The organism is Metabacillus mesotrionivorans (genome assembly GCF_052171315.1).
Lineage (GTDB): Bacteria > Bacillota > Bacilli > Bacillales > Bacillaceae > Bacillus_P.
In genome coordinates this window covers 859,446-917,116 of record NZ_JBQMFF010000001.1, presented here as the reverse complement: position 1 = coordinate 917,116, position 57,671 = coordinate 859,446, and the positions used below count along the sequence as shown (strand labels likewise).

The 57,671-nt window shown below is 45.1% G+C and carries 52 protein-coding genes and 1 other annotated feature (2 of these 53 cut by a window edge); of the genes, 2 read left to right on the top strand and 50 right to left on the bottom strand.

Going from position 1 to position 57,671, the window contains the following annotated elements; all coding sequences use genetic code 11:
• The 45 genes from ACTSEZ_RS04610 to ACTSEZ_RS04390 form a co-directional block, all read right to left on the bottom strand.
• Positions 1-542 carry the 5' portion of a dihydroorotate dehydrogenase gene (locus ACTSEZ_RS04610; protein WP_369733000.1) on the bottom strand. 394 nt of this gene lie to the left of the window's left edge, so the window shows 542 of its 936 coding nt (coding positions 1-542); it begins with the start codon at positions 540-542; the stop codon falls past the left edge of the window.
• Positions 536-1,321 carry a dihydroorotate dehydrogenase electron transfer subunit gene (locus ACTSEZ_RS04605; RefSeq protein ID WP_369732999.1) on the bottom strand — a complete coding sequence of 262 codons (786 nt, stop codon included), beginning with the start codon at positions 1,319-1,321 and terminating at the stop codon, positions 536-538. Before ACTSEZ_RS04605 ends, ACTSEZ_RS04610 begins: the two co-directional genes overlap by 7 nt.
• On the bottom strand, positions 1,318-4,530 hold the full coding sequence (gene carB / locus ACTSEZ_RS04600; RefSeq protein ID WP_369732998.1) for a carbamoyl-phosphate synthase large subunit: 3,213 nt from the start codon (positions 4,528-4,530) through the stop codon (positions 1,318-1,320). Before carB ends, ACTSEZ_RS04605 begins: the two co-directional genes overlap by 4 nt.
• Positions 4,515-5,615 (bottom strand): carbamoyl phosphate synthase small subunit, encoded by a 1,101-nt coding sequence (locus tag ACTSEZ_RS04595; protein WP_369732997.1) that lies wholly within the window; start codon positions 5,613-5,615, stop codon positions 4,515-4,517. Before ACTSEZ_RS04595 ends, carB begins: the two co-directional genes overlap by 16 nt.
• Positions 5,612-6,898: a dihydroorotase gene (pyrC, locus tag ACTSEZ_RS04590; protein ID WP_369732996.1), complete on the bottom strand. Its 1,287-nt coding sequence runs from the start codon at positions 6,896-6,898 to the stop codon at positions 5,612-5,614. Before pyrC ends, ACTSEZ_RS04595 begins: the two co-directional genes overlap by 4 nt.
• Positions 6,882-7,799, bottom strand: coding sequence for an aspartate carbamoyltransferase catalytic subunit (locus tag ACTSEZ_RS04585; protein WP_369732995.1), 918 nt, complete (start codon positions 7,797-7,799; stop codon positions 6,882-6,884). Before ACTSEZ_RS04585 ends, pyrC begins: the two co-directional genes overlap by 17 nt.
• 146 nt (positions 7,800-7,945) lie before the next feature.
• Positions 7,946-9,253, bottom strand: coding sequence for a solute carrier family 23 protein (locus ACTSEZ_RS04580; RefSeq protein ID WP_369732994.1), 1,308 nt, complete (start codon positions 9,251-9,253; stop codon positions 7,946-7,948).
• A 138-nt stretch (positions 9,254-9,391) separates the two neighbouring features.
• Positions 9,392-9,937 carry a bifunctional pyr operon transcriptional regulator/uracil phosphoribosyltransferase PyrR gene (gene pyrR / locus ACTSEZ_RS04575; protein ID WP_029281474.1) on the bottom strand — a complete coding sequence of 182 codons (546 nt, stop codon included), beginning with the start codon at positions 9,935-9,937 and terminating at the stop codon, positions 9,392-9,394.
• Positions 9,938-10,124: 187 nt separating this feature from the next.
• Positions 10,125-11,039 carry an RluA family pseudouridine synthase gene (locus ACTSEZ_RS04570; protein WP_369732993.1) on the bottom strand — a complete coding sequence of 305 codons (915 nt, stop codon included), beginning with the start codon at positions 11,037-11,039 and terminating at the stop codon, positions 10,125-10,127.
• A complete protein-coding gene (lspA, locus tag ACTSEZ_RS04565; protein ID WP_369732992.1) occupies positions 11,020-11,502 on the bottom strand; it encodes a signal peptidase II in 483 nt (160 codons plus the stop codon). Before lspA ends, ACTSEZ_RS04570 begins: the two co-directional genes overlap by 20 nt.
• 81 nt (positions 11,503-11,583) lie before the next feature.
• Positions 11,584-11,955, bottom strand: a complete 372-nt coding sequence (locus ACTSEZ_RS04560; protein WP_369732991.1) for a TraR/DksA family transcriptional regulator — start codon at positions 11,953-11,955, stop codon at positions 11,584-11,586.
• A 416-nt stretch (positions 11,956-12,371) separates the two neighbouring features.
• Entirely contained in the window at positions 12,372-15,143 is a 2,772-nt protein-coding gene (gene ileS / locus ACTSEZ_RS04555; protein ID WP_369732990.1) for an isoleucine--tRNA ligase, read from the bottom strand.
• A gap of 60 nt (positions 15,144-15,203) precedes the next feature.
• Positions 15,204-15,433, bottom strand: a binding site (T-box leader).
• A gap of 52 nt (positions 15,434-15,485) precedes the next feature.
• Positions 15,486-15,998: a DivIVA domain-containing protein gene (locus ACTSEZ_RS04550; RefSeq protein WP_029284984.1), complete on the bottom strand. Its 513-nt coding sequence runs from the start codon at positions 15,996-15,998 to the stop codon at positions 15,486-15,488.
• A 96-nt stretch (positions 15,999-16,094) separates the two neighbouring features.
• Positions 16,095-16,865: a YlmH family RNA-binding protein gene (locus ACTSEZ_RS04545; RefSeq protein WP_369732989.1), complete on the bottom strand. Its 771-nt coding sequence runs from the start codon at positions 16,863-16,865 to the stop codon at positions 16,095-16,097.
• Positions 16,866-16,950: 85 nt separating this feature from the next.
• Positions 16,951-17,214, bottom strand: a complete 264-nt coding sequence (locus tag ACTSEZ_RS04540) for a YggT family protein (protein ID WP_029284986.1) — start codon at positions 17,212-17,214, stop codon at positions 16,951-16,953.
• A gap of 6 nt (positions 17,215-17,220) precedes the next feature.
• Complete coding sequence (locus ACTSEZ_RS04535) at positions 17,221-17,661, bottom strand: cell division protein SepF (RefSeq protein ID WP_369732988.1); 441 nt, start codon at positions 17,659-17,661, stop codon at positions 17,221-17,223.
• Between the two features lie 21 nt (positions 17,662-17,682).
• The gene (locus tag ACTSEZ_RS04530) at positions 17,683-18,351 is read right to left on the bottom strand and encodes a YggS family pyridoxal phosphate-dependent enzyme (protein WP_369732987.1); all 669 of its coding nucleotides are present in this window, start codon (positions 18,349-18,351) and stop codon (positions 17,683-17,685) included.
• A complete protein-coding gene (gene pgeF, locus ACTSEZ_RS04525; protein WP_369732986.1) occupies positions 18,348-19,187 on the bottom strand; it encodes a peptidoglycan editing factor PgeF in 840 nt (279 codons plus the stop codon). Before pgeF ends, ACTSEZ_RS04530 begins: the two co-directional genes overlap by 4 nt.
• An 87-nt stretch (positions 19,188-19,274) precedes the next feature.
• Positions 19,275-19,538: a YlmC/YmxH family sporulation protein gene (locus tag ACTSEZ_RS04520; protein ID WP_369732985.1), complete on the bottom strand. Its 264-nt coding sequence runs from the start codon at positions 19,536-19,538 to the stop codon at positions 19,275-19,277.
• Between the two features lie 93 nt (positions 19,539-19,631).
• The gene (gene sigG, locus ACTSEZ_RS04515) at positions 19,632-20,480 is read right to left on the bottom strand and encodes an RNA polymerase sporulation sigma factor SigG (protein WP_087946299.1); all 849 of its coding nucleotides are present in this window, start codon (positions 20,478-20,480) and stop codon (positions 19,632-19,634) included.
• Positions 20,481-20,552: 72 nt separating this feature from the next.
• Positions 20,553-21,272, bottom strand: coding sequence for an RNA polymerase sporulation sigma factor SigE (gene sigE / locus ACTSEZ_RS04510; RefSeq protein WP_029284992.1), 720 nt, complete (start codon positions 21,270-21,272; stop codon positions 20,553-20,555).
• A gap of 300 nt (positions 21,273-21,572) precedes the next feature.
• Positions 21,573-22,502, bottom strand: coding sequence for a sigma-E processing peptidase SpoIIGA (gene spoIIGA, locus ACTSEZ_RS04505; protein WP_369732984.1), 930 nt, complete (start codon positions 22,500-22,502; stop codon positions 21,573-21,575).
• Positions 22,503-22,761: 259 nt separating this feature from the next.
• Positions 22,762-27,063, bottom strand: a complete 4,302-nt coding sequence (locus ACTSEZ_RS04500) for a S8 family serine peptidase (protein ID WP_369732983.1) — start codon at positions 27,061-27,063, stop codon at positions 22,762-22,764.
• A gap of 515 nt (positions 27,064-27,578) precedes the next feature.
• On the bottom strand, positions 27,579-28,736 hold the full coding sequence (gene ftsZ, locus ACTSEZ_RS04495; protein ID WP_029284998.1) for a cell division protein FtsZ: 1,158 nt from the start codon (positions 28,734-28,736) through the stop codon (positions 27,579-27,581).
• Between the two features lie 44 nt (positions 28,737-28,780).
• Positions 28,781-30,076, bottom strand: a complete 1,296-nt coding sequence (gene ftsA / locus ACTSEZ_RS04490) for a cell division protein FtsA (protein WP_369732982.1) — start codon at positions 30,074-30,076, stop codon at positions 28,781-28,783.
• Between the two features lie 217 nt (positions 30,077-30,293).
• Positions 30,294-30,656 (bottom strand): small basic family protein, encoded by a 363-nt coding sequence (locus ACTSEZ_RS04485; RefSeq protein WP_029285002.1) that lies wholly within the window; start codon positions 30,654-30,656, stop codon positions 30,294-30,296.
• Positions 30,656-31,375 carry a DUF881 domain-containing protein gene (locus ACTSEZ_RS04480; protein WP_369732981.1) on the bottom strand — a complete coding sequence of 240 codons (720 nt, stop codon included), beginning with the start codon at positions 31,373-31,375 and terminating at the stop codon, positions 30,656-30,658. The genes ACTSEZ_RS04485 and ACTSEZ_RS04480 overlap by 1 nt, the downstream gene beginning before the upstream one ends.
• Positions 31,376-31,387: 12 nt before the next feature.
• On the bottom strand, positions 31,388-32,086 hold the full coding sequence (locus ACTSEZ_RS04475) for a DUF881 domain-containing protein (RefSeq protein ID WP_369733091.1): 699 nt from the start codon (positions 32,084-32,086) through the stop codon (positions 31,388-31,390).
• Complete coding sequence (locus ACTSEZ_RS04470; RefSeq protein ID WP_369732980.1) at positions 32,076-32,915, bottom strand: cell division protein FtsQ/DivIB; 840 nt, start codon at positions 32,913-32,915, stop codon at positions 32,076-32,078. The genes ACTSEZ_RS04475 and ACTSEZ_RS04470 overlap by 11 nt, the downstream gene beginning before the upstream one ends.
• 145 nt (positions 32,916-33,060) lie before the next feature.
• Positions 33,061-33,969, bottom strand: a complete 909-nt coding sequence (gene murB / locus ACTSEZ_RS04465) for a UDP-N-acetylmuramate dehydrogenase (RefSeq protein ID WP_369732979.1) — start codon at positions 33,967-33,969, stop codon at positions 33,061-33,063.
• Positions 33,970-34,205: 236 nt separating this feature from the next.
• Positions 34,206-35,306: a stage V sporulation protein E gene (gene spoVE, locus ACTSEZ_RS04460; RefSeq protein WP_369732978.1), complete on the bottom strand. Its 1,101-nt coding sequence runs from the start codon at positions 35,304-35,306 to the stop codon at positions 34,206-34,208.
• Positions 35,307-35,353: 47 nt separating this feature from the next.
• Positions 35,354-36,703: a UDP-N-acetylmuramoyl-L-alanine--D-glutamate ligase gene (gene murD, locus ACTSEZ_RS04455; protein ID WP_369732977.1), complete on the bottom strand. Its 1,350-nt coding sequence runs from the start codon at positions 36,701-36,703 to the stop codon at positions 35,354-35,356.
• Position 36,704: 1 nt separating this feature from the next.
• The gene (gene mraY / locus ACTSEZ_RS04450; RefSeq protein ID WP_369732976.1) at positions 36,705-37,679 is read right to left on the bottom strand and encodes a phospho-N-acetylmuramoyl-pentapeptide-transferase; all 975 of its coding nucleotides are present in this window, start codon (positions 37,677-37,679) and stop codon (positions 36,705-36,707) included.
• 90 nt (positions 37,680-37,769) lie between these two features.
• Positions 37,770-39,239, bottom strand: coding sequence for a UDP-N-acetylmuramoyl-L-alanyl-D-glutamate--2,6-diaminopimelate ligase (locus tag ACTSEZ_RS04445; RefSeq protein WP_369732975.1), 1,470 nt, complete (start codon positions 39,237-39,239; stop codon positions 37,770-37,772).
• A gap of 258 nt (positions 39,240-39,497) precedes the next feature.
• On the bottom strand, positions 39,498-41,441 hold the full coding sequence (locus ACTSEZ_RS04440; protein ID WP_369732974.1) for a stage V sporulation protein D: 1,944 nt from the start codon (positions 41,439-41,441) through the stop codon (positions 39,498-39,500).
• Between the two features lie 137 nt (positions 41,442-41,578).
• Positions 41,579-43,804 (bottom strand): penicillin-binding protein, encoded by a 2,226-nt coding sequence (locus ACTSEZ_RS04435; protein WP_369732973.1) that lies wholly within the window; start codon positions 43,802-43,804, stop codon positions 41,579-41,581.
• 2 nt (positions 43,805-43,806) lie between these two features.
• Entirely contained in the window at positions 43,807-44,172 is a 366-nt protein-coding gene (gene ftsL, locus ACTSEZ_RS04430; RefSeq protein ID WP_369732972.1) for a cell division protein FtsL, read from the bottom strand.
• 29 nt (positions 44,173-44,201) lie between these two features.
• Complete coding sequence (gene rsmH, locus ACTSEZ_RS04425) at positions 44,202-45,134, bottom strand: 16S rRNA (cytosine(1402)-N(4))-methyltransferase RsmH (RefSeq protein ID WP_369732971.1); 933 nt, start codon at positions 45,132-45,134, stop codon at positions 44,202-44,204.
• 84 nt (positions 45,135-45,218) lie between these two features.
• Positions 45,219-45,650, bottom strand: coding sequence for a division/cell wall cluster transcriptional repressor MraZ (mraZ, locus tag ACTSEZ_RS04420; RefSeq protein ID WP_029285027.1), 432 nt, complete (start codon positions 45,648-45,650; stop codon positions 45,219-45,221).
• Positions 45,651-45,773: 123 nt separating this feature from the next.
• A complete protein-coding gene (bshC, locus tag ACTSEZ_RS04415) occupies positions 45,774-47,399 on the bottom strand; it encodes a bacillithiol biosynthesis cysteine-adding enzyme BshC (RefSeq protein WP_369732970.1) in 1,626 nt (541 codons plus the stop codon).
• An 89-nt stretch (positions 47,400-47,488) separates the two neighbouring features.
• Positions 47,489-47,878, bottom strand: coding sequence for a DUF3397 family protein (locus ACTSEZ_RS04410; protein WP_369732969.1), 390 nt, complete (start codon positions 47,876-47,878; stop codon positions 47,489-47,491).
• Positions 47,875-48,753 carry a 2-dehydropantoate 2-reductase gene (locus ACTSEZ_RS04405; RefSeq protein ID WP_369732968.1) on the bottom strand — a complete coding sequence of 293 codons (879 nt, stop codon included), beginning with the start codon at positions 48,751-48,753 and terminating at the stop codon, positions 47,875-47,877. The genes ACTSEZ_RS04410 and ACTSEZ_RS04405 overlap by 4 nt, the downstream gene beginning before the upstream one ends.
• A gap of 140 nt (positions 48,754-48,893) precedes the next feature.
• Positions 48,894-50,432: an acyl-CoA carboxylase subunit beta gene (locus ACTSEZ_RS04400; RefSeq protein ID WP_369733090.1), complete on the bottom strand. Its 1,539-nt coding sequence runs from the start codon at positions 50,430-50,432 to the stop codon at positions 48,894-48,896.
• 20 nt (positions 50,433-50,452) lie between these two features.
• Complete coding sequence (locus ACTSEZ_RS04395) at positions 50,453-50,668, bottom strand: acetyl-CoA carboxylase biotin carboxyl carrier protein subunit (RefSeq protein ID WP_369732967.1); 216 nt, start codon at positions 50,666-50,668, stop codon at positions 50,453-50,455.
• 74 nt (positions 50,669-50,742) lie between these two features.
• Positions 50,743-52,077 (bottom strand): acetyl-CoA carboxylase biotin carboxylase subunit, encoded by a 1,335-nt coding sequence (locus tag ACTSEZ_RS04390; protein ID WP_369732966.1) that lies wholly within the window; start codon positions 52,075-52,077, stop codon positions 50,743-50,745.
• 196 nt (positions 52,078-52,273) lie between these two features.
• On the opposite strand from ACTSEZ_RS04390, the gene ACTSEZ_RS04385 reads away from it, so the two are divergent.
• Complete coding sequence (locus tag ACTSEZ_RS04385; protein ID WP_369732965.1) at positions 52,274-52,753, top strand: N-acetyltransferase; 480 nt, start codon at positions 52,274-52,276, stop codon at positions 52,751-52,753.
• Between the two features lie 35 nt (positions 52,754-52,788).
• On the opposite strand, the gene ACTSEZ_RS04380 is transcribed toward ACTSEZ_RS04385, so the two are convergent.
• The 4 genes from ACTSEZ_RS04380 to ACTSEZ_RS04365 all read right to left on the bottom strand — a co-directional run bounded on the left by ACTSEZ_RS04380 (position 52,789) and on the right by ACTSEZ_RS04365 (position 55,157).
• Positions 52,789-53,397 (bottom strand): RsfA family transcriptional regulator, encoded by a 609-nt coding sequence (locus tag ACTSEZ_RS04380; RefSeq protein ID WP_369732964.1) that lies wholly within the window; start codon positions 53,395-53,397, stop codon positions 52,789-52,791.
• Between the two features lie 87 nt (positions 53,398-53,484).
• On the bottom strand, positions 53,485-54,267 hold the full coding sequence (locus ACTSEZ_RS04375) for an enoyl-CoA hydratase/isomerase family protein (protein WP_369732963.1): 783 nt from the start codon (positions 54,265-54,267) through the stop codon (positions 53,485-53,487).
• A gap of 122 nt (positions 54,268-54,389) precedes the next feature.
• Positions 54,390-54,563: a 50S ribosomal protein L32 gene (gene rpmF, locus ACTSEZ_RS04370; protein WP_029285043.1), complete on the bottom strand. Its 174-nt coding sequence runs from the start codon at positions 54,561-54,563 to the stop codon at positions 54,390-54,392.
• A 72-nt stretch (positions 54,564-54,635) separates the two neighbouring features.
• On the bottom strand, positions 54,636-55,157 hold the full coding sequence (locus tag ACTSEZ_RS04365; RefSeq protein WP_369732962.1) for a YceD family protein: 522 nt from the start codon (positions 55,155-55,157) through the stop codon (positions 54,636-54,638).
• 586 nt (positions 55,158-55,743) lie between these two features.
• Here ACTSEZ_RS04365 and ACTSEZ_RS04360 point away from each other — a divergent pair.
• On the top strand, positions 55,744-56,973 hold the full coding sequence (locus ACTSEZ_RS04360; protein WP_369732961.1) for a nucleotidyltransferase: 1,230 nt from the start codon (positions 55,744-55,746) through the stop codon (positions 56,971-56,973).
• 79 nt (positions 56,974-57,052) lie between these two features.
• Here ACTSEZ_RS04360 and ACTSEZ_RS04355 read toward each other — a convergent pair whose 3' ends face one another.
• Positions 57,053-57,671, bottom strand: partial view of a SepM family pheromone-processing serine protease gene (locus ACTSEZ_RS04355; protein WP_369732960.1) — the 3' portion only. It continues 404 nt past the right edge of the window; 619 of the gene's 1,023 nt are visible here — the last part of the coding sequence; the start codon falls outside the window, past its right edge — the gene reads right to left on this strand; the stop codon is at positions 57,053-57,055.

The window sequence follows — 57,671 nt, the reverse complement described above, 5'->3', positions numbered from 1 at the left end:
GCCGCTTCGATCGCTTTGGCAATGTCAGTGATGTTGCTGACGTTCGGTGACAGCTTGACATAAACAGGCACCTCTGACACAGCTTTTACGGCGCGCGTAAGGGAGGCTGCCATCTCGGGGTTTGTCCCGAATGCAATTCCTCCGGTTTTAACATTCGGACAGGAAATGTTCAGTTCAAGTGCATGAACATTTTTCGCCCTGCTGATTTTTCTTGCAACCTCGACATAATCTTCCTCTGCTGAGCCCGCCACATTTGCAAGAACCGGCACATCGAATGACTCAAGCCAGGGAAGTTCATTTTCAAGGATCCCGGTTAGTCCAGGGTTTTGCAGGCCGATTGCATTGAGCATGCCCGCTTCTGTTTCAGCCACCCTCGGGGTCGGATTTCCAAAACGCGGTTCGGCTGTTGCTGCCTTGATCATGATGGCGCCAAGTTTATTCAGGTCATATAGACCGGCAAATTCTTTTCCGAATCCAAAGCAGCCTGAGGCCGGCATTATCGGATTTTTGAGTGATAGTCCCGGAAGTTCAACATTCAGCATGACAGCACAACCTCTCCTGCTTTAAATACCGGCCCGTCGGTGCACACTTTTTTATAAGATGTGCCATTCGGGTCATCTGCCGTATGGCACACACATGCAAAGCATGCGCCGATTCCGCAGCCCATTCTTTCCTCAAGAGAGAGAAAAACAGGCTTGTCTGGAAAAAGATTTTCAAGGCTTGCAAGCATGGGGGTAGGACCGCATGCGAAAAGAGCGTCAAACTCCATGCTGCGTTCTTTAATGCAGTCTGTGACGAACCCTTTCGTCCCGTATGAACCATCTGCCGTCGCAATATAGGTTTCACCGAGTTTCTTAAACTCACTTTCATAGAAAACCTGATCCGCAGACTGGAAACCGAGCACGTGGCGGACGTTAACACCCCTTGCAAGCAGACGTCTTGAAAGCTCATATAAAGGAGGAACTCCGATGCCGCCTCCGACAAGAAGCGCTGTATCTCCCTGATTCAGGCTTTCCGGATCAAATCCGTTTCCAAGCGGGCCGAGCACATCGACGAGCTCTCCTTCTTTCCTTGCAGAGAGGAGCTTCGTGCCCGCTCCCTCTGCCCGGTAGATCATCGTGAATTCCCGCTTTTCTTTCTCTATTTTTGCAATGCTGATCGGTCTTCTTAAAAGAGGAGATGCCGCACTTGAAACTTTGATATGAACGAACTGGCCGGGCTGGTTCATTTCATCAACCAGACTTCCTTTTAATGTTAGTTCATAAATTCCTTCTGCAATCTCTCTCTGGCCGGCAATGATCATCCATTCTTTCCGTATCAAGCGTACGTCACCTCTTTGCTGATTACTCGTTTTGGCATTTGTTCAGTTGAGAATGTCATTGACTCTAAAACTCTTAAAATCGCTTTTGCTGTGTCAAGTGACGTGAGGCATGGAATTCCGTTTTCAACCGATTCGCGTCTGATTCTGAAGCCATCGCGCTGCGGCTGTTTCCCCTTAGTCAATGTATTGATGACGAACTGGGCTTCGCCCGTGCGGATAATATCAAGCATATTCGGAGACTCGCTGCCGATTTTGCCGACGATTCTCGCTTCTACCCCATTCTCATGCAGATAGCCGGCTGTTCCGTTTGTTGCCATGATCTGATAGCCGATTGCACTGAAGCGGCGTGCTACTTCCAGTCCCTCTTCTTTATCCTTGTCAGCGATTGTCAGCAGGACCTGTCCGTAGTTCTGCACTTTCATTCCTGATGCAATCAGTCCTTTATAAAGAGCTTTTTCAAGGGTTGTGTCTTTTCCCATCACTTCGCCTGTCGATTTCATTTCAGGACCGAGCGTAATGTCCACTCTGCGCAGCTTCTCAAATGAGAAGACCGGCACTTTGACATAGACGCCTTCGCTTTCCGGCTGAATGCCCGTTTCATAGCCGAGTTCAGGCAATGATTTGCCGAGTATGACTTTCGTTGCAAGATTCGCCATCGGCACGCCGGTTATTTTGCTTAGGAATGGAACCGTGCGGCTTGATCTTGGATTCACTTCGATCACGAATACTTCATTTTTATAGATGACAAACTGAATGTTCAGAAGCCCTTTAATGTTTAATCCCCTTGCAAGTGCTATTGTCCGTTCAGTTATCGTCTTTTTGATGTCATCCGTCAGTGTTTGCGGAGGATATACGGCGATGGAATCACCGGAGTGTACCCCTGCACGCTCAATATGCTCCATGATTCCCGGGATAAAGACATTTTGGCCGTCTGAGATCGCATCGACTTCTATTTCTTTTCCGGTTAAATACTTATCGATTAGTACCGGGTGCTGCGGATTAACTTTTACAGCATTTTTCATGTAATGCAGCAGATCGTTTTCCTCATGCACGATCTCCATTGCACGTCCGCCTAGAACATATGACGGTCTGACAAGAACCGGATAGCGGATGGATGACGCGATTGCAACCGCCTCTTCAACAGATGTCGCCGTTTTTCCAAGAGGCTGCGGAATGCCGAGCGTGTTTAATGTGTGCTCAAATTTATCTCTGTTTTCGGCACGGTCCAAATCCTCAAGAGATGTTCCGAGAATCTTGACGCCTCTTGCTTCAAGTTCATCCGCAAGGTTAATCGCTGTCTGACCCCCGAACTGAACAACTACCCCTTTAGGTTTTTCAAGTTCGATGATGTGCATCACATCTTCTGCCGTCAGCGGCTCAAAGTAAAGCTTATCCGAGATGCTGAAATCAGTTGAGACGGTTTCCGGATTGTTGTTGATAATAATTGCTTCATATCCGGCTTCTTTTATGGCCCATACAGAGTGAACGGTCGCATAGTCAAATTCTACACCCTGACCGATTCGGATCGGCCCTGACCCAAGGACAATCACACTTTCTTTTCCTGTAACAGCTGATTCATTCTCATCCTCATACGTGCCGTAGAAGTACGGTGTTTCCGATTCAAATTCCGCTGCGCATGTATCAACTGTTTTATAGACCGGGAACAGATTCAGCTGTTTTCTGAATTGGTATACCTCCCGCTCTGTTGTCTCCCAGCGTTCAGCAACAGCGACATCGGAGAAGCCCATCTTTTTGGCTTTCTCAAGGACGATGGCATCAAATTTCGCTTCTGCAAGCACTCTTTCAAACTTGATGATATTTTCGATTTTCACAAGAAAAAACAGGTCAATTCCGCTCCACTCATGAATCGTTTCGATTGATACGCCTCTTCTGATCGCTTCAGAAAGATAAAACAGTCTTTCGTCTCCTGCTTTGCGGATTCGTTTTTCAATCTTTTCATCGCTGAATTCGGCTGCATTTTTTAAATCGATATGGTACTGATCCGCTTCAAGTGAACGGACGGCTTTCAGCAGGGATTCTTCAAGCGTTCTGCCGATCGCCATCACTTCGCCGGTAGCCTTCATCTGCGTTCCGAGTCTGCGGTTGGCTGACTCAAATTTATCAAACGGCCATCTCGGGATTTTTGTAACGATGTAGTCGAGTGCCGGCTCAAAGCACGCATACGTCTTGCCTGTTACCGGGTTCATCATTTCATCAAGAGTCAGTCCGACCGCAATTTTTGCGGCAAGCTTCGCAATCGGATAGCCTGTTGCTTTAGATGCAAGCGCAGATGAGCGGCTTACACGCGGATTCACTTCAATGATGTAGTACTGGAAACTGTGCGGATCAAGAGCAAGCTGGACATTGCATCCGCCTTCTATGCCAAGTGCGCGGATAATTTTAAGAGAAACGTTCCTGAGCATCTGGTACTCTCTGTCACTGAGCGTCTGGCTCGGCGCAACGACGATGGAGTCCCCTGTATGAATGCCGACAGGATCAATGTTTTCCATGTTGCAGACAACAATGGCGCTGTCATTTTTATCACGCATGACTTCATATTCGATTTCTTTATAACCCGCGATGCTTTTTTCAAGCAGACATTGTGTGACCGGACTGTATTTCAGTCCGCTTGTCACGATTTCGATCAGCTCTTCTTCGTTTGAGCAGATTCCGCCGCCTGTGCCTCCAAGTGTATAGGCAGGTCTTACGATGACAGGATAACCGACTTTTTCTATAAAAGCGTAAGCTTCTTCAAGGTTGTGGACAATATCGCTCTCCGGAACCGGCTCACCCAGTTCATTCATCAGCTGGCGGAAAAGATCGCGGTCTTCCGCTTTTTGAATAGCGCTTAATTTTGTTCCAAGAATCTCAACGTTGCATTCTTCAAGAACCCCTGCTTCAGCAAGCTGAACCGCCATGTTAAGGCCTGTCTGGCCTCCAAGCGTCGGAAGAAGTGCATCCGGGCGTTCTTTGCGGATGATTTTCGTCAAAAACTCAAGTGTCAGGGGCTCAATATACACTTTGTCTGCCATTTCTGTATCTGTCATGATCGTTGCAGGGTTTGAATTGACAAGGATGACTTCATAACCTTCTTCTTTAAGAGCGATGCAGGCCTGTGTTCCTGCATAGTCAAACTCTGCTGCCTGTCCAATGATAATTGGCCCTGATCCGATTACTAGAATTTTTTTAATGTCTACGCGTTTTGGCATACGTTGATCCCTTCTTTCTTGAATGTTTCAATCATGTCGATAAATTGATCAAATAGTCCGTTTGCATCTTCTGGTCCTGGCGAAGCTTCCGGATGGTACTGCACGGTGAAGGCAGGCAGCGTTTTATGCTTCAGTCCTTCTACAGATCCGTCGTTTAAAGCAAGATGAGTAACCTCAAGGTCTGTTGCTTTTACTGAATCAAGGGTAACGGTGTATCCGTGATTTTGGGAGGTAAGAGCTACCTTTCCTGTTGACAGGTCTTTTACCGGATGGTTTGACCCGCGGTGTCCGAATTTCATTTTTTCCGTATCGGCTCCCCCTGCAAGGGCAAAAAGCTGATGGCCAAGGCAGATGCCGAATAAAGGAATTTTCCCAAGCACTCCATTGATCATCTCAAGTGCATGAGGGACATCTTTTGGGTCCCCAGGTCCGTTTGAAAGCATGATGCCGTCTGGATTTAACTGAAGGATTTCTTCAGCAGTTGCCGTATGGGGCACGACGACCACATCGCAGCTGCGTTTGTTCAGCTCGCGGAGGATGCCGTGTTTCATCCCGAAATCGACAAGAACCACTCTGCATCCGCGTCCAGGGCTTGGATAAGGTGTTTTCGTCGAAACAGTTTCCACCTGATTTCTTGGAAGCTCCGCTGATTTTAATGAGGCAAGCACCTCATCTACATCTGCATGCTCTGAGCAAAAAGCTCCTTTCAAGGTTCCATAGGTGCGGATGATTCTTGTCAGTTTGCGGGTATCAATCCCTGCAAGTCCCGGAATGCCCTTGATTTTGAAATACTCATCCAGAGAAAATTCGCTTCTGAAATTAGATGGCACTTCACATAATTCTTTTACGATAAACCCATTGATGAATGGTGAAATCGTTTCAAAGTCGTCGCGGTTAATGCCGTAGTTTCCGATCAGCGGATACGTAAGCGTCACAATCTGCCCGCAGTATGACGGGTCAGAGAGAATTTCCTGATAGCCTGTCATTCCTGTATGGAACACTACTTCTCCCATTGTGTCCGCTTCGCTTCCAAATCCCTGTCCTGTAAAAATGGTGCCGTCTTCGAGAATCAGATGTCTGATCATACGTTTACTCTCTCCCTTTTCCATACGATTTTGCCTTCTACGATGGTTGCTTCCGGCCAGCCTTTGCATGAATAGCCTGCAAATGGTGTGTTTTTCCCTTTTGAAAGGAACGTTTCCGGATTGATGGTTTTTTCTTCTTCCAGATCAAGGATCGTCAAATCCGCTGCGCGGCCTTCTTCAAGTTTGCCAAATGGCAGGCCAAACGTTTCCGCCGGCTTAGCTGTGAGAAAATCAATCAGCTGTTTCAGCGTCCATTCTCCTGACTCAACAAACCTGGTGTATAAAAGCGGAAATGCCGTTTCAAGTCCCACAATGCCGAACGGAGCAAGGCTCAGCGGTTCGGCCTTTTCTTCCGCTGTATGCGGTGCATGGTCAGTCGCGATAAAATCAATTGTTCCGTCAAGCAGCCCTTCAATCAGCGCTTCCCGGTCTTCTTTCCCGCGGAGCGGCGGATTCATTTTGTAATTTGTATCCAGTCCGGGGATATCTGTGTCGCACAGCAGAAGGTGATGCGGCGTTACTTCCGCTGTTACGTTTATGCCTGCTTTTTTCGCATCTCGCACCACTCTGACTGATTCTTTCGTGCTGATGTGGCAGACGTGGTAGTGGCAGCCTGCGGCTTCAGCCAGCAGTACATCTCTTGCAATCTGCACAGATTCGCAGATAGAAGGAATGCCATTGATTCCGTGCCTTTTTGCAAATTCCCCGTCATGAAGAGCTCCTTTATAGATCAGCGAGTTGTCTTCACAGTGTGCTACGATGCTTGCACCCGTGTCTGCCGCTTTTTTCATTGCCTCATACATCATGCCCGCAGACTGAACGCCTACTCCGTCATCTGTAAAGGCGAACGCTCCTGCATCTTTCAGCTTTTTGAAATCCGTCAGTTCTTTTCCAGCCTGTCTTACCGTGATAGATGCATATGGAAGAACTCGTACAGAAGCTTTTTCTTTAATTCTGTCCTGCAGCCAGTTCATTTGCTCTGCGTGGTCCGGAACAGGCTTTGTATTAGGCATGGCGGCAACGGCTGTAAATCCTCCTGCAGCAGCAGCCTTCGTACCTGTTTCAATCGTTTCTTTATGTTCTCCGCCGGGTTCCCTGAGATGAATATGTAAATCGATAAATCCCGGGGAAACCAGCTTGCCCTCTGCATCAATGACATCAGCTGCATCCGCTTCGATGTTTTCGCTGATCTCTGAGATGATTCCGTCTAAAATCAAGATGTCGGCTTTCACTTTCTCTCCGCTGTCCGTTAAAATAAAGCCGTTTTTAATGATAGATTGCATATGCTGCTTCCCCCTTATTTTGTGATGCTGCGCCCTCAAGCGCGCGTTTTAAAACAGCCATTCTGACGTAAACACCGTTTTCCATTTGCTTAAAAATTCTTGATCTTCTGCATTCAACCAGCTCATCTGCGATTTCAACGCCTCTGTTTACCGGAGCAGGATGCATAATAATGGCTCTTGGTTTCATCTCTTTTTCTCTTTCTAACGTAAGTCCGTAAAGTCTGTGGTAATCAGCCCCGCCTGCGGTTTGATTTTCATGTCTCTCATGCTGAATTCTCAGGAGCATAACGACATCGGAAGCTTGAACGGCTCCATCTGTCTCTGCATATGTGCCGTATGTTTCATCCTTCCACTCATCAGGCGCACAGAGCAGGACATTCGCACCGAGCCTCCGCAGTACCTCCGCATTAGACCGCGCAACGCGGCTGTGTTTGATGTCACCGTGTATGGAGACGGTCAGACCTTCAAACCTCCCAAACTCCTGCTGGATGGTCAGCAGATCAAGGAGCGACTGTGTAGGATGATGACCGCAGCCGTCTCCTGCATTCAAAATCGGAATTCCGACTTTCTCTTTCAGTTCTTCGAAGTATTCATCTTCAGGGTGTCTGATGACGACTGCGTTTGCTCCTATTGCCTCAAGCGTGCGCACTGTGTCGTAAAGGGTTTCACCTTTTTGCACGCTTGAATGTGAGGCATCAAAGTTAAGGACGTTCAGGCCAAGCCTTTTTTCAGCTACTTCAAAACTGAAACGGGTTCTTGTGCTCGGTTCAAAAAACAGGTTTGCAGCAAACATCTGTGTTTTTTGACTGTCTATTTTTCCTGAACGGAATTTTTCTGCGTCTTTTAATATGGTTAAAATTTCATCTGCAGGCAGATCACTCATTCTAAGCAAGTGCTTCATCATCATCTCTCCCGTCATTTTTTCTGCAAAAAAACACCCTGAAATCCGGTTTCAGGGTGTGAGAAGGCATGACAAAACCTAAAAGTTGTTTTGCCCGTGCCCATCCACCCTTGCAAGCCTCTCTGGACTTTCGTTAAAAGGTGTTCTTATGCAGCTGTATGTTCATTTGCAGCTGTTTGTTCTCTTTCAGCAGCTTTGCGGCCCGGAAGGACCAGGTTCAGGACAATGCCGATGATTGCCGCAAATGCCATGCCGTGAAGTTCAAACTGCTCGCTTACTTTTATCATGGCTCCGCCAATCCCGATGACCAGGATGACAGAGGAAATCACAAGGTTTCGTTTATTTCCGAAATCAATCTTGTTGTCAGTCAGCATTCTTAATCCTGATGATGCGATAATCCCAAACAGCAGGATGGACACGCCGCCCATGACAGGCGTCGGAATGGAGCTGATCAATGCTGAGATTTTTCCGATGAAGCCGAACACGACGGCCATAACCGCGGCACCTGCGATGATGTAGACGCTGTAAACCCGCGTAATAGCAAGTACACCGATGTTTTCACCGTACGTTGTGTTCGGCGGTCCTCCGATAAGTGATGCGATCATCGTTGCCACTCCATCTCCAAGGATCGAACGGTGCAGACCAGGTTCTTTCAAGTAATCCCTCTCCACCACTTTACCAAGGACAAGCTGATGTCCGATATGCTCTGACAGAGTAACCACTGCAACCGGAACCATCAGAAGCACGATTTCGTAGGAAAACCCTGGCGTATATGTGACAAAAGGTATGATAAAGTCCGGTTTTTGAAACAGTCCTGCCCCGACTACTTTACTGAAATCGACCAGTCCGATGGAGAGTGCGTACAGGTAGCCTCCGGCGATTCCAATCAGGACAGGGATCAGGCTGACAAAGCCTTTGAATGCAACCGAGCACACAATCGTTATCGCAAGCGTCACTAAAGCTACCGAGAAGTAGGTCAGGTTATATTCTCCCTCAGGATTGTTCATGGCCATATCTACCGCAGTCCCTGCAAGGCTCAGTCCGATGACGATGATGACGGGACCGACGACTACAGGAGGCAAAAGCTTCATGATCCACTTGTATCCGACGATTTTAATCAGCAGGGCTACAAGTCCGTACACGACTCCTGCAAGGAAACTTCCGACCATTGCCCCTTCAGGCCCTTCAGCCGCCTTTGCCGCGATGATTGGTGCGATGAAGGCGAATGAGGAACCAAGATAAGCCGGCACTTGGCCTTTTGTGATCAGCAGAAATGCAAGCGTCCCAAGTCCGCTTGAGATCAGGGCGACAGCAGGATCAAGTCCGACCAAAAAGGGTACGAGGATGGTTGCTCCAAACATGGCAAACAGATGCTGAAAGCTCAGGGTGATCCATGTGAGCGGCTTTGGGGTTTCTTTTATATCAAGCTGTAGAGCTTCTTTTCTAGGTTTCATATCTATTCCCCGCTTTCTTTTTATAAAAAAACCTCTTTGCATGAGGCTGCAAAGAGGCATAATCATCCTGTCAAATAAGAACACAGGTGTGATTTTCCGTTCCTTTTGCAGCCTCTCTGGACTTCATTAAAAGGTGGTCTATTCTTTTTCATGTATGGCGACCTGATCGTTTTTGTCGACTTCCATCAGTTCGACGACAATTTTTTCAGAGCTTGAGGTCGGAATGTTTTTGCCGACATAGTCTGCCCGGATCGGCAATTCTCTGTGTCCTCTGTCTACCAGGACTGCGAGCTGAATCTGTGAAGGTCTTCCGATGTCAATCAGCGCATCAAGCCCGGCGCGGACTGTTCTTCCTGTATAAAGGACGTCATCTATCAGAATGACTGTTTTGTTTGTGATATCTGCAGGAATATCCGAGCCTTTCACGAGCGGCTCCTCATTCACTGTTTTTTTGGAAAGGTCATCTCTGTAGAGTGTAATGTCAAGCTCTCCTACTTCTACGGGCTTGCCTTCAATCTGTTCGATCCGTTCTGCAAGCCTTTTGGCAAGGTGGATGCCTCTTGTCTTAATCCCGACAAGAATGACAGAATCGATGCCTTTGTTTCGTTCAATGATTTCGTGGGCAATTCTCGTCAATGCTCTTCTAATTGACTGCTGGTCAAGCACAACTGCTTTTTGGGGCATGCTATTCACCTCTCCTTTTGAACCTGCAAAAAGAAAATCCCTCCTGCCGTTTGGCAAGAGGGATTGGATGCGTGCTGAATTGTACGCAGACTATGCGCATAAGATCCGTTTCCTTCTCAGCCTCACGGGACTGTCTTAAAGGTTCATTTTTCAACTACGGCTATTATGACAAATCATACGGCTTGTGTCAATGACTTTTTTTCAGATCTTCGATTACCTGCTGAAATTCAGCAGGTAGCGGAGCATTAAATTCAAGGTACTCGCCCGTGCGGGGATGCTTAAAGCCGAGAACGCCTGCATGAAGCGCCTGGCCGCCGATATTCGGCGTTTTTTTCGGGCCGTATTTCGGATCGCCGACAATAGGGAAACCGATGTATTTCATATGAACTCTGATCTGATGCGTTCTGCCTGTCTCAAGCTGGCACTCAATCAGCGTGTAGCCGGCAAAGCGGTCAAGAACATGAAAATGAGTGACAGCGTCCTTGCTGTGCTCATTTGTAACCGTCATGCTCTGGCGGTCCTGTTTATCGCGGCCGATCGGAGCATCAACTGTTCCCTTGTCATGCTGAATAATCCCATGAACAATCGCCTGATAACGTCTTGTAACCGATTTTTCTACAAGCTGGTTAACCAGTGACTCGTGCGCCATGTCATTTTTGGCAACCATCAGAAGTCCTGATGTATCTTTATCAATCCGGTGGACAATGCCCGGTCTCATGACGCCGTTAATGCCGGAAAGGTCCTTGCAGTGGGCCATCAGTCCATTTACAAGCGTCCCTGACAAATGTCCTGGTGCAGGATGCACAACCATTCCTTTAGGTTTATTGACAACAAGAACGTCTGCATCTTCATAATAAACATCAAGATTCATTTCTTCCGGCAGAACATCTAGCGGTTCAGGGTCCGGAATGAGAAGAGTGACCGTATCGCCGGGCTGAACTTTATAATTGCTTCTTGACTCTCCGTCATTCACTTTCACGTGTCCTTCTTTTATCCAGATCTGGACCTGGCTTCTTGACCAGTCTGCATTTTCCGAAGCAAGCAGCTTATCAAGGCGTTCATATTTATTGCTGTCATCAATCTTAATTTCTATGCTGTTCATTCACTTTCTCCTTCTCTTGTTTCCCATCTAAAAGCATGACGATAAAGAGCAGCGCCACTCCCACACAAAGTGCAGAATCCGCTACATTGAAAATTGGAAACGGGTATGTACCAATATAGGTTTGGACAAAATCGACCACTTCCTGATGGATCACTCTGTCAATAAAGTTGCCGATCGCACCGCCAAGCATTAAGCCGAGGGCAATCCCCATCAGACGGCTTCCGTTTGTATATTTTTGGATATAAACAACCAGGCCGGCTACTACAATAACCGTAATCACGTAAAAAAACAACATCTGGCCCTGAAGAATTCCCCAGGCAGCTCCCTGATTCCGATGTGAGGTAATATACAGGACATTTTCAATAACCGGAATGCTTTCCCCGATTTCAAGTTCTTTCACAATCAGCCATTTGGTGAGCTGATCCAGTGCAATAATCACAAGTGCGATGAGATAGTAAAGCACAAGCTTTCCCCAACTTTCCTATAATATACTTCTGAATTGTATCACAGGCAAAATAGAAGAGCAAAGCTTGTCTCTAAGCTATTACATATATTCTTCTGCTTCTGAATAGAGGGGTGGATGATAATTCATATGAGGCAGGGATTTTCGTTCATACAGTTCCTGAAAAGCAAAATCATGTATGCTTCTTGCAGTGGGGATAATCGCTAATTTTTCAAGTTCAATTGCAAGGCCGGTTTCTTCACAAATGCCGTACGTTCCGTTTTTTATTTTCAGGAGCGCTCTCTCAACGTCATTCAACTCTTCTTTTACATGTCCCATAATTGTTTTTTCTTTGTATGGATAAAATAAATGAGGCTGTTCTGTCTCCATATCAAACAGACAATGATCAAAAAGCCTTGACTTAAGCTCTCGCTGCATCAATTGAAGCTCATGCCAGATAGCATCTATACTCATAGCGGACATCTCCTTGTGGCTTGGCTTTGTACCTATAGTCTATCCGGTTTGAAACTCCTCACGCTTTTAAGAATTTTCCTGTGGAGGGAATTAGAAAAGCGGAATCAGCCGTTTAGCTCCGACAGGCAGAAAAGAAATCACCCGAAAAGTCCGGGTTTGACTTTTTGGGGGATTTTGTTCTGACGGAGGAGTTGGCTGATGGAGCTGGACACCGCGAAAAGCGGAATCAGCCGTTTAGCTCCGACAGGCAGAAAAGAAATCACCCGAAAAGTCCGGATTTGACTTTTTGGGGGATTTTGTTCTGACGGAAGGGTTGAGCGATGGAGCTGGACACCGCGAAAAGCGGAATCTGCCGTTTAGCCAACAGGAAAAAATACACAAAAAAACCGCTGAACAATTCAGCGGTTTTTGAATGTTTAAGCAGTCGTATAATGTTCGTCAACAATTGCTGCACAGCGGGTGCACAGTGTTTTGTGATTTTCATTTTCGCCCACATCGGTTGTGACAACCCAGCATCTTTCACACGTTTCGCCTTCAGCAGGTTTAACTGTGATTTTCACTTTGTCGCAAGTATGTGCATCCTGCGGAGCGTCCTCATAATTTCCTGCAAGCTTAAAGCCTGATACAATGAACAGCTGCTTTAAGTTTTCATCAATTGATTCAAGCAATTGTTTCGCTTCCCCGTTCGCATATACTTGGATGCTTGCAGTTAACGATTTGCCGATTACTTTTTCATTGCGGGCTGCTTCAAGTGCCTTTAAGACATCATCGCGAAGCTCCATGAAAGCATCCCATTTCTTCTCAAGCACGTCAGCACCGGCAATCTCTTTGCTTTCAGGCATATCTGTAAGCTGAACGCTTTCTTCTGAAACAGAGTCGATGTGTGCCCATACTTCATCAGCTGTATGAGGAAGGATCGGCGCAACCAGCTTGACAAGTGAAAGCAGCGTGTCATAAAGAACGGTTTGAATGGCGCGGCGCTCTTTGTTATCAGGAGCTTCGATGTAGAGAACATCTTTAGCGAAATCCAAATAGAAGGAGCTGAGTTCAATTGTGCAGAAGTTATGAACTGCATGGAAGATGGCCGCGAACTCATAGTCTTCATACGATTTTTTCACTTTGTCTGTCAGTTTATTCAGCTTCACCAACATGTAACGGTCAACATCGCGCAGCTCGTCAAACGCGAGGGCATCTGTTTCAGGGTTAAAATCAGCAAGGTTACCAAGAAGGAAACGGAACGTATTGCGGATTTTTCTGTACACCTCTGCTACTTGCTTCAGAATGTTGTCTGAAACTCTTACATCAGCCTGATAGTCAACAGAAGCTACCCAAAGACGAAGAATGTCTCCCCCAAGCTGGTTCATAACTTTTGAAGGCAGCACAACGTTCCCAAGAGATTTACTCATTTTGCGCCCTTCTCCGTCCAGTGCAAAACCATGGCTGAGAACGCCTTTATATGGAGCTTTTCCTGTTACAGCAACACCAGTGGACAGGGAAGAGTTAAACCAGCCGCGGTATTGGTCAGAGCCTTCCAAATAAAGGTCTGCCGGACGCTGCAGGTCATCTCTTTCAAGCAATACTGCCTGATGGGAAGAACCAGAGTCGAACCAGACATCCATGATGTCCTGTTCTTTCGTGAAGTTTCCGTTCGGGCTGCCAGGATGCGTGAACCCTTCAGGAAGAAGATCTTTTGTTTCACGTTCAAACCAGATGTTTGAACCGTGCTCGCGGAACAGGCCGGATACATGATTGATCGTTTCATCCGTAATAATCGGCTCTCCGTTTTCTGCATAAAAGACAGGGATCGGAACTCCCCATGCACGCTGTCTTGAAATACACCAGTCCCCGCGGTCGCGAACCATGTTGAACAATCTTGTCTCGCCCCAGGCAGGAACCCATTTCGTTTCTTTTACTGCCTGAAGTAGATCCTCGCGGAAATCCTTGATGGATGCAAACCATTGGGCAGTTGCACGGAAAATGGTCGGTTTTTTCGTTCTCCAGTCATGAGGGTATGAGTGTGTGATGAACGAAAGCTTGAGCAGTGCTCCTGCTTCTTCAAGCTTTTCTGTAATCGGCTTGTTTGCAGCATCATAGAACATGCCCTCAAACCCTGGTGCCTCGCTTGTCATATGGCCTTTTTCATCAACCGGGCAAAGGACATCAAGACCGTATTTCTGGCCGACGATAAAGTCATCTTCCCCATGGCCAGGTGCAGTATGAACGCAGCCGGTACCGGCATCTGTCGTTACATGTTCTCCTAAAACAACAAGTGATTCACGGTCATACAGCGGATGCTTTGCAGACACTCTTTCGATCTCTGTGCCTTTGAATGTTTTGACAGCCTTATAGTCTGCCCATTGGAGTTCTTTAGCTACCGTTTCAAGCAATGCGGATGCAACAACGAATGATTCCCCTTCTACATCTGCCACCGTATACTCAAGTTCCGGATGAACGGCAATGCCAAGGTTTGCAGGAATCGTCCACGGAGTAGTCGTCCAGATAATGATTTTTTCTCCGCCGTTCAGCACATCATTTCCCTGTGCAACAGTAAATGCTACATAAATAGAAGCAGAGCGTTTGTCATAATACTCGATTTCAGCTTCTGCAAGAGCAGACTCACTGGAAGGTGACCAATAGACCGGCTTTAATCCTTTATAAATGTACCCTTTCTTCGCCATTTCCCCGAATACTTTGATTTGCTGTGCTTCGTATTCCGGATTCAGCGTCACATAAGGGTTTTCCCAGTCTCCGCGAACACCGAGACGCTTAAACTGCTCCCGCTGATTGTTGATCTGCTCCCACGCATACTCTGCACACAGCTTGCGGAATTCGGCTACACTTAATTCTTTGCGGTTTACTTTTTTGTTTTTAGTCAGAGCCGTTTCAATCGGCAGACCATGTGTGTCCCATCCAGGCACATATGGAGCGTTGAAGCCGCTCATGGATTTATAGCGGACGATAAAATCCTTAAGCACTTTGTTCAGTGCATGGCCCATGTGGATATCTCCATTTGCATACGGCGGTCCGTCATGAAGAATAAACTTCGGGCGGTCTTTTGTGCGCTCCTGCACTTTTTGATAAATCGTCATTTCTTCCCATTTTTCCTGAATTTGCGGTTCACGGTTAGGAAGATTTCCTCTCATCGGAAATTCGGTTTTCGGCATCAGCAGGGTATCTTTGTACTCCATCGGTATTCCTCCAGACAGTTTGTAATGGGGCAGAAAAAACACAAAAAACCTTCTCATCCCAGAAGGGACGAGAAGGTTTCTCGCGGTACCACCCTTTTAGACAAGCTAAAAAACGCTTATCCTCTTTGAGATTCGTAACGTGAATAACGCGTTTTTGCTTACTGATTCTATAGGTTCAGCAAAAAAACTCGAGGGTGATTTTCGCAAGTTTGCTTCTTTGCCGGACTCGCACCATCTCCGGCTCGCTTTGAAAGACTTCATACTGCTACTGTCCCTGTCATGGTTTTTTAATCATTTATAATATAGTAGTCATCAAATTATATGTGAAATGGTGCTTTAAAGTCAAGACTGCACCTTTGATTCTTCGCGCTCTTCATATAATGATTCCAGTTCATACTCAAGGAGGTGATCCCAGTCATCATTTTTAAGAAGGTCAAGCTGTGCTTCAATCAGCATCTGGAAGCGTGTTCTGAAAACTTTCGACTGCTTTTTCAGCTCTTCAATTTCAACGGCTATTTTTCTTGATTTAGAAAGCGATTCATTGATGATGCGGTCAGCGTTTTTCTCTGCTTCCTTCACAATCAACTTCGCTTCCTTTTGTGCGTGGCGGCGGACTTCCTCAGCAGCCTCCTGCGCTACAAGAATGGATTTATTAAGTGTTTCCTCGATATTTGAAAAATGACCAATGCGTTCGTTAAGTTCAGTCACTTTGTTTTCGAGTTCTTTTTTCTCGCGGATGGCAAGCTCATAATCTTTGATGACCTGGTCGAGGAATTCATTGACTTCATCCTCGTCATAGCCCCGGAACCCTTTGTTAAATTCTTTGTTATGAATATCAAGCGGTGTTAACGGCACTTCTGCCACCTCCAGTATGTATTGATCAATCGATCTTTCTTCAAGTATAATTCATATTTTGACAGAAAAGGCAAAAATCCTTCTATTTTCCCAAATTTATTTTTGAATCCCGTATGAGATTTTCCACTTATCTTTCTTTGTCCTGCCATCAATCGACAACAGTTTGGATCTGCCGTGGCCTCTTACAGAAAGCGTGTCTCCTTCTCTGCATTCAAATGACGGCTGCTCGATGACCCGAAAGTTTACTTTCACATACCCGGTTTGAATCAGCGCACCAATTTTTTGCCGGGAAATGTTATAGACAGATGCTGCAACAGCATCAAGCCTTAAAGAGCTCACGGTCGCTGTTTTTTCAAGCATTTCTTCCACGTGGAGGATGCGCTCACTCCAGTCAAGTGCGTTCAGCGAAACCTTTGTCCGGCCAATTTCAGTCAAATTCATCAAAAGAAAAGCTTCTGTTTCTTTTGCAGCAACCAGCTGGATCCGGTCACCTGAAAAAAGCAGGTCGCCGAATTTTGAACGTTTGAGCCCGAGTGACATTAAAGAACCCAATACTTGCCGGTGATCGATGCTAACAAACTTAGACGGATAGCCGATCTCAAGCAGGGACAGCTGAAAATCATCATGGGAAGGAGTAAAGTAGTCCGGATAGAGCAGCGCCCGCTTCCGTTCCATATCCTCGCCCGAAAACTGAAGTCGAACGTCTTCGCCTGACCCGATAACGGCTTTGACCATCTCCTGCTCCCTCGGGTCGAGAAAATCCGTCAGCTTTGGAGAATAATTAGTCAAAACACTTTCTTTCCATTCAGCCGCCTGATCGATAAAATGCCGTTCTTCTTGTCTGAAGTGCTGATAAATGTGGTCCATGCTTATCTTCCAGCCTTTTCGTTAAGCTCCTATAAATTGGAGCCAAAATGAAAACAGTGCCGTTATGTACGGCACCGCCTGTATCTTATCCAATCATTGTGAAGATTGAGTTAAGCCCGTATCCTGCAAATCGCAGGGCAAGAAGTGCAACAATTGGTGAGATGTCAATCATGCCAAGCGGCGGAATAAACCTGCGGAAAGGTTCAAGGTACGGCTCTACAATTTTAGCAAGCAGCTGTCCGAAACTGCTTTCTCTTGCATTCGGAAACCATGAAAGCAAGATGTAAATAATAATCGCATAAGAGTAAACCTGCAACAACGTAAATAAAACATCAGCTACTACGCCCATTTAATTTTACCACCTCTGATCTTCTTCCGAGACAATTTCTGAAATCGAACCTGCAACATCAACGTTATCCGGTGTGCACAGGAAAATATTCGCTCCGATTTTCTGAATGTCTCCCCCTATAGCGTACACAGTTCCGCTTAAAAAGTCTACAATGCGCTTTGCCTGATCATGCTGAATGCGCTGAAGATTGACAACAACTGCCCGTCTGTTCTTCAGCTGATCGGCAACGTCCTGAGCTTCAGCGTAAACTCTCGGCTCGCATAAAACCACTTTAGATGATTTCTGAACACTTTGCAAACTGACAACATTCTGTTTGGTCTGCTGCGGCTTTGGAGGAAATGGCTGTTCTTCCTCGTAATCATAGTCCTGGTGCCTCTCCTGCTCAACATATTCATATTCTTCCTCATCAAGGGCAAAAAAGCTTTTAAACTTATTTTTAATACTCATGTACGTGACACCTCCGATTTCTTATCCAACCAGGGCTGAGCCGATGCGGATGAAAGTAGCGCCTTCTTCAACCGCTATTTCAAAGTCATTCGACATTCCCATAGAAAGCTCACTGCAAGGTGCATACGGCAGATGAAGGGATTCTACTTCCCCGCGCAATGTACGGAGCCTTTTGAAGGATTCTCTCAATACACGTTCATCATCTGTGTTAGGTGCCATAGTCATTAATCCGACGACAAGAATGTTCGGATAATTCTCAAGCTCCTTAACAAATGGGAGAACTTCCTCAGGTGTCATGCCATGCTTGGATTCTTCTCCCGACGTATTCACTTGAATGAAGCACTTTACTTTATCATCGGCCCGCTTATCAATTTCTTTAGCAAGCGAGAGCCTGTCCAGGGAATGTATGTAGTCTGCTTTATCAATCATGTCTTTTACTTTTCTCGTCTGAAGGCTTCCGATAAAATGCCATGAAGCACTGTTTCCTATAGCTTCGTATTTTTCGGCAAGACCTTCATTTCTGTTTTCGCCAAGATGTGCAATGCCTGCTTCAACAGCTTCTTTCGCCCGTTCAATGCTGACATATTTCGTGACGGCAATCAGTCTGATCTCATCCGGATTGCGGTCTGTTTTACTGCATGTATGTTTAATTCTTGCACGTATTTCCTCTAAGTTCTGTTTCACGCTCACAGTTGTTTTTGCCTCCCCTTTAAACCGATAAATCCAGCCATTCTTCCGGTCTTGCCCCCATCTCTCCTGTGTGAAAAAAACAGGGAAGATTCGCAGCTTGTACAAAGCGGGGTTGTCAATATGCGGGACTCGCTCAGACCTGCATTCAACAGCAAGTATTTGTTGAGCAGCTTTAAGTCAAGCGAATACTGCCCGGCAGATACCTCTTCATATGGAGAAGGGAAAGCGTTAGACAGCGCTTTGTTCACTCTGTCAATGACATAATCATCAACTGTATAGCAGCAAGGTCCGATGGATGGTCCGATGATGGCATAAATGGATTGTGCCGAGACGCCTTCCTTCAGGGTCCACGTTCTGGCCATTTTGCCCCCAATATCAAGGACTGAGCCTTTCCAGCCTGCATGAGCAGTGCCGACCAGCCTTTTTTCAGGCTCATAGAAGAAAAGAGGCACACAGTCTGCGTAGCAGAGAGAAAGCATCAAGCCTTCTTCATCTGTGTAAAGGCCGTCTGTTTCCGGAACAGCAGAAGCATAATTCATTGTCCCTTTTGAACGGTCTTCCTTGCGTGCTTTATAAATGCTGCTGTCATGAACCTGGTCTGCATAAACCCAATGTTCAATAGGCATATTCACGGCTGATGCAAGGATCTTTCTGTTTTCTGTTACACTTGCGGGATCGTCGTGGACATGAAGGCCAAGATTCAGAGACTGAAAGTGACCACTTGAGACTCCCCCGTTTTTTGTTGTAAATCCTATAACGAGATCTTCATTTAATTGTTCCCAGTCCGGGCTGTTTAAGTATGTCTCATGCTGAAGATTAAGCGGATTCTGAGTCATAAATGATCATTCCTTCTGTTTGCTGTTTGGTGCATTTTATATACGACTATATTTTACCACATCTTTCCCATTACGACAGAAAGATTGTTAAATTAATTCGCTGTTTTGGTCTATTTCCCTATTTACACGGACTAAAATCACATCTTCCCCGATTTTGACAATGTTTCTCCACGGTACGACGACTTCTTCCTCCTTGCCGAAAAAACCGAGTACCTTGCCAGGCCCGCTGATAAAAACAGCCTGAATTTTCCCCGTCGTTACATTTATATCAAAATCCGATACCATTCCGAGCTTCTTTCCATCTGAAACATTGACAACATCTTTTGTCTGAAATTCAGATATATTCATCATCGCATCCGCCCCCCGTCTTACTTAACTATATGTATGAATGTGAGCGTTCTATGCCCTGCATTTCATGAAAAAGAGCCGTCCTGATAGACGGCTCTAATTTTGTATATTCTTATTCATTTGTTTGATAGCAGCTTTTTCAAGCCTTGAGACCTGCGCTTGTGAGATGCCGATTTCCTCCGCCACTTCCATTTGGGTTTTTCCCTGGAAGAACCGTTTTCTCAATATGAGCTTTTCACGCTCATTAAGCCTGCGCATTCCCTCTTTTAAAGCAATTTCTTCAATCCAGTGTGAATCGCGGTTTTTTTCGTCACTGAGCTGATCCATGACATAGATTGGATCCCCGCCATCGTTGTAGATCGGCTCAAAAAGCGACACCGGGTCCTGGATGGCATCCAGTGCAAAGACGATTTCTTCATGCGGGACTTCCAGTACCCGGGATATTTCTTCCGCGGTCGGTTCTCTTGAGGTTTTGCTCATCAATTGTTCTCTGACCTGCAAAGCTTTGTAGGCAATATCACGAAGAGATCTGGAAACCCGGATCGGATTGTTATCGCGCAAATAGCGTCTGATCTCTCCAATAATCATCGGTACAGCATAAGTTGAAAATTTTACATTCTGGCCAAGATCGAAATTATCAATGGATTTCATAAGTCCAATACAGCCAACTTGAAACAGGTCATCGACAAACTCACCGCGGTTGTTAAATCGCTGAATGACGCTCAAAACCAAGCGAAGATTCCCGTTCACGAGCTTTTCCCGTGCATCCGAATTGCCGCTTTGCATCTCGCGGAACAGGATTCTCATTTCCTCATTTTTCAGGACTGGAAGTTTGGAAGTATCTACTCCGCATATTTCAACTTTATTTCTTGCCACATCTTTCCCTCCTAACAGGAGCTGCTGTACAGAGTTAAGTATCTCCTTAGGTGGGAAAAATATGCACATGTCCAAAAGCCAAAAATGTCGGAAGTGCCTCCAAAGCATACAGGAACTGGAAATTAGGCGGATAATATTTTTTTAGACCATTTTATTGAATTCTTTGCGCAATCTTTTGATAATTCTCTTTTCAAGCCTGGATATGTAGGACTGGGAGATCCCCAGCATATCCGCGACATCTTTTTGCGTTTTTTCTTCTCCTCCCTGAAGGCCAAACCGCAGTTCCATGATCTGTTTTTCCCGGTCATTCAGCTGCTGAAGAGCTTTAAGGAGAAGTTTGCGGTCCACATTTGCTTCAAGGTCTTTTGTGATGATGTCTTCTTCTGTTCCAAGAACATCCGAGAGGAGCAGCTCGTTTCCGTCCCAGTCGATATTCAATGGTTCATCAAATGAAACTTCAGACCGGATTTTGTTGTTTCTTCTCAGATACATCAGGATTTCATTCTCGATGCATCTTGATGCATAGGTGGCAAGCTTGATTTTCTTTTCCGGATTAAAGGTGTTGACAGCTTTGATTAGTCCAATTGTTCCGATGCTGATTAAATCTTCAATGTTAATGCCTGTATTCTCAAACTTCCTGGCAATATAGACGACAAGCCTTAAATTTCGTTCAATCAGAATGGAGCGTGCTGCCTGATCGCCTCCCGGCAGTTTTTTCAGAAGGACTTCTTCTTCATCCTTTGTGAGCGGGGGCGGAAGTGCTTCGCTTCCTCCGATATAGTGAATTTCATCTGTTTTCAGGCCCAGCTTCATCAGCAATTTATACCAGAGATACGTAATCTGCAATTTTAGTTTTTTCATGATTCTCTCCCTTCTATTTTCCTTTACAGCTGAGTACACTACTACAGGATAATGATAAAGCTGAGTTCGGTACCATCAAGCGGTTATGAATCTGGTTTGATGGCACTTATCAGTGCGGTCAGAACCATCAAGCGGTTATGAATCTGGTTTGATGGCACTTATCAGTGCGGTCAGAACCATCAAGCGGTGGAAATTATGGTTTGATGGTACTTGTCACTGCGTTCGGTACCATCAAGCAGTTGATATTGTGGTTTGATGGCACTTGTCACTGCGTTTAGAACCATCAAACGGTGGAAATCTTTACGAAACATCCTGCACGGCTCCGCTCTGAAGCATTTTGGGATGAACGATGCAGTCATATTCCCCTTCAGGCGACAGGCTTGTTCGGTTCAGCCCGATAATCGTTTTCGAAGCAAGAATCGTTTCATCTTTTGTTGTCACAATGACCTCATCCGGTTTTAGACCAATTAAAAACTGATTTGATTTTCCGACGACCCGAAACGGAATGATTCTTACTCTGTTATCCATAGAATGAGATTCACTTGACGCGGTTAAAGCCGTCATCACATCTTCTTGTAGCGCTATTTCAAGCAGCGCATCCGGAACATGCCCTTTTAGCTTATTGGCATCTGCAATCATGACCGGGGACTTTGAGATGGGATCATAAAGCTGATTTCCGCTGTCTATCAGACCCTTCAGTGTGAACGATGCTTCCCCAATCTTGATATAAACCGAGACAATCATGTCATATTGAATCTTTTTCATCTCAAGATCATCAAGCCTTTTTCTTGAAAAATACCAGGCTGCAGGAAAGCCGGCGATGACAAACAGCCAGCTGACAGGATCGCCAAAACCCCCTGAGTTTGTCATTAAAATTCCGTCTGCAAATCCGATTTCCGTCTGAATAAAATAATGGGCCCCCATCATGGCCCCGCCTACCATAAAAGTAACGAAATAAAAAGTAAGCAGACACTTGGCGAAATACTTAAACCTCTTAAATCCAAAGGCTGCCAGTATCATGAAGACAGAAACGGATAACTTGCCTAACGGATGCGTTGCAATGGGTGAAAAAGGAGTGAACAGAAGGACAACGATGCCAGATCCAATCAAGGCTCCAATCAAAATCCTGATCTTCATCAGTTTCTGCTTCAGCAAAATATTCGTCAAAAGCAGCAGGAAAAGATCAAAAGAAAAATTCAAAAACCAGATTACATCCAAATAAATGGCCACGTTAAACTCCTTCCCCTGAGGTTTTCACATCTAAGAAAAAATAAGGGCGCTGTCCGAGTGGATAGTAATAGTATAGCTGAGCACAGCAGGTGAAGTCTGTCAGTTACTGCCGATAAAATAGAGTATTTTTGATAGATATCATTGCTATTTGTCGATGGAAAAAGGTGGATTGGCATAAAGAATTCTGTATGCAGATCAGCTGCGGCAATACAAAACAAAAACTCTCATTCCGCAATAGGAATGAGAGTTCTTTGTGAGCTTATTTGTTCGCAGGTTTTTTGCCGTTTATAAACAGTTTGCCATCTGCGACGGCTCTTGTTTCGTTGCCGTAATCATCTTTTGCAATGACTTCGATTCTCGCACCTTCAGCTTTCATATTGGATGTTGCCGTGTAGTAGCCCTCGTAATGTCCTGGTGACGTTTCTCTCAGCGGAAGCTCTGTTGCATTCTGGATGCGCGCATTTGTGAGAGGCATATGAAGAACGAACGTTGCATCCAGATCTTCTTCGCTGTCAAATTCTATTTTCACGCTTTCACCGGACTTAATGTATTTATCCTCGGCAGGTTTTAGATTTTCAATGACCGGTGCATCATATTTCACATATACTTTGATGGTTTTCTTTAAACGGTTTCCTGCTTTGTCTGCTGCAAGAACAGTAATCAGATTCTCACCGTTTTCGAGCAGAATCCGTTTAGAGAATTTACCGTCCTTGACGGCTGCTTTTTGTCCATTCACTTTTACCCAGTCCAAATTGTCATCTGAAACTGTTCCGCTGACCGTTAATGCTTCCGTGTTCAGCTTTTGTCCGTCTTTAGGATTTTCAACTGTGAATGACGGTTTTGTTTTGTCCAGCGTCACTTTTACTGCATTAGATGCATCTGTCATGCCTGCATCTGTGCTGGACTTGGCAGTCAGAACATTTTCACCTGTATTCAGCAGGACTTCTGCCCGGAACGTGCCGTTTTCTGAAGCTTGTACAGCAGCTGCCTCTGTTTCCCCGTTAAAAATATGAACAGTGGTTGTCGGTGATGCTTTCCCCTCTACAACAGCCGTTTCTTTGTTTGTGAACGAACCGTCTTTAGGTGACGTAATTTCTGGAGCAGTCACTTCATAGTCCACAATCGCCCTGATCATGTAGTTTCCTTCTTCAGCAGGTGAAGGTGACCAGGCTCCGCTGACCATTTGCCAGCTGCGTCCGGCATTTTCGCCATCTTCGTCGGTTGCAAGTCCAGGCGAATTAGGATTTGCTTTTGTTTGAATGTAAACCATATAGAAATCGCCGTCCACAACTACACCCTGGTCAAGTAAGTTGACCATTGTCCATTCTCCGTTGCGAAGCGCTTCTGCATTGATCGGTCCGGCAAGCTTTTTGCCAGGTGCCCCGTCCGTACCTGAAGCATCGTAAATGGCTACCTGGAACTCAGTGCCTCCAGGTACAGGCCATTCTGTATCCCAGAACCTGAACAGTCCGCCTGTTACCATCGCTCTCTCGTTTCCTTCAGCAAGAGACATTTTTACAGCCCAGCCATTGCCTGCTGCATTAAATGCTCTGGCGTTTTCAGCTGTTCCGTCGTCATATCCGATCTCACCCGGATACCCGATGAACGGCTTCAGCGTAATATTTTGAACTGTTGTCTGTTCTGCATCAATAGTGATTCTCGTGTCCTTGGCATAATAAGAAGGTGCCATCGCTTTCAGCGTATAGTCTCCTTCATAGGCTTCAATTGAATATTCCCCTTGTTCATTCGTTTGAACAGGAGTAATGGCTGCATCTTCAACAAGCAGAAGGGTTGCATTTGCAACCGGCTCCCCTGTTGCTTCATTTGTCACAGTGCCGCTCACAGTTCCTTGTGGAAGTTCTTCAAGAACAAAGTTTGCTTCTGTGATGCCGTCGTTCTCAATTGTAATCGGCATGGTTTCTGTCGCATACCCGTATGCTTCTGCCTGGAGAGTAAATTCACCTGCACCATGAACAATTTCATAGCTGCCGTCCTGCAGACTTGAGTATGTCGATCTTCCTGTTTCAACAATGCTTACTTCTGCTCTCATCGGCAGGGCAGCAGGCTGTCCTTGGTCAGTTAATCCTTTGGCAGCAGTGAATGGTGCCGGTTTGATTTTGTTCGGATACACTTTTTCTTTTTTCTCTATTGAAGACTTATCTGCCGTTGCAGATTTGCTTTCAACTCCAAGTGATGCTTTGTTCTGAATTTCAATCGGAGTATCAGAAAGCTTTACATCGTCAATGTACCATCCGTCTTTTACGACGCTTCCGTCCGATGTAACGTTAAACGCAACATAAATCCGCTCACCTGCATACCCGCTAAGGTCAACCTGTCCGTCAATCCAGTTTGTTGTGACCCCGTTCACCCGCAACCCTTGAGTCCATGTTTCCTGATCCGTTGAGATGAAAACATGCCCATAATCATATCGGTTTTCAAGTTCATGCCACTGCTTAAATTGAAGGAACGCAGCTCCTTCTGCAGGTAAATCTATTGGAGGCATGAGCAAATTCATGTTTGCCCCATTTTCGTAATCGCCGTCAAGGTTGGTAGCAAAAACGTTTTCACCTGAAGCTGCATTCCCCGGACCGTTTACCGGTACTCCATGCTCCCAGCTGTTTTTCACACCGTAAGAAGTCCAGCCTGCAGCGCCTGTTTCAAAATCCTGCTCATAGCCAGTCGTAATGCCCGGCTGAACAGCTATTTCATATTCTTCTGATACCACTTCATTTGCGCCAAAATCAACAGCTTTCCATTTATAGACAAGTGTGCCTTCTTCTAATGCCTCACCGGGAATGACTGCTTCGTAATTTCCATCAAGGAAATCACCCGACACTCTGGCAGCTTCAGCTGTCTGCCATTGTCCGTTGTTGTTTTGGTATTGAAGTGAGACGTTTGTCACGCTGATATTATCGGTTACTTTCACTGTTAAAGGAAGATTCATACCCGCGAATGCCTCTGCCGGCCCAGTATGTTCCATAACCGGAGCCTCTGCATCTTCCCCTTCTTTTGCAACCTGTCCTTTTACTTTTCCAAGACCTGTCATCAGAGAGGAAACCGCATCATAGGCATTTACCAGTCCATGGCCATATCCGTTATTAGGAGAGCTGGTAAAAGTTGAATCGGTCAATGGTGTTGCTGTAGTTGTCAGTACGTTTTCAATTTCCTCTACCGTGATGGAGGAATCAACCTGCCTCAGCAAGGCTACTACAGCAGAAACGTGAGGTCCTGCCATTGATGTACCATTCCACCCGCCTTCGTAAACCCCGCCTGGAACAGATGACCGGATGTTTACGCCCGGTGCTGCAATATCAGGCTTTGTTTCATCATAAGGAGACGGTCCCTGAAGTGAAAAACTTCCTAATTGGTTGTTGATGTCTGTTGCACCTGTTGCAAAAGATTCAGGATAGTTTGCCGGGTTGGCAATGGATCCTGGACCTCCCGGATTAAATAAAGTCGTGTTGCCTGCAGAGAATTCAGGGAAAATATCTGCAGCACGCCATGCATTGACCATTGGCCTGTACCATTCATCGAGCCCTGATCCTCCGCTCCAGGAATTGTTGACGACATCAGGCGCCATTTCAGGATGCGGGTTGCCGTCTTCATCTTTTGGTGCAATAATCCACTCTCCTGCCTCAAGTAAATCTGCATCTGTTCCGCCGTTTGCAGTGAATGCTTTGACAGCAATCCACTTTGCACCCGGTGCAACACCGATTTGGTTATTGCCATTTGGCTCTGCGCCTACCATCGTGCCTGTTACGTGCGTTCCATGCCCATCATCGTCGTAAGGCACTCCTTGATTTGCTGTCGCATCAAACCAGCTGAACTCGTGATCCGGTGCATTTGGTGCAGCTGGATTGAAGCCGCGGTATTTTTCTTTTAATGCCGGGTGATCCCATTGAACACCTGTATCAATAGAAGCAACAACGGTTCCGCTTCCGTCGATGCCCATCTCCCATGCTGCGGGAGCACCGATTTGATTGATGTTCCACTCTGTCGCTGCAGGAGATGCGTTTGTGTCTGTCTGCTGTACAGATGTTTTTTCTTTTACCTTGTTCAGCTGACGAACTTCATTTGGAAGGATCTTGTCCACTTCCGGGAAAGATGCAACTTTTTCCATTACCTCCTTAGTGGCAGTGACAGCCATTCCGTTTACGATATAATAAGATTTTATGTCTTTCGCATTTCCGGCTTTTTGTTCTTTCGTTAAGTATGTTTTCAGATTATGCTGCGTTTCAAAGGCTTTTGCACGAAGGGAAGAAACGACAGCCGACCGTTTCTCATATTTGGCCTGCAATCCTTTAGATTCAGTTTTTGCAGCATTCTTTGCAACTTTTGCTGTATCAACCTGCTCTTTCAGCTTAATGAGAAACGTCACCTTTTCTTCTTTCTTAAAAGATTCGGCAACCTTCTTTGAAACTTTATCAGCCGTTATGTTTTTCTGACTTTTCACTGATGTACTGACGTTTGTGCTTGCAACTGACACACTTGGCGCAAGCAAAGTTAAAAGCAGGATCATAATTGACAAAATACTGAGCGATTTCCCATATTTCTTCGGCATTCTTTCAATTCCCCCTTAAAATGTTGTAGGCAGATCCTCAGGCCCTCCCTCCCTCTGAAATGTATGTATGATCTGAGCTGTTACATTAAATGTAAAGAAAGTTTTTTGAAAATTTTGTCATTATTTGCACCCAAAATATTCCTTTTGCAGAAATGATCGATTTGACGGAGAAGAAAAGTTCTGCAAATCAGGACAAATGAACGCCTGTCTTTTTTCACTCTATAAAAGATGCGATGAACACGGGGATTCACAGCGTTTTTTTGAAAGGACATTCGGACTATGGTGAAAACAAGCCTGTAAAAATAAACATAATTTACCTAATTTAACCATTTGTAAAGTGCTCAGGTAGAGCAGATTGTTACAATACAGGAAATGGTACTCAATATCAGCAGATTTCTAAGGGGACTAATTTCATCTTTTATCTATAAAGAGCAGGACAATATGAGGAGACAGATTTTATGTATAAAAGAATGCAAAAAAAAAGACATGGCACCTGGCCATGTCTTTTTTTGCTATTATCTGCGTTTGTTGCGGTTTCGCAGGAATGTAGGGATATCAAGTGTATCATCGCCTTGCTGCATAGAACGGCTTGACATGTCCTGAGCAGGCTCCTCGCGTTCGCGCTCACGTTTCATTTCTCTTACATCGCGAGGTTTAGGTGATGGTTTTGGAGCAGTGTTTCCGAATGGTCTTGACTGCGGTTTGCTGTGATTGATTTCTACTTCGTTAAAGCCGGTAGCAATAACAGTCACTACAATCTCATCCTTCAGGTTTTCGTTGATAACTGAACCGAAGATCATGTTTACGTCCTGATCTGAAGCAGTAGCAACGATGTCAGCTGCTTCCTGAACTTCATAAAGACTTAGGTTTGAACCGCCCGTAATGTTCATCAGAACACCTTGTGCGCCGTCAATTGATGTTTCAAGAAGCGGACTTGAAATAGCTTTTTTTGCGGCTTCTGCTGCTCTGCTTTCTCCAGTAGCAACCCCAATACCCATAAGTGATGAACCTTTGTTCGACATAATTGTCTTAACATCGGCAAAATCAAGGTTGATCAGCCCAGGGACAGCAATCAAATCTGAGATGCCCTGTACACCTTGGCGGAGTACGTTATCCGCTTCGCGGAAAGCTTCAAGCATCGGTGTGTTTTTGTCTACAATTTCAAGAAGACGGTCGTTCGGGATAACAATCAGCGTATCAACTGATTCTTTCATTGAAGAGATGCCGCCGGCAGCCTGCATCGCACGCTTGCGTCCTTCAAACGTAAACGGGCGGGTAACAACCCCAACAGTAAGAGCGCCAAGGTCTTTAGCGATCTGGGCGATGACAGGAGCTGCACCAGTACCTGTACCGCCGCCCATTCCTGCAGTGACGAATACCATGTCTGCTCCTCTTAAAGCCTCTTCAATCTGCTCTTTACTTTCTTCAGCAGCTTTTTTGCCGACTTCAGGGTTTGCGCCTGCGCCAAGGCCTCTTGTAAGCTTTGAGCCAATCTGCATTCTAGTTTCTGCTTTAGATAGATTCAAAGCCTGTGCATCAGTGTTTACAGCGATAAAATCCACGCCTTGAACACCATGTTCTATCATACGGTTAACAGCGTTGTTTCCGCCTCCGCCAACCCCAATTACTTTTATCGTTGCCATGCCGTCAATATTGCTTTCAAACTCCAACATACAAAATCCTCCTAATCCATCGAATGACTTCCTCTTGGTGCATGTTATTCAAAGAAGTAACCAAAGAATTTTTTCACTTTGCTTTCTTTTTTCTCTTCTTTTTCTTTCGCCTTAGAGCGCTGATGCTGATTCTGCTGGGGCTGAGGCTCTCTTTGTGCTGCCATTTCAGCCTTGTCGGGAACAGCATTTGAACTGATGCTCCGGCCCTGTATTTTAGCATTTTTGCAGGCAAACTGAATCAGCCCGACTCCAGTCATGTACTGCGGTTCTCTGACCCCGATATAATCAGGGCTTGCAATGCGGACATTGCTCTGAAGCACATCCTGTGCAATTTCAAGCACTCCAGGCATGCTTACAGTTCCTCCGGTCAGAACAAATCCTCCCGGCAGGTCCCTGACACCAAGTCTCTTAATCTCATGCTGAACGAGCTCAAACATTTCTTCCAGTCTGGCTTCTATAATATCAGAAATTTCAAGCTGATTAAATTGCTGCTTTTGATCTGTGCCGATAATGGCCGCTTCAAACACTTCTTCTTCCGAGGCGTAATCATAGTAGGCATGTCCATGCTTTACTTTAACACGCTCAGCCTCATCCGTCGTTGTACGAAGGCCGATGGACAGATCTTTCGTTATGTTTTCTCCGCCGATCGGCAGGACGCTAGTCGTCTGAAGATGACCTTGGTCAAAGACGGCAATTGTTGTTGAACCGCCTCCGATATCAACAAGGGCTACGCCAAGGTTTTTCTCATCCTTAGAAAGGGCAACAGCTCCTGATGCAAGCGGCTGCAGGCATATATCTGTAATTTCAAGCCCTGCTTTCTCTACGCACCGAAGAAGATTATGTAAAATCGTTCTTGATCCGGTGATGATCGTGCCTTCCATTTCAAGACGCACACCAATCATTCCGCGCGGATCGCTGATTTCATCCAGTCCGTCAACAATAAACTGCTGAGGAATCACATCTATGATCTCCCGTTCCGGAGGTATTGACATAACTTGAGCAGCATCAATGACGCGTCTGATGTCCTCATTTGCTATTTCGCGGTTTTCGCTTGAGACAGCCACAACCCCGTGGCAGTCCTGCAGCTGTACATGATTGCCGGTCACTCCCACTACAACTCTTCTAAGGGGAATGCCTACCATTCTCTCTGCCTGTTCAACCGCTTTTCTAATAGAATGAACGGTCTCGTCAATGTCGACGATCGACCCTTTTCTGAGTCCTTCTGATTTAACATTGCCTACACCAATAATGTTCAAATTATCGTCTGCCATTTCGCCGATGATAACCTTAACACTGGATGTACCGATGTCTAGACTTACAAAGATTTCATTGTTGTTCATTCTATGGCACCTCCTTAACTTATCATTTCCATTCTATTATTAGAGGAACAACAATACAATGAATCTAGTTTTACATATTTGTAACAATGCTGAAAAATGCTGTGACATTTGAAACATGCATGTCACACAAATTCCAGCCTGCTTCGTGCAGGTTCTAACATGAATTAGATACTTAAAGTGAGTATTCGTCAAATCCTTGATTTTCCCTCTTAAAAAATCAACTTTTTTTAAGTTTTTGGCGCGATTCAGTCCAATTGGCAATAATGATTCGTCTGATGACGGCAATATTCTGGAACAGTCTGACTCCAAAAGCAAATATTGCTACCAAATACAAGTCTACACCAAGATGAACACCCAGAAAAGCTAAACTTGCTGCCAAAATGATGTTAAAGAAAAAACCGGATACAAACACCATTTCATCGTACATATTCTGCAAGTGTGCCCGAATCCCCCCAAGCAGCGTATCAAGTGCCGCAAGAATGGCTATGGAAAGGTAATTCGAATATTCGCCGGGAATCCGGAAATCAGTCAGCAGTCCCAATGAAATTCCAAGAATCAACCCTAAAATGGGAAGCCACATTATGAATTCTCTCCTTTTTCAAACGGTTTCATATTCTGAACCCTGATCACATCGTCATACGGAGGGATCGTAATGCTCCCTTTTGGCTCTGAGATGGACAGTCTGAGATTATCAACAGCAAATGTATCCATAACCGTTGATCCGTTTAACCGGCTGAAAAGCTTCTCTGCATCCTCGCCGATCACCTTAATCTCAAGCGGAAAAGAATGCAGGCTGTAGCCGTCTATCTTCGTTTTGCCGTTGATGTCCCGGATGACGGTCGTATTGACAACTCTCCGGCCATCAATTGAGATGCTTTCGGCACCGTAGGAATTAAGTTCATTCAAAAGACGCTTAAGCAGATCAGGTGCAACACTGCTTGTTTCCGTCTGTGTCAATGACTCATCAAACAGCGGGGAAATCGTAATCGTAATCCCCTCCCCTGTTACTTCGGTCAGCCCTGCTTCTTTCTTTAGCTCTTCTACTGTTTCCTTCAGGGTTTTTTCAGCACTTTGATTCTCATCATTCTCATATGTATCGATCAGTTCTTCATACTTGCGGATCTCAAGCAGCAGCTCAGACTGCATCATCTGCTCTGTTTTAAGTGCCTCCCGCAGCTGCCACATGTCCCTTGTATCTCTGACCTGAGGTTCCTGAATGGACTGAAACTGAACAGCAAGCATAAGGCCGAATATCATTGTCAGTATGGAAAAGCTGACACCTTTCAAATTTTTCTTCAAGGCAACCACCCGTCAAGATTTCTTTTCTTGCAATAATGGATTCATTTTAATCTCATCTTTTTTCTCAAGGGTAATGACAATGTTGTCATATGCTACTTGCTCCACCACTCCGCCTGCAATATTCAGAGCCTGATCGAGCACAGCAGGATCGCCGATGGCTGAAATGACAAACGGTGCGGGAAATTGATTTCCATCCACAGTTACAACAGGTCCATTACAATATATATACGAATCATGCGATAATCTCTGTCCATTGATTGCAACTGCACTTGCACCGGATATGAGAAGTTCGTTGATCACTTTAAAAATATGGCCTTCATGCACAATGTAATTATTGACGTTTTCGCCTTCAGGTATGTAGGAGGAATCTTCAAGAGTGACTTCAATCCCCTCTCCTTTTACACCAAGCTCGCCTACATACATTCTGTATTTCTCAGCATCTTCAACCAGGTTAAAATAAAGCTGCTTTTCATTTTTCAGATCTTCTTCAATTTTCCTGACCTTTTCCTGGGTATCAGACAATTGCTTCTGAAGCTCGGCATTTCGTTCCTCCTGCTTGATCAAAAGCTGCCTTGTTTCATATTCTTTGTCCCATTGTTCAGAAGAAATGCCGTTTTCAGGCTGTTTTTCTTTCGTAAGCTGATAAGAAAAAGCTACAAGAAAGCCAAGCACAAGCATGATTAAGGAGAGGATGACATACCTACCCCTCATTTTCATTTTCATTTTGTTCCGTCGCCTCCGCCTCTGTTTCGTCTGCAGCTCCTTCAGCAGGAGTGCTGAGCTCAGTTTCCCCGCTCTTGTCAAATGATTCAAAGTACGTGCCGACTTCCATATGAATAACGCCCTTTGCCCCAGGCGCAAGCTGGCTGACAATGGAAGGATAATTTTTCATTTTTTCTGAAAAACCTCTGACAGATGCCTGTACTTCATAACCGTCGTTCATGTACAGAGTGATATGCCACGGGTCCATTTGTTCAGGTGTATGATAAATTTCCGAAATGGCATTTGAAATGCTGTCAGGCAGGCTCATTAATTCAAGAGCCATTTCTTCTATTTCTTCAGCGTTTTTCCAGTTCATCAGAAGCGGTGCGTCATCTGGAAATGCCCCGGTTACAGGATCAAGTGTTCTTCCGTTCTCAAGAATCGGCGAAAACTTGTCCCCTTTTACGACGTATGCCACTTTCTGAAACTCATCGACTGCAATCGTTACCTTATTTGGCAGCTCTTTTTCAATCCGCACATCCTGAATTTGGTCATAGTCAGACAGCGCCTCCCGAACTTCACTGTCCTCGATGCTGAAAAACCCTGTTTTTTTGGTAATTCCGCTCAAAGAAATAATCTCTTCATCAGAAACAGTTCTGTTGCCTTTTACATCTATGGAAGACACTTTGCTCAGCGGAGACTGAAAGTAGATGACAAGCAGTATGAGGATGAAAAAGACGGATAGAAAACCTATTAATCTGCGGTTTGATTTTTGCCTGCGGTGCTCTTTTAACTTGGGCACCCTGTCTTCAAGCGAAACGACTTTGCCTTTTTCCATGTATTCACCCCTCATCCCGAATGACTTTCGGGGCCGTAAAATCTTCTTAAAAAGAGAAACAAACGGCATGCTGGATGCCGTTTAGCAACTGTGCTTTTAATAAAGATAGTATACCACAATATAAGGAAAAAGAGATAAGCAATCATCACATTTGACCGGCAATTTCAACCTCCGTCTCCATTTTCACGCCGTGCTTATCAAAAATCGTCTTTTTGACATAATCAATCAGGTCAAGAACGTCTTTTGCAGTGGCATTGCCCGTGTTCACGATGAAGTTTCCGTGAAGATCGGAAATTTTCGCGCCACCGATCTGATGGCCTTTAAGTCCTGATTCCTGAATGAGCTGTCCTGCATAGTAAGGAAGGGGGTTACGGAATACACTTCCGCAGTTAGGCAAATCCCACGGCTGTGTTTCTCTGCGGTAATCCTTATTCTTTTGGAGCTGTCCCGTAATCTCTTCTCTGTTCCCTTTTTGAAGCTTCATGACGGCTTCAAGGCAGATGCCCGGACGCTTTTTCTGAAGCAGGGATGTGCGGTATGAAAACTCGAGTTCATCAGCAGTCAGCCACTCCATCTTTCCGTCTTCAAAAAGAATGTGTGCTTTTATGAGAATTTTAGACATATCAGACCCGTGAGCTCCGGCGTTCATATAGACAGCGCCGCCGACTGAGCCAGGGATTCCCCCTGCGAATTGAAGTCCTGACAGTCCCTGTTTGCTGAGCAATGTCGTCAGCTTAATGAGAGAGTATCCGCCTCCGGCTGTCACCGTCTCTCCGTCAATTTCCATATGGTCGAGGCCCTTGCCAAGTTTAATGACAACGCCTTTTATTCCTGCATCACTGACAAGCAAATTGGAGCCGCGTCCAATTGCTCTCCACGGAAGTCCGCTTTCATTCACAATATCCATCGTCTTTTTCAGATCACTGATGGAGGCCGGTTCCACGAAAATCTCTGCAGGTCCCCCGATTTTAATGGTTGTATGTTTGGCTAAAGGTTCGTTTTGAACAACCTTTCCTACCTGTGCCTCTTGAAGCTTATTAAGTATGTTTTCCATGACAGCCTCCTGTAAAAAATTGTTTGTCATTTTCCCTGCTGTGTCAGAAGGAGCCGGTAAAAGCACAATACCTTCTATTCCCTCTTAAACAGCAGTTAAAACCTTTTTGTATGTTTTTTATATTCTATGAGCACAATGCCCAATCCATTTTAGATTCTTATAGACTTAAGAATCAGCCATTTTCCCGCAAAACACGAGGAACCCTGTTTTTCAACAGGGCCCCGTTTCGTATAGCGTCAATACCTGGCATATCTGCTTATGTTCAGCAGCACACCTACTGCCATCAGCATCAGCGTAAGCGAAGAGCCCCCGTAGCTTAAAAACGGCAGAGTGATGCCTGTTACCGGCATTAGACCTGTTACAACTCCAATATTGATCATTACCTGTATGGCAACCATTGTTATAATGCCGATTGCAAGGTATGAACCGTACTGATCGGGTGCTCCGAGCGCAATCCTCACTCCGCGCCATAACAGGAGGCCAAACAGCAGAATAATCAGCGATCCGCCAATAAACCCGAGTTCCTCGGCAAGAATGGCGAAAATAAAATCTGTCTGCGGCTCCGGCAGATAAAAGAACTTCTGCCTGCTTTGCCCGAGGCCGAGTCCAAACAGACCGCCCGGCCCGATTGCATATAATGACTGGATAATCTGAAAGCCGCTTTCGAGAGGATCTTCCCACGGATTTAAAAACGATGTAATCCGTTTGATCCGGTAAGGTGCGGAAAGCACCAGCGCTGCAAACCCTGCCACACCAAGAAGCCCCAGTAAACCGAAATGACTGATTCTTGCACCTGCCACAAAAATCATGACAATGCACGTCCCGACCATAACCGTTCCTGTTCCGAGATCAGGCTGCAGCATGATCAGCGCGAATGCGGTAAAAACAAATGCCAGCGACGGCAAAAGCCCTCTTTTAAAGGAGGTTATTTTCTTTTGATTTTCCGATAGAAATTTAGCTAAAAAGGCAATCATTGCAAGCTTCATAAATTCAGAAGGCTGTATGGAAAAAGCCCCTACTCCAATCCAGCTTCTTGATCCGTTTCTCTCCATCCCGATACCGGGAACAAGGACAGCGAGAAGCAGGATAAAACAGACGATGACAAGCATTTTCGCCCAGGTTCTCCACGTCCAGTAATCCACATTCATAATGAAGAACATGGCTACGACTCCGACGCCTGCGAACAAAAGCTGCCTCTTGGCAAAGAAAAACGAATCTTCGAATTTATACGTTGCCCACACTGCGCTTGCACTGTATACCATAATCAGTCCAATCGTCAGAAGGAGCAGCGTGATAATGACTAGTATAAAGTCCGGTGCAGATCTTTTTGCCGTCAACGCCAAACACCCCAATATAATGGAATTAGGGCGCGTGTACGAGCCCTTTACTTTAGCTTATGCACGGCGTTCTCAAACATGTCTCCTCTTTGTTCAAATGTTTTATATTGATCCCAGCTTGCACATGCCGGGGATAAGAGTACGATGTCGCCTTCCTGAGATAAGCTGAACGCCGCATAAGCCGCCTGTTCAACATTATCGACACGTTTCACCTCTTCTATTCCCGCATCCGCTGCTATTCTCTCAAGCTTTGGCGCAGTCTGGCCAAACGTAATCAGAGTTTTGACATTCCCAAGGAAGGGGATCAGTTCGTCAAATTCATTGCCGCGGTCAAGGCCGCCGGCAAGTAAAACGGTCGGTGCATCAAATGCCTGGAGAGCTTTTGAAGTAGCCAGTATATTTGTAGCTTTTGAGTCATTGTAATATTTAACTCCGCCTATCGTGCGGATAAACTGCAGACGGTGCTTCACTCCTTTGAAGGAAGTCAGCACTTTGCGGATGGCTTCTGTTTTAGCACCGCTCAGTTTCACCGCACAAACAGCTGCGAGAATATTTTCAAGATTATGTTTGCCTGGAAGAACGATTTCTTTTACATCAATGATTTTTTCATCGTTAAACCAAACGGCGCCGTTTTTAATGTACGCTCCTGATTCAAGCTCTTGCTTGACAGAAAAGAAAATCTTTTCCCCATTACCAGCGGCAGCTGCTTTTACGACCTCGGCATCATCCGCGTTGACGACAGCAAAATCACTGTTCTGCTGGTTAGCATAAATTCTTGCTTTTGCAGAAGCATATTCTTCCCTCGTGCCGTGATAATCAAGATGGGCATCAAACAAGTTCAGCATCAGGGCAATTTTAGGACGGAATGTTTTCGTTCCCATCAGCTGAAAAGAAGAAAGCTCTGTAACGATGATGCTGTCTTTGTCTGCCTGCTCTGCCACTTCACAGGCGACTGTTCCGATGTTGCCGGCGATGAGTGACTTTTTACCGTCAGACAGCAGCATTTCATGGATAAGGGTCGTCGTCGTCGTTTTCCCGTTGGATCCGGTAATGCCGATCATGTCAGCTTCTGAAATTAAATAGGCAAGTTCAACCTCCGTAACGATTGGAATTTGCTTTTCCAGCGCTTTTGCAAGCAGAGTGTTTGAGTATGGAATACCGGGATTTTTCACAATGTATTCTGCCCCGTCTAGGAGTTCCGGCGGATGGCTTCCGCATACCACGTTAAGCCCCATAGCCTGCAGTTCCTGCGCTGATTCATTTTCTTCAAGCGGCAGCCTATCATTAACCGTTACGCGCGCACCCAGTTTATGTAAGAGCCTTGCTGCAGCCAGGCCGCTTTTTGCGAGCCCTAGCACAAGGACATGTTTGTCTTTAAAGTCGTTAATTTGTTTCATTTTATAACCACACCTCTACGTAAATTCCAAGAACGGCGAAAATCAGTCCGACTGACCAGAACGTCACAACAACTCTCCATTCCGACCATCCTGTCAGTTCATAATGATGATGAAGGGGACTCATCTTAAAAACGCGCTTTCCTGTCGTTTTAAAAGAGATTACCTGAATAATAACGGAAAGAGTTTCAATAACAAAAACTCCGCCGATCAGAACAAGCAGGATTTCAAGCTTGGTTAAAATGGCGATGGTTACGATTGCTCCGCCAAGTGCAAGAGATCCTGTATCTCCCATAAATACTTTTGCGGGGTGAGCATTAAATACGAGAAATCCAAGAACAGCCCCTACGACTGCTACAGAGAAAATGGCCACATCATATTGAGATTGATTCCATGCGAGAACAGCAAATGCTCCAAACGCAATGGCAGCTGTACCTGAAAGCAGACCGTCAAGACCATCCGTCAAGTTAACTGCATTAGAGCCGCCGACAAGCATGAAGACAATAAGCATCACATAGGCCCATCCAAGATCAACACCGAGCTCCGTACCCGGAATGCGGACCTCTGAAGAGAATCCAAACTGTCTGAAAACAATATAGAAAATAACTGCAATAATGATTTGCCCGAGCAGCTTTTGTTTCGATGTAAGGCCGAGGTTGCGCTTCATCACAACTTTGATGAAATCATCCAAAAACCCGAGAAGGCCGTAACCGAACGTAACAAATAAAAGCAAATACATTTCAACACTTGGTTCTGCAAATTTATAACTCATGACAATAGTTGTCACAATGACAGACAAGATAATCATGATGCCGCCCATTGTAGGCGTTCCTGATTTCTTCTGATGCGATTTTGGCCCTTCATCCCTGATGCTCTGTCCGAATTTAAGCCTTCTTAAGAAAGGGATAAAGATGGGAGATATCAGAACACTGATTAAAAAGCCCATTAGTATTGTAAAGATGATGATTTGTTCAAGCATGTATAGATCCTCCCTGGTATCACTGCAGGACGCTGGCCCTTAAGCCTGAGCGTCCCTGATTCATTCATATAGTACGGATAAGTCCGCCGGTTATTGATTTAATTTAAATTGTACCGCACGCAGAGCAACCTCGCGGTCATCAAAATCGAATACCTCTGACCCGATAATCTGATACGTTTCATGACCCTTTCCTGCAATCAGGATCACATCCCCCGCTTTTGCTTCATTTACTGCGTAAAAAATGGCCTCTTCTCTCTTTTCAATCGTATGGAAATAGGCTCCTGCAACACCTTCTTCCATTTCCTTAAGGATAGCAGCAGGCTCCTCGCTTCTTGGATTATCAGATGTGAAAATGGGTTCTTCTGCATACTTGACAGCTATTTGCGCCATAATGGCCCGCTTCGTCCTGTCTCTGTCCCCTCCGCATCCGACAATCACAAACGTTTTCCCTTTGGCAAATTGCTTAACTGTTTTCAGGACATTTTCAAGACTGTCAGGTGTATGGGCATAATCAACGATGACAGAGAAATCCTGGCCCCCGTCAACGACTTCAAATCTGCCTCTTACCCCTTCAATCTCAGCCAGTGTCCCGGCAACAATCTCAAGGTTTACACCAGAAGCAAGACATGCAGAAGCAGCAGCGAGAGCGTTATAAATGCTGAATTTGCCGATGAGCTTCATTTTGATATGCTGTGAACCAAAAGGTGTTACAAGGTCAAATGCCGTTCCGCTTGGAGACATGACGATGTTTTGCGCAGATACATCGCACTCAGAATCAATCCCGTATGTGAGAATATGGGCTGCTGTCATGCTCATAAATTCTCCTGATGCAGGATCATCTGCATTTAAAACCGCCGTTTTGGGCTTATCCGGGTTAAATGTATTTCCAAGCTGAGAAAACAGGAGGCCTTTGGCTGCACGGTACGCATCCATCGTCTCGTGATAATCCAGGTGATCCTGGGTAAGATTTGTGAACACGGCTACGTCATAGTCACATCCATGTACGCGGCCCATATGGAGGGCATGAGATGAAACCTCCATCACACCATGGCTTACTCCTTTATCTGCCATTGTACGGAATGTTTTTTGAAGGGTCAGGCTCTCAGGTGTCGTATTTTTGACACTCAGTTCTTCATCGCCAATCTTTATGTACATCGTTCCGATCAAACCGGTCGTCTTCCCTGCATTTTGAAGAATCTTCTCAATCAGGTGTGTTGTTGATGTTTTACCGTTTGTACCTGTTACGCCGATCAGATGCATGCCTTGTGTTGGATGGCCGTAAAAAGCATCGGCAAGAAGCGCCATCGCCCGTTTTGTATTTTTAACTACGATAACCGGAACAGAAAGGTTTAAGGGTTTCTCAGATAAAACCGCAGCTGCGCCGTTTCTGACGGCCTGCTCTGCATAATCGTGTCCGTCAACCGTATATCCGCTGATGCAGATAAATAAGCTGTCTTTCTTTACTTCCCGTGAATCCATTTCAATCGAGAGAATTTCCGGATTTTCCTCCACATTCCATTTTATATTCTGAAGCTGCGAAAGCAGTGTGTGTAATTTCATTTTTACCAAATCCTCTCAAGAACCAACAATAGTTTCTGTCTTTATTTTAGTCGTGCAGCAAATCCCCATTTTACATAAACAGCCTGCCGGCATACGGTCATCCTGTTGTCAGAAAAACGCACAGTACCTATTTTATCTTATCTTCGGTAAAAGAGCCATATCCGCACTAAAAAATGTGCGGGCTTTGAGCAGCTGTTTCTCCCCAAACAAAAGCGAGGCAGTCACGTTTTGTGAATGCCGGCTTCTGAACATATGCGTTTAGTCATTGTCTTCTGATTTTTTGCTTCCTTTTCCTAAATAAAGACGAAGTGTTGACCCTTCTTTCACCTTTACACCTGCCTGAGGCGACTGCTGAACAACTGTATCTCCGGATCCTGCGATATCAAGTTTGAGATTCACCATCTGCTCCCTGAGTTCCTGCGCTGTAAGCCCTACAACATTCGGAACGCTCACAAGTTTTGTGTCTAGCCATGTGTATTCTTTCTCGATTTGGTTTTTCCGCGGTTTTACCCCAAGCTCCCTCAGGCTGTCTTCCATAATGTTTCCGACAATCGGGGCTGCGACGGTTCCCCCGAACTGCACAGTGCCTTTAGGATTATCGACGGCCGTATAGACGACGATTTCCGGGTCGTCTGCCGGAGCAAATCCAATAAATGAAACGATATAATTGTTTTTCATATAGACACCGTCTTTTACTTTTTGAGCTGTTCCGGTTTTGCCGCCGACACGATATCCCTCAACAAATGCGTTTTTCCCTGTTCCTTGAGCTACAACACTTTCAAGTGCATATCTAATTTGTTTCGACGTTTCTTCGGAAATGACTTTGCGCTTTGCTTCAGGTTCAGTGCTGCTTATCACATCACCTGTAACAGGATCGATCCATTCCTTTGCTATATAAGGAGTGTAAAGGGTGCCTCCATTTACAGCTGCCGCAACGGCTGCAACCTGCTGGATCGGTGTTACGGATACCCCCTGCCCGAATGCCGTCGTTGCCTGTTCCACAGGTCCTACATTTTTAACATCAAACAGGATTCCCCTGGCCTCTCCCTGAAGATCAATGCCTGTTTTCTGGCCAAAGCCGAAGTTTTGGATGTATTTAAAAAGGGTGCTTGTTCCAAGTCTTTGTCCAAGCTCTACAAAACCGGGGTTACAGGAGTTCTGTACAACTTCAAGGAAAGACTGGCTCCCGTGTCCTCCGCGCTTCCAGCACTTTAATCTGGCTCCGCCGACCTCCACTGAACCCCCATCATGAAAATGCTCTTTCTGCAAATCTACTTTCTTCTCTTCAAGTGCAGCTGCAAGTGTAATGATTTTAAATGTTGAACCAGGTTCATAGGAACTCCACACAGGGAGATTTCGGTTATAGATGAGCGGATCGACATTCCGGAAATCCGCCGGATCAAAATCAGGTCTGCTTGACATCGCCAGAATTTCGCCGTTTTTCGGATTCATCGCGATCGCAATCATGCCGTCTGGATTGTATTGCGCCTGTGCATTATCGAGTTCCCTCTCGACGATCGTCTGCACTTTTGAATCGATTGTCAGTTTTAAATTGAGGCCATCCACCGGTGCGGTATATTCATCCGCCTCTTTTGGCATCCTCTTTCCTTTAGCATCAGAATAAAACTTCACATATCCTTTTGTTCCTTTCAGCTGTTCATCATAATACGACTCCAGTCCAAGGAGGCCCTGATTATCAATGCCTGCAAATCCGAGGACGTGCGAGAGGTAGCTGCCGAACGGATAATGGCGTTTTGAATCCTCCGCTATGTATACACCTTTTAAACCGAGTGCCCTGAGTTCTTTTGCTTTTTCATGAGAAATTTTGCGCCCTTCGGGATTGATTCTCTGAATGGATTGCTTCTGTGTGATAAGTTCATAAGCCCGCTCTTTCGGCATATTTAAAACAGCTGCAAGCTTTTCTGCCGTGCCCGCCGGGTCCTCAATCTGCCTCGGCACAACGAGAACAGACGGAGCACTCATATTCGTCGCAAGCTTCACGCCGTTCCTGTCAAGAATCTCGCCCCTCTCAGGCTCAAACGGAATGTTCCGGCTCCAGGAATCCTTCGCCAGGGCTGTCAGTTTGTCTCCTATAAAAAATTGAACATATCCAAGGCGGATATCGATAATTAGAAAGATCAGAAAACCAAACATCAGCACCATCGCAAGTCGTTTGCGCACCGTCACATTTGAAACACGCATATATTTCTCCTCCTTATCAAGGCTCGTTCAAATATATGCTTGTACCCTGAATGCTAGAACAGTGACTGGACAACTCGGAAAAAGCAAAAAGAGAGCCCGTCCAAAGCGGTCCGGGCCCTCTCTTATTTTGTGTAAGCTTATTCAGTTTCAGCCTCTTCAGACTCAGCAGTTTCTGCTTCAGATTCTGCGGTTTCGCCTTCAGATGCGCCCGCTGGACTTTGAAGTTTCACCGTCAGCCTGTCATTTTTCTGAACACGTTGACCTTTAGTGATCGTTTGAGATACCGCATAGCCATTTCCTTTTAACTGGAGCTCTAAATCCAGGAAATTGGCAAGCTTCATAATATCCCGCGATGACCATCCGGTGAGATCAGGCATGGACATTTTCCCGTCTGTTTTAAGAAAAACACGCCCGTTTGCGATCAATCTTGAATCTTCTTCTGGATATTGTTCGCTCACTTCATTGCTGCTGCCGAGGATGACGGCATTTATCTTATTGTCCTCAAGCCATTTTTGTGCTGCTTCGACACTTTCCCCTTCAAAAGAAGGAAGCGCAGAGCCTACTTCGGTATCCGCTTTTTCCGGTTCTTCTTCCGCTTCTTCAGACGGCTGAATTTTCATATACTGAAGACTGTTTTTCATGACCGAGTTAAACACGGTCGATACAGGCATTGAACCTGTTTCCGTATCTTTAAGCTGCGGCTTTTGCACCGCTACATAAACAAGGAGTTCAGGGTCTTCTTTCGGCGCCATTCCGAGGAATGAGAACACATAGTTATTTCTTCCTTTTAGGTATCTTCCGTCACTGCCCCCAATTTGAGCTGTTCCAGTTTTTCCTGCTACTTTATAGCCGTCTATTTTATACGGCTTTCCAGTGCCCTTTTCAGAACTGACGACTGTTTCAAGAATGTCCAGTACTTCTTTTGAGGTTTTTTCGGAAATTGGTGTTCCGGCAGTTTGCGGCTTGTTTTCTTTTACCGTTTTTCCGCTGTCCGGATCAACAATTTTATCAATGATATACGGCTTCATCATTTTGCCGCCGTTAGCAATCGCTGTAGCTGCCTGCACCTGCTGAATAGGCGTTACAGTGGACCCTTGGCCGAAAGAGGTTGTTACTTTTTCAATATCATACTTGTAGTTGAAGACTCCGTTTGCTTCATTGGGAAGATCGATTCCTGTTTTTTGATTCAGTCCGAATTTCTCCATGTAATTCATAAAGCGGTCAGGACCGAGCTTTTCTTTTGCAAGTATAGCCATTGCAACGTTAGAAGAACGCTGCACACCCTCAAGGAAACTTATCGTTCCCCAGCCGACATTACTGTTATGATCACCAATTTTACCTCCTGCAACTCTATAGATACCAGATTTATAAAGTTCATTAGGATTGAATACGCCTTCTTCAATCGCTGCAGCCAAGGTAAAGATCTTCATTGTCGAGCCGGGCTCAAAAGGATAGGCGACTGCATCATTATAATAGTTGTTAATATCACGGACGTTAGGGTCAAAGCTCGGGCGCTGCCCCATTGCCAGTATTTTCCCTGTTTTCGGATCTGCTACGATGCCGATGATTTTTTCAGGTTCATATTCCTCGGCTGCTTCGTTCATCGCATCCTCAAGGAATGTCTGAATCTTTTGGTCCAGTGTCAGATAGACCGTATCTCCATTATCGGGAGCAACAATCTTTTCCTCGCCGTTTGGAAGCTTGAACCCCTGTTTGTCGCCTTCATATGCCATATATCCGTCTTTTTCCTGAAGGTACTTATCAAGGCTTTTTTCCAAGCCGAACATTCCGACGGTTTTTGTTGTTCCTTCTTCTCTTTGCGCATATCCGATAATATGCGAGGCAAAGGTGCCGTTTGGATAATACCTGTGTGTATCACGGATAAATCCGATGCCCGGAAGGTTTAATTTCTCAATTTTGACTTTAAGTGAATGACTGATGTTTCTGCCCGCCGATCCAAATTCGACCTGATCGGCATCTTTCTCAAGAATATCCCGGACTTCACTGTTTTCCATATCAAGAAGGGGAGCAAGCTTTTCCGCCGTTTCCTCAGGATCAAGCACATGTTTAGGTTTTTTGGGAGAAGTGGTCATTTTGTCGTCAAGTACAGCGATCAGAGTGTACGTATTCGTATCCTCGGCAATCACTTCGCCATTTCTGTCCACAATCGATCCCCTGCTTGCTTCAATTGTCCGCTTTCTTTCATACTGCTCCTGGGCCCTTGCGGCAAGGACTTCCCCATTTACTTCGCCTGTCGTCTGCAAATACAAGAAACGGATGACTAAGACAAAAAAGAGCAATGCAAATATTAAGGTTAATATTGCTGCTCCTCTGTTCATATTGATATTTTTCGGCTGATTCATGACTAGTCGTTTACTACTTTCACTTTATTCGTATCAAGCTCAAGTCCAAGGCCTTTGGCAATGCCCATAATGCGCTCGTAGCTGCTGAGCTCTTTAACCTGTACACCAAGATCTGCATTTACCTTCTGCTGATCCTGAATTCTCGATTCGATTTTTTGAACGGCCACATTTCCCTTGTAAACCGTTACGCTATTTGAAACAATTTGAATGGCTGCAAACAGCAGAACAGATAAAAAAGCAACGATCAGCACTTTTTCGCCGATTGTAATTGTGGGTCTTCTTTTGATGACCACCGATTGCTGCTGTTCGGGCATTTGCTTATGCTGCTCTTGCCTTTGCTGCTGGATTTTCACAGCTAAATTACTCATGAACAAAACCCCCTCGTTTCATCTATTTCTTACAGTTTTTCAAGTATTCGCAGTTTGGCTGATCTTGCACGATTGTTTTCTTCAAGCTCTTCCTCAGATGGTGTAATCGGTTTTCTTGTGATCAGTTTCACTTTAGGCTTAAATTCATCAGGTATAACCGGCAAATTGGGAGGCAGTTCCGGTAATGAAGCAGCTTGCTTGAATGCCGTCTTGCAGATTCGGTCCTCTAAAGAATGGAAGGTAATGACACTGACTCTGCCGCCGGGTTTAATCATCTCAACTGCTTGTCCAATGGCTTCTTCAAACACTTTCAATTCATCATTAACCGCAATTCGGATCGCCTGAAAAATCCGTTTGGCAGGATGGCCGCCTGTGCGTCTTGCAGGTGCGGGAATGGCATCCTTAATCAGTTCCACCAGCTCTCCGGTCGTCCGGATCGGCTGTTTTTCCCTTGCAGCTTCAATTTTTCTAGCTACTTGTTTAGAGAACTTTTCTTCTCCGTATCTGAAGAAGATTTTAACCAGCTCTTCATAGGTCCACCCATTCACGACATCATAAGCGGAAATCCTTGCGTTCTGATCCATTCTCATATCAAGAGGTGCGTCATGATGATAGCTGAAGCCTCTCTCAGGTGTATCTAATTGCGGCGATGAAACTCCGAGGTCGAATAAAATGCCGTCAACCTCTGTTACACCAAGGTTTTCAAGTTCTGCTTTTAAATGCCTGAAATTGCTTTTAATAAATGTTACCTGTCCTTTGTAGGACTCTAATAGCTTTTCTGCATGCGAGAGGGCTGCATCGTCCTGGTCAAAAGCGAAAAGGTGCCCCTTTTTTGAAAGCTTGGACAGCAAGTAAGAACTGTGTCCCGCTCCGCCTAATGTGCAGTCGACATATACCCCATCTTCTTTAATGTTCAAACCATCTACCGTTTCATGCAATAATACTGTTTTATGTTGAAACATTGCTGCTACCACCTTTATCAGATTCGTACGTACTTGAGATGCTGATTTTGACATTGCTATTACTCATTGTTGCACAAGAGATTATTATATATCAAAACCAATCATATTTTCAGCAATTTCGGCAAATGAATCTTCCTGTTCGGCTACATATGTATCCCAAATTGCCTTATCCCAAAGTTCGATCCGATTTGATACTCCGATAACAACACACTCTTTTTCAAGCTTTGCATACTGCAGAAGCGGTGCAGCCAAGTTAATGCGCCCCTGTTTGTCAAGTTCGCATTCAACAGCACCCGAGAAGAAAAATCTTGTAAATGCACGTGCGTCTTTTTTTGTTAATGGAAGGGCCTTCAGCTTTTCCTCGATCATTTTCCATTCACTCATCGGATAGCCGAACAAGCATTGATCGAGTCCTCTGGTGATGACGAAAGTTTCTCCGAGTTCTTCGCGGAATTTGGCTGGAACGATCATGCGGCCTTTTGCATCTATCGTGTGATGATATTCACCCATGAACATGTCCGTCGCCCCACTTTCTTTCTCTCGGTCACCACTTCCCCCCACTTCTCCCCACTTCCTATTCTACACGTTCTTTTCATAAAAAAAAACCCTGTATTCCACAGGATTTCAGAAATTCGTTCTTTAAATTTTGACAACTTTATGATGGGAGTTAAAAGAATAGCGAAGCTTCACGATTTCGTGCAGAAAATGGGGTCCATATTTATTCAAATAATAGTAAATATTCCATGTTCTCTCTTGAAATCCGCCATTTGGCTGAAGAGATTTCGCGATTCTTGTGAATTTATCCAATTCTGCGCGGTGCTTTTGCTGAACTTTTTTGTCGACGTGAGATTGAAGCAAATCAAGCTGTGACTGAATAAAAAATGCATTTTTTTCAAGAAACGGCTGAAGACTTGCGTCTTTAGCGACTGCCGACTCCCTAAGATTTTTGTGAATCCGTTCAATCTCCGTCTTGGCTTGAACAATTTCAGGGGTCAGCTGAGATGGTTCCATTTTAGCAAGCCACTCTTCCCGGACTTTGTCAGCCCCTTTTGAAAACAGGTCGTCGAGTGTAAGCGAAACGTCCCTCATATCCGATTCAATGGACCGTTCAACAAAGGTGATATTCAGCCTTGGCACGACAGGCGGCATGAAAAAGCCTGCTGTTTCAAATACTTTCTTAAGCTCTGCCCAGTAAGAAATCTCTCCCGGCCCTGCGATAAAGGCAAGTGTCGGAAGAAGATATTCCTGCATAAGCGGCCTTGTGACAACATTGTTGCTCAGTCTCTCCGGATACTGTTCTGCGAACTGCTTCAGCTCTGCCTCAGTAAATGACAGACTTTCGGCAGAAAAGACGGATTCATCTGTACGCTTAAGAAGCAGACGGTCACCTTTGCTGTCATGGAAGAAAAGATTTGCGCTCGCGTGATCAGCTTCAATGATCGGCTTGTAACCAGCTTCAGTCATGTATGCCTGCTGAGCTGAAAGGCTCTCAGACAGCTCTTCATTTTTCATGATTAAATGCTGAAAAAATCCTGCTTCCATTTTTCTGAGCTCAGGATCTGAAGAGTTGATCAGCACCAATCCGTAATCCGAAAACATTTCATATGTAAGATGTTCGAAAAACTCCGTATAAGTGGCTGAAACAGACAGCGTTTGTTTGAGGCTGTTCATCAGCTCCAGTGTATAGTCGGTTTCCCCGTATGTTTCAAAAACAGAGCAGATAAAGTTCCAGCATTCCGCGTGATCGATAGGTTTATAGAACACAGGAATCTTTTCATTCATGGCTGTTTTAACAGCCTTCTTCTTGATAACCCCGTTTTGAGAGACATGCAGATGATTGACCTCAGCAAAATCATGATCCTCACCAGCTACCCAGAAGACTGGAATGACCGGAACAGACAGCTTTGCTTCCTGCTGTTCTGCAAGGACGAGAATTGAAATGATTTTGTGAATCGTATAGAGCGGTCCTGTCAAAAGACCCGCCTGCTGTCCCCCGACGACAACAAGACTTTCCGGATCTTTTAAACGCTCTATATTACGGATCACAGGTTCCTTGTCCTGAAAATGCTTTTGATGGTAACTCAAAAGATAGGAGGACAGCTCTTCTCTTGCGAATGTTCTATTTTTTAAGTCCTTCACTCTTTTTTCATAAACGGTGTCATCCGTAATGCTGTAGTCAAAATAGTCCTCTGTATTCAGCCTGCCGCTGATCAGATCTTCGACTAATCGGTTCGAATGGCGAAGGGAGAGGTCAGTAATCTCCATTTGTGTAAACTTCCTTTCCGGGTTATGTAAGCATCCGAGAAGAGTATAGCATTTATCCGGCTGAAAAGAAAAAGACTTTGCCTGCACCTTCAGATATATTCAAGTATCCCTCTTACTGCTCCGAAAACCGCAAGAATGGTTGAGAGCGGAAGGAGAATCAGAAAAGAAAATCGCCAGCACTTTTTAAAGGCTTTTGACAGCGGAACTGATGAGCTGGATTTTATCATATAAATGAGGACAGCAAACATCACAATCAGCAGAAACAGAAAAATGCCTCCATAAACAGCTGTATCGGATAAAACAAGCAATTTAAAATAAATGGAGAGCGCAAACAGAACGACAGCAGCATCTGCTGCATACAGCATGCCCCTTTTTACATTTCCCGTTACAGCTGATAAAACAGCGACCAGAATGAGGAAAGTTAGCAGCGGAAGAGACACGGCAAATGCTGCGAGATTGATGAACCATTCGCCGATCATTCGTTTTCTCCGCCTTTAACTGCATGATACAAAAACTCAAGGAGAGGAACCCGGGTATTCTGCTTTTTTGCCTCATCAAGCAAATAGCCGATAATGCCGTCAATCTCTGTTTTACGGCCTGCTTCCGTATCCCTGAGCATGGACGACCTGTTCTCGGCCGTCTTTCTGCAGATCGCCACCACTTTTTCCCACTCGGCATTTTCATCCGTTATTCCCAAGATCCCGGAAGCTTCATTAAATACCGACTTAGCCATTCTGCTGTAATGAGGGTTTTCAGTAAGCTCGCCGTTTTTCACTTTTAAAAGTGCTGTCAGCGGATTGATCACTGCATTTGCAAGCAGCTTTCTTGAATGTGATTCTTTCCAGTTCCGTGCAGCTTCAAACGGGAAACGTTCTGAATCAAGGCCCGTAAGTGTCAGAGGAGGCTGATCAGGGAAAAGAGAACCCACTTTAATGACACCCGCACCCGTATGCGCGACAGTCGCATCTCCCGTCTTTAAAGATCCATGCTCGACAGAACCGATATAGACATTATGTCCTTCCAGAGATTCCAGCAGAGGGATATGAGACATGCCATTTTGCAGAAACAGGAGGTTTTTTCTTTCATTCATTTCTTTCAATAGAGGAAGAACATCTCCAAGCTGATACTGCTTGACGGCTATCATCAGCAGCGGCTCTTTGAAGTCCCTGCCGGAACATGCTTTCACATCTTTGACAGTTGTTTTCTGATCGCCCTGCAGAAGGATTATTCCTTTTTCATTGATCAGGTCTGACTGTTCTTTTCTTCTCGTGTAAACTGTGACTCTGTGCTCTTTAGCCAAGTAAGCTGCACAGAGCATTCCCACAGAGCCTGAGCCGATAATGCCAATCTCCATATATGCATCCCACCGTTTCTCATTCGTTTCTTTATCATAACAAAATAGTAAAAATGTTCCTATAGCTATTCCGCCGCCTTTTTGGGGAAATTTTCACCAATAAAAGAAAACAAGCCAGCTCTTGGCTGGCTTGTGTGTAATCAGACCGGATAGACCGGATGCTTGCGTTCGCCGAATGGGATTGCTTTTGTTTCATAAAGGGAAAATCTTGAGATCAGCTCTTCTCTCAGCTTATCAGCAGAAACAATATCATCCACAATCATTTCTGATGCGAGCTTATAAATATCAATATTTTCTTTGTATTCCTGCTGCTTTTCAAGAACAAACTTCATTCTTTCTTTTGGATCCTCAATTGCATTTATTTTGTTTGAGTAGATGGCATTCACTGCTGCTTCAGGACCCATAACGGCAATCTGCGCAGTTGGTAGGGCGATCACACAATCTGTTTCAAAAGCAGGGCCGGCCATCGCATAAAGTCCCGCACCGTATGCTTTTCTCACGATTACGGAGATTTTAGGCACAGTGGCCGAACTCATTGCTGCAATCATCTTTGCCCCGTGGCGGATAATGCCGGCGCGCTCCACTTTTGTTCCAATCATGAAACCCGGCACATCGGCAAGGAACAGGAGCGGAATGTGGAAAGCATCTGCCAGCTGCATGAATTTTGCCGCTTTGTCGGCAGAATCCACGAAAAGCACGCCACCTTTCACCCTCGGCTGATTCGCAATAATGGCCACGACTTTCCCGTTCAGTCTGGCGAATCCAGTGATGATTTCAGGAGCAAATAACCGTTTGATTTCAAAAAAACTGCCTGCATCAATAAGTGAATCAATGCATTCATACATATCAAACGGAGCATTTTGATTGCGCGGCACTATTTCCGTAAGCGGTCTGCCCTGCTTTGGCAAAACAGGTTCTGCTTCTTTCGTCACGCTCAGATAGTTTTGCGGGAAGTACGTCAAATAGCGTCTTGCTTCAAGGATCGCCTCTTCTTCTGTTTTCACAAGAACGTCACCGCATCCGCTCACCGAACAGTGCATTCTCGCTCCGCCCATCTCCTCAAGCGAAACTTTTTCCCCGATTACTTTCTCTGCCATGCGCGGGGAGCCAAGGTACATGGAAGCATTCCCGTCAACCATGATCACAATATCGCAAAAAGCAGGAATATAAGCTCCTCCCGCAGCTGAAGGCCCAAAGAGAAGACAGATTTGCGGGATGCTGCCGGACAGCTTTACCTGATTGTAAAAAATTCTGCCTGCGCCGCGGCGGTTCGGGAACATATCAATTTGATCCGTAATTCTGGCTCCTGCAGAATCAACTAAATAAAGGAGAGGCACCTTCAATTTTTCTGCCGTTTCCTGAATGCGGATGATTTTTTCAACGGTTCTGGCTCCCCATGATCCCGCTTTGATCGTCGAGTCATTAGCCATCACGCAAACCGTTTCTCCGTTTATTTTTCCGACAGCGGTCACAACTCCATCAGATGGAAGGTCGCCTGCCTGATTATTGGCGAACTTGCCGTCTTCTGTATACTTTCCGTTGTCAAATAGCCTGTTCAGCCGTTCCCTGACAAACAGCTTGCCCTGGGCATTCAGTTTTTCGTGATACTTAGGGTGTCCGCCGGATTCGATTTCAGCTGTCTTTTCTTTCAGCAATTTTTCAAGTTCATCAACTTTCATCATTTGGAATCCCTCCTCCATTAAGGTTTTAAAACAAGCAGAACATCGCCTTCGTTAACAAAATCCCCGGCTTCTGCTTTTACCTCTTCCACTGTGCCGTTCTCCGGACTGTCGAGGGGGATCTCCATTTTCATTGACTCAAGCATGATCACATCTTGTCCAGCCGCTACTTCATCACCTGCTGCCACTAATACATGCAAAACCGTTCCTGCCATACTTGCTTTAATTTCGATCATGTTTAAATCCTCCATTCATGGTGTTTGGTTACTTTTTTCATGTTTTGAATCTGTTAAAGCCTTTACGCACACTCTTATGCCAAAACGGCCGTCTGCAGAAAGGACGTGCTGTATGTGCCCTTTTTAAACTGACTGTTTGATAAGATCGTCAGAAATAACGGCAGATTGGTTTTAATTCCTTCTATTTTAACTCCGTTCAAAAATGTCTCGGCTTTAGCTAATGCATCCGGGCGGTTTTCACCGGTTACAATGATTTTTGCAACAAGCGGATCATAAAACGGTGTAACTGTATCCCCTTCTGCATAAGCACAGTCGACAATGACTCCGTCCATTTCTTTAAATGTAAACGCTTTAATTAAGCCTGGTGACGGAATGAATTTCACAGGATCTTCTGCATAGAGCCTGAACTGGATGGAATGGCCCTCTTTTGTGATCTCCGGCTGCATGGATGGAAGCTTTTCTCCTGCCGCCGTCCGGATCTGCCATTCAACAAGGTCAAGTCCTGTTATTCCTTCTGTAACCCTGTGCTCCACCTGGAGTCTTGTATTCATTTCAAGGAAATAGAAATTTTCTTCTTCATCCACAATAAATTCAATCGTGCCAGCATTTATGTACCCTGCATGAATGGCTGCAGCAACTGCAGCAGCGCACATTTTTTCGCGGGTTGCTTCAGACAGATGAGGCGATGGTGATTCTTCCACCACTTTTTGGTTTCTGCGCTGAACAGAACAATCACGCTCAAACATGTGCACAACATTCCCAAACTCATCTCCAAAAAGCTGAATCTCAATATGCCTTGCTTCTGAAATGAATTTTTCAATAAACACATCATCATTTCCAAAGTAGGCTTTTGCTCTCGTTTTGACAGAAGCAAAGGATTTTTTCAAGGCTTCCTCGTCATCGCAGCGCTGCATGCCGATTCCGCCGCCCCCTCCGCTTGCTTTCAGCATGACCGGATAGCCGATCTCAGAAGCATATGCGCATGCTTCGTCCATATCAGCAAGGCCTGAGCTTCCCGGCACGACAGGAACACCTGCTTCTTTCATTGCTTTCCTTGCCGCTACTTTGTCCCCCATTATGGCAAGTGTCTCAGACTTCGGGCCAATAAATTTTATCCCCCTGGCCTCTGCCGCCTGGGCAAACTCCGTATTCTCAGACAAGAAACCATATCCGGGGTGAATGGCATCCACTTTTTCACGGACTGCTATGTTTAAAATATCATCTTTTAATAAGTAAGATTTCGCTACAGGCGCTTCACCGATCCTGAATGCATAATCAGCAGCCTTTACAAAAGGCAGTCCTGCATCTGCATCCGAATAAACAGCTACCGTTTCTACCCCCATTTTTTGACACGTTTTCATAATCCGGAGCGCAATTTCTCCCCTGTTTGCAATTAAAATTTTCTTCAACATTCTCCCCTCCCATGATGATAAGCAAATCTCCACTAAGTACATTTCTCCATCTTTTTAAAGATTCCTTCCCGAAAAATGAAAACGCATACGAAAACCTTTCTTAATTTTCTGAGCATGGTATAATAAATGCAAAGCTTTATCTTTTTTAATGATCTTAAACGCAAGATTCATAGGCTGCAAGGGGGCATAAACCATGTTTAAGGTAGAAAAATTATTAATAAATTTTAAAACGCTGGAAGAATTTAAGAAGTTCAAAGAGTACGGGCTTCAGGAGCTCTCCATGCTTGACGATCTTCAGGACAATATCATTGAAAATGACAGCAATTCACCATTTTACGGGATTTACTTCGGGGATAAGCTTGTTGCCCGCATGAGTCTCTACCGTGTTGATAAAAGGTTTGATGTTTACTTTGAACCTAAACAGGATTATCTGGAGCTTTGGAAGCTTGAAGTTCTGCCTGATTACAAGCGAAAGGGATGCGGCACGGCGCTTGTTGAATATGCAAAATCCTATGGTGTGCCGATTAAAACAAATCCGCGCGTGAAATCAGGGGAGTTCTGGTCAAGGATGGGATTTGAGCCAGTTACGTATGATATGGAGCGGGATAAGGGAGAAAATCCTCTCGTTTGGTATCCTGAAGGGGTGTCAGAGCAGAAAGGCGAACCTGCTTAATAAATAAGAAATGACCGCTTGTCAGCGGTCATTTCTTATTTTTCTTTCCGTTCTATTTTTCCGTTTCGATCCAATTGAAAATTCACTTTTCTGCTTCGTTCATCATCTCTCATAACAGCTATGTTTCTCGCTTTTTCCATCATTTCAATCAGCATGATATAATCCTCTTCCACCATTTTAAGATTATTATGAATGGTTTCTTTTTCTGACTTTGCCTGCTCAAGATCAAGTTCAAGCTGCTTTATGCGCTGAGCCAGCTTTTCATTTTCACTCTTGAGCCCTGCTGCATTCTCCGAGTTCTCATAGTTTTGCAGAAAGGAGATGACATCCCGGAACGTCAATGCGCCCGCTTCAACAGGTTCATGATCACCTGTGTTTGCAGCCTGTTTTTGAGGCTGGCTGTTCGATTCCTGGCTGCGCAGCTGTTTACGCTGCGTCTTGGCAATCTCAATTGCAGATTTATATTGCTTTCTGACATAAGAATTCCAGCGGAAGCCGCATGCAGCTGCCGTTCTGGACAATTTTCTGCCGACATCTTCGAATGCAGCAAGCTGCGTTCCGCCTTCTCTAATCTGTCTGAGTACAATCTCTGCAAGCATTAAATCCTCATCCTGTGTCCAGGCATCCTGCCGTGTAGTCGTCATTGTCTGTTCCCCCTCAATGCGCATTTTTTACATACTTATGCGCCTGCTAGAGTAGATAGACTAATTGACAATGTTTTAATCGATGACTTACAAGCTCTTTTTTGCCGTCTCGTTTTTGGCGAGGAAATTCTGCACCAGGCGCATATGTTCTTCACCAGTCCAAAGCTTCGCACACTGGCGGATTTCTTTGTTCATACGGTCCCTGAGCCCTGTTGCCACCCACTTTTCAACCTGCATCTGCTTATAAGCTTTCAGCACAGGCGGAAAAGATACAAGCGACTCTTTTACATAGTGCAGCGATTTGGATTCAAAAACGGAAGCTTCAAGAACCTCTGAAGCAAATCCCAGTTCTTTTGCCTTTACTGCCCCTATTTTTCTTCCGCTCATCAGCATCGTCATGGCAGCATCATGCTGCATTTTTTCAAACAGCAGCGTGCCGCCTCCCCAGCCGGTCGTGATTGCCTGCCTGCCCTGAATAAAGCCGAGTTCGGCACTTTCACTGACCAGCCTGAAATCAGCAGCCGTAGCAATCTCCATTCCGCCCCCGACAGCTGTGCCGTTAATAAGGGCAAAGACCGGCAGAGGAAAAGCAGCAATCCGGTAAAGGATATCGCCCATTCGTGACAGCATTTCATATGCTTCTTCCTCCGACTCAAGGGCATGAAAAACAGAAAGGTCTCCGCCTGAGCAAAAAGCCTTTGTCCCGCTGCCGGTTATCGTCAGCGCAAGAATTCTTTCATTATGCAGTGCGCCGTTAAGAACCTGGCTAAATTCATTCATGACATCAAAATCTATGGCATTTCTCCGTTCAGGCCTATTTATCTTAACCTGAAGGATGCCCCCGCTTTCGACTGCTGTTACTTTCCCCATATGCATCCCCTTCTTGCCGTTTTTATCTCCACTCTTATTTTATAGGAGGGCGGGGACTCAAACCAGCAAAAACACAAAAAACGCAAGAATCCATTAGGATCCTTGCGTTTTTAATGAAGCTGTTATTTGCTTACAACTTCTTTTCCTTTGTATGTTCCACATTCTTTACATACGCGGTGAGCTAATTTCACTTCACCACAGTTTGGGCATGCTACCATACCAGGCACTTGCAATTTGAAGTGTGTACGACGCAGTCTCTTTCTTGTTTTAGAAGTTCTTCTAAAAGGTACAGCCATTATTCCCACCTCCTTACAGAGTTTCGTTAAAACAGTGTGTAACAGCCTATATATAAGTGCTAAACAATAGCATCAGCTGTCTTGATCATCGAAAAATTTCGATAACCCGGCAAGTCTTGGGTCAATCTTGTTTTTGTTCTCTTCTTCAGAGATCACTTTCCAATCTTTTCCCTCTTGCGGGGCAGCCTGATCGTTTTCTTCAACAGAATCGCTAAAAACCTGCATCGGCACTTCCAAAAGAATGTTTTCTTTAATAACAGGTATTAAGTCAACGATATCTTCCTGAACGTGATGGACATCTTCTTCCATCTCGAAGTCTGCATTCGGTTTTAATAAAAACGTTTCAGTTGTATGAATTTCGAACGGAAATGGAACATCCACTAGCGTCCTTGCACAAGGGAGAATCAGCGTGCCGGCAAGCGTCAGATGAAAGACAGCTTTTGAAGAGCCAAGATCGGCTCTGCCTGTTACTGAGACCGGAGAAATATCGCGGACCTCAGAAAGAGCGCCTTTCATATCGGTTAACTGGATCGTTTCATCAATCTGCAGTCCCTTGTTTTGCAGTTTGTTCAATTCATTAATAGACCATTTCATATGGTATCACCTCAAGGCAACAAAGGTAATTATAGCTTTCGCAATAATATTTGTCAATATTTTTTCTTTACAGTGTTTAGTATACATGAATAAGCATTTAAAGCAAAATATTCAGGGCAAAAAACATGTTTTTTTATGTCAGCTGTCTGGAGAAATATTATCACGCAGTTTTCATTGTTTGGTCAAACACAATCTTGTTTTGACCGTTCAGCTCCGAGGTCTCTATCTGAAGGGGCATTTGAGGCTTTGTTTTGAACTTTCAGCTCCGTTGCTTCTCTCTGAAGGGTCATAAGCCACCTTGTTTTAACCCTTCAGCTCAGTTGCTTCTCTCTGAAGGGTCATATGTGCCTCTATTTTAACCCTTCAGCTTTGTTGCTTTCCCTCTGTACGGTCATATGCAGCTTCCTTTTAACCCTTCAGCTCCAGCACTTTTCACTGAACGGTCATAAACAATCCTGTCAGCTATATTAAGCTTCAAACCCGTCTCTACGAAGCACCCAAACAGCTTTTCCAAGAACAGAACTTGACTTCCTCCGCTTCAGGCGACATGATTTATGTAAAACATTTGGTTTGGAGGCATGCCCACTTGAAAACGGTTGGATTGGTTGTGGAGTATAATCCGTTTCATAACGGACACCTTTATCATCTTGAGGCTTCGAAAACGGCTTCTAAGGCAGATGCCGTGATTGCAGTGATGAGCGGCAATTTTCTTCAGCGCGGGGAGCCTGCGCTTGTCTCAAAATGGGCGCGGACGAAAATGGCATTAAAGCAGGGTGCAGATCTTGTGATTGAACTCCCTTATGCCTACGCTACTCAAAAAGCTGAAACCTTTGCTGATGGGGCCATTTCCATTCTTGAAGCGCTCGGATGCAGCAGTGTCTGCTTCGGCAGTGAAAACGGGGAGATTTCTCCTTTTCTTGAAACAGCCGAGCTGCTGAACAGCCATCATGCAGAGTATCAGCAGCTGGTTAAACAGTTTATGAAAGAGGGCATGAGCTATCCCAGTGCCCAGACCTCAGCATTTCTTGCCCTTGAAACAGATTCACGCCCGCTTGATCTGTCTCTTCCGAATAATATTCTGGGGTTTCAGTATGTCCGTGCGATTCAAAAGCAGAAAGCATCCATCCGTCCTCTTACGATTAAACGGACCGCCGCAGGCTATCATGATGAAGATTTTAATTCTTCTCCGATCGCAAGTGCAACGAGTATAAGAAAAGCGCTGTTTTCAGATGAACAGAAGGATATCAGCCGGTTTGTTCCATCGTCTACAAACGAGCTTCTGCGCGAGTATGAATCAGAGCACGGCGTTCTTCATCACTGGGAAAACTATTTTGACCTGCTGAAGTACACGGTCTGCACGATGAGCATAGAAGAAATGAGACAAATCTATGAAGTTGAGGAAGGCCTTGAAAACAGGGTCAAATCTGTGATGATGCAGGCGGAATCTTTTAAAGAATTTATGGAACAGCTTAAAACGAAACGATATACGTGGACGAGACTTCAGCGGATGTGCCTTCATCTTTTAACACGGACAACGAAAAATCAAATGCAGCAGGCAGGCGGACGCGCCCCCTATTTAAGGCTGCTCGGAATGTCGGACGCAGGCAGGTCCTACTTGAACAGTGTGAAAAAAAACCTGGAGACACCGCTTGTTTCTGTTCTCTCATCATTCAGCCACCCGCTGCTTGACCAAGACATAAAAGCTTCTGCCGTTCATGCGATGATCCTGCCTGAACCGCTGAGGTCCCAAAGTATAAAACGGGAATATTCCACTAGACCGATTCAGTATGACAGGGAGAAAGGCTGTTTTTTGTAGAACTTAGTTCAGTTGAGGCCCATATACATAAAAACCACGCAGAAATGCTGCGTGGTTTTTTTACGTTCTGAATCCAGTTTTATTTCTCGTCCAGCTTTTCCAGATAAGCGATTGCGTCGTCAAATGTGTCTATAGGAACGATTTTCATTTCCGTGCCTATTTCTTTTGCCGTCTTGACCGCTTCCCTGTAGTTTGATGTTTCAATGCCCTCTTGATTTGGAGCCAGGAAGATATCTGCACCCGATTTATCAGCAGCAACAATTTTTTGCGAGATTCCTCCAATTGGCCCGACCGTTCCTTTATCGTCAATCGTTCCGGTTCCTGCAATCTGATAGCCTTTTGTAAAATCCTCTTTTGTCAGCTGATTATAAATTTCAAGCGACATCATCAGTCCTGCCGAAGGCCCGCCAATATTGCTTGTATCAAGCGTAATGTCCGGATCCGTTTCAATTTCCCTGTCTGTTACAAGAGATATGCCTATTCCCACTTTTTTCGGATCGTTCGGGAAGGTATCGGCTACAATCTCTGTTTTTCCTTTTTTCCCATTGCGTTCGTATGTAATTTCGATTGTATCGCCCTTTTTCTTTTTGCCGACATATGCAATAAATTCTTCAGCTGTTTTAAATTCGCTGCCGTCAACTTCAAAAATTCTGTCGCCGTTTTTCAGCTTGCCTTCAGAAGGCATGTCTTTTACCACC

Coding starts and splice junctions, on each gene's coding strand:
- carB (WP_369732998.1), bottom strand. CDS start 4,530: ATGCCAAAACGCGTAGACATTAAAAAAATTCTAGTAATCGGATCAGGG.
- ACTSEZ_RS04595 (WP_369732997.1), bottom strand. CDS start 5,615: ATGATCAGACATCTGATTCTCGAAGACGGCACCATTTTTACAGGACAG.
- pyrC (WP_369732996.1), bottom strand. CDS start 6,898: ATGCAATCTATCATTAAAAACGGCTTTATTTTAACGGACAGCGGAGAG.
- ACTSEZ_RS04585 (WP_369732995.1), bottom strand. CDS start 7,799: ATGAAGCACTTGCTTAGAATGAGTGATCTGCCTGCAGATGAAATTTTA.
- ACTSEZ_RS04580 (WP_369732994.1), bottom strand. CDS start 9,253: ATGAAACCTAGAAAAGAAGCTCTACAGCTTGATATAAAAGAAACCCCA.
- pyrR (WP_029281474.1), bottom strand. CDS start 9,937: ATGCCCCAAAAAGCAGTTGTGCTTGACCAGCAGTCAATTAGAAGAGCA.
- ACTSEZ_RS04570 (WP_369732993.1), bottom strand. CDS start 11,039: ATGAACAGCATAGAAATTAAGATTGATGACAGCAATAAATATGAACGC.
- ACTSEZ_RS04560 (WP_369732991.1), bottom strand. CDS start 11,955: ATGAGTATAGATGCTATCTGGCATGAGCTTCAATTGATGCAGCGAGAG.
- ileS (WP_369732990.1), bottom strand. CDS start 15,143: ATGGAGTACAAAGATACCCTGCTGATGCCGAAAACCGAATTTCCGATG.
- ACTSEZ_RS04545 (WP_369732989.1), bottom strand. CDS start 16,865: ATGGACCACATTTATCAGCACTTCAGACAAGAAGAACGGCATTTTATC.
- ACTSEZ_RS04540 (WP_029284986.1), bottom strand. CDS start 17,214: ATGGGCGTAGTAGCTGATGTTTTATTTACGTTGTTGCAGGTTTACTCT.
- ACTSEZ_RS04535 (WP_369732988.1), bottom strand. CDS start 17,661: ATGAGTATTAAAAATAAGTTTAAAAGCTTTTTTGCCCTTGATGAGGAA.
- pgeF (WP_369732986.1), bottom strand. CDS start 19,187: ATGACTCAGAATCCGCTTAATCTTCAGCATGAGACATACTTAAACAGC.
- ACTSEZ_RS04520 (WP_369732985.1), bottom strand. CDS start 19,538: ATGATGAATATATCTGAATTTCAGACAAAAGATGTTGTCAATGTTTCA.
- sigG (WP_087946299.1), bottom strand. CDS start 20,480: ATGTGCATATTTTTCCCACCTAAGGAGATACTTAACTCTGTACAGCAG.
- sigE (WP_029284992.1), bottom strand. CDS start 21,272: ATGAAAAAACTAAAATTGCAGATTACGTATCTCTGGTATAAATTGCTG.
- ACTSEZ_RS04500 (WP_369732983.1), bottom strand. CDS start 27,063: ATGCCGAAGAAATATGGGAAATCGCTCAGTATTTTGTCAATTATGATC.
- ftsZ (WP_029284998.1), bottom strand. CDS start 28,736: ATGTTGGAGTTTGAAAGCAATATTGACGGCATGGCAACGATAAAAGTA.
- ftsA (WP_369732982.1), bottom strand. CDS start 30,076: ATGAACAACAATGAAATCTTTGTAAGTCTAGACATCGGTACATCCAGT.
- ACTSEZ_RS04485 (WP_029285002.1), bottom strand. CDS start 30,656: ATGTGGCTTCCCATTTTAGGGTTGATTCTTGGAATTTCATTGGGACTG.
- ACTSEZ_RS04475 (WP_369733091.1), bottom strand. CDS start 32,086: ATGAGGGGTAGGTATGTCATCCTCTCCTTAATCATGCTTGTGCTTGGC.
- ACTSEZ_RS04470 (WP_369732980.1), bottom strand. CDS start 32,915: ATGGAAAAAGGCAAAGTCGTTTCGCTTGAAGACAGGGTGCCCAAGTTA.
- murB (WP_369732979.1), bottom strand. CDS start 33,969: ATGGAAAACATACTTAATAAGCTTCAAGAGGCACAGGTAGGAAAGGTT.
- murD (WP_369732977.1), bottom strand. CDS start 36,703: ATGAAACAAATTAACGACTTTAAAGACAAACATGTCCTTGTGCTAGGG.
- mraY (WP_369732976.1), bottom strand. CDS start 37,679: ATGCTTGAACAAATCATCATCTTTACAATACTAATGGGCTTTTTAATC.
- ACTSEZ_RS04445 (WP_369732975.1), bottom strand. CDS start 39,239: ATGAAATTACACACACTGCTTTCGCAGCTTCAGAATATAAAATGGAAT.
- ACTSEZ_RS04440 (WP_369732974.1), bottom strand. CDS start 41,441: ATGCGTGTTTCAAATGTGACGGTGCGCAAACGACTTGCGATGGTGCTG.
- ACTSEZ_RS04435 (WP_369732973.1), bottom strand. CDS start 43,804: ATGAATCAGCCGAAAAATATCAATATGAACAGAGGAGCAGCAATATTA.
- ftsL (WP_369732972.1), bottom strand. CDS start 44,172: ATGAGTAATTTAGCTGTGAAAATCCAGCAGCAAAGGCAAGAGCAGCAT.
- rsmH (WP_369732971.1), bottom strand. CDS start 45,134: ATGTTTCAACATAAAACAGTATTATTGCATGAAACGGTAGATGGTTTG.
- mraZ (WP_029285027.1), bottom strand. CDS start 45,650: ATGTTCATGGGTGAATATCATCACACGATAGATGCAAAAGGCCGCATG.
- bshC (WP_369732970.1), bottom strand. CDS start 47,399: ATGGAGATTACTGACCTCTCCCTTCGCCATTCGAACCGATTAGTCGAA.
- ACTSEZ_RS04410 (WP_369732969.1), bottom strand. CDS start 47,878: ATGATCGGCGAATGGTTCATCAATCTCGCAGCATTTGCCGTGTCTCTT.
- ACTSEZ_RS04405 (WP_369732968.1), bottom strand. CDS start 48,753: ATGGAGATTGGCATTATCGGCTCAGGCTCTGTGGGAATGCTCTGTGCA.
- ACTSEZ_RS04400 (WP_369733090.1), bottom strand. CDS start 50,432: ATGAAAGTTGATGAACTTGAAAAATTGCTGAAAGAAAAGACAGCTGAA.
- ACTSEZ_RS04395 (WP_369732967.1), bottom strand. CDS start 50,668: ATGATCGAAATTAAAGCAAGTATGGCAGGAACGGTTTTGCATGTATTA.
- ACTSEZ_RS04385 (WP_369732965.1), top strand. CDS start 52,274: ATGTTTAAGGTAGAAAAATTATTAATAAATTTTAAAACGCTGGAAGAA.
- ACTSEZ_RS04380 (WP_369732964.1), bottom strand. CDS start 53,397: ATGACGACTACACGGCAGGATGCCTGGACACAGGATGAGGATTTAATG.
- ACTSEZ_RS04375 (WP_369732963.1), bottom strand. CDS start 54,267: ATGGGGAAAGTAACAGCAGTCGAAAGCGGGGGCATCCTTCAGGTTAAG.
- rpmF (WP_029285043.1), bottom strand. CDS start 54,563: ATGGCTGTACCTTTTAGAAGAACTTCTAAAACAAGAAAGAGACTGCGT.
- ACTSEZ_RS04365 (WP_369732962.1), bottom strand. CDS start 55,157: ATGAAATGGTCTATTAATGAATTGAACAAACTGCAAAACAAGGGACTG.